Below are 57,671 nucleotides of genomic sequence, written 5' to 3'. Positions count from 1 at the left end.
GCCGCCGCAAGCGGAGAGCCGAACAAAATTGAAGCGTTCCATTATTGACTGCGACATTCATCACTATACGGCACACGAATATTACAAAGATTACTTGCCGCGTCGGTATCTCGAGTCGCCGCCGCGAGCGGCGGGCAGCGGAGGAGGAGGCCATTTTAACGGCGGCGTGGGGGGGAGGATGGTGGACGCCATCCCTGAGGACGGCAGCCCCGCCGGCAGCGACCTGTCTCTCGTGCAATCGCAACTTCTGGACCCTTTCAATGTGGAATACGGTATTTTGACGGGAGACAGCTTCGGTCTGCAGTCAATGGCCGACGGCGAGCATGCCGCCGCCATCGCGGCGGCCGTCAACGACTATACGATAGAGCAGTGGCTGGCGCGGGACGGCAGACTTCGTGGATCTATCTTGGTGGCGAAGCAGGTGCCGCATCTGGCGGCGGCCGAAATCGACCGTGTCGGCGGACGCTCGGACATGGTGCAAGTATTCGTTTCCAGCGGGGCGATGAAGCCGCACGGCAACCGATTCTACGATCCGATCTTCGAGGCGTGCTGCCGCTACAATTTGCCGTTCACGATTCACGTCGGCGTGGAAGGAAACGGCATCCACAGTCCGGAAACGGGAGCCGGCCGCGTCGCCCATTATATCGAAACCCGCGCCTTGCGTCCGCAAAATATGATGGCGCATTTGGTCAGCTTTATTTTCGAGGGCGTATTCGAGCGGTTTCCCGATTTGAAGGTGGTGCTGCAGGAGGCGGGCGTGTTCTGGGTCGTGCCGTGCCTGTGGCAAATGGATCAACATTGGCACGCGGAGCGGGCGCAATTGCCGCTCGTCAAGAAACCGCCAAGCGAATATTTCCGCAAGCATGTCCGAGTGACGACGCAGCCGATCGAAGCTACGCCCAACCGCGCCATTTTCGACAAGATGCTGGCAAGCCTGTTCGCGGAAGAAACGCTGATGTTTTGCAGCGATTATCCGCACTGGGATTTCGATTCGCCGCAGCTGGCATTGCCCCGGCTGGAGGAGAAGCTGTGGGACCGCATCTTTTATCGGAACGCGGCGGAGCTGTACGGTCTGCCGGATCGCGGCACCGGGATCGGAGGGAAGCAGTCATGAGCGAGCAGCCGACGACAAGCCGGCCGGCGGACCGCAAATACGCCGTGGCCAAAGCGGCGGATATCGCTCCGGGTACGAGAAAGATCGTGCATGCGGGTGACCGGAGTATCGGCGTGTACAATATCGCCGGCAAATTTTACGCCATACGCAATGTTTGTCCGCATCAGGGCGCTCCGCTGTGCCGAGGTTTGACCACCGCGCTCGTCGTATCCGACGAGCCGGGCGGCTTCCGTCACGAACGCGAAGGGGAAATCGTGCGCTGCCCGTGGCACCAGTGGGAATTCGACATCAAGACCGGGCAGATGATCGTTGATCCGAAAATGCGCACGAAAACGTACGAGGTGACCGTGGAAACATTCGATGTTACCGTGGTGGATGAAATGGTTGTTGTTCATATGTAGCAGGGACGGGGGAAGGACGATGAAGACTGACAGGACGGACGATCGTGCCGCACCGCATGCGGTGATCGATTGCGATATTCACCACGATACGGGAATGGGGCGAATCAAGCCGTATTTGCCCCGCGCCTACCGGGAGCTGACCGACGCTTACGGCAACGCCGTGCCGGGCGGCGATCCCCGGGACGGAGTCGCGGATGTGCAGACATTGCGTCAAGCTTATTTGGACGAGCGGCCCCTCGCTTGCGGGATATTGACCGGCACGAATTATGGCGTTCAAGCCGCGCCTAATTACGAATATGCGGTCGAGCTGTGCCGGGCGATCAATACTTACACCGTCGATCACTGGCTAGGAGAGGATGCGCGTCTGAAAGGCTCGATCATCATTCCCAAGCAGCAGCCGGTTTATGCGGCCAAGGAAATCGACCGGATGGCCCCGCATCCCGGCATGGTCCAGGTGCTCGTCTCCAATGGAGCGTTCATGCCTTATGGCAACCGTTTCTACGATCCGATTTACGAGGCTTGCGAACGGCACGGATTGCCGCTGACTATACATGCGGGGATGGAGGGCGTCGGCATCAATAATCCGATGACCGGGGTAGGATACGTCACGACCCGGGCGGAGTGGATATTCTCCAGGACGCAGGTGATGATGGCCCATGTGGCCAGCATGATTTTCGAAGGGGTATTCGAGAGGTTTCCAACGTTGCGAGTGGTGTTGCAGGAAGCGGGCGTGTTCTGGATTGTGCCCTATTTATGGCGTCTGGATCAGGACTGGAGAGGGTTGAGGGTGCAGACGCCATGGGTCAAACGATTCCCGAGCGAATATTTCCGCGAGCACTTTCGCATAACGACACAAACGGTAGAGCTGCCGAACAATGCCAATTTGCAGGACGAGCTGTTGAGACAGATTGACGCCGAGAGGACACTGATGTTCGCCAGCAACTATCCGTACGGGGATGAGGCAGCACAAGCGGCGATCTGGTCAAACGAACGAGATTCTTTGAAGCGGCAAGTGATGGGAAATACAGCAGCGGAACTGTACGGTATATAGAAGAAGCATGTCAATGTGTTGAGTCGCTCTCCGGAGTTGACAGCTCGAAAAGCGTCAGTTTCGAACTGATTTTCAGTTCAACTGGCGCTTTTACGATGACATTCCCGACGAAGAGGAAATTTCCGAAGGGAAGACCTGTCACTGTGGTCGGTTGCAGATGGCGGCTGCCTCGGACACTGGTTACCGGGGAGTGCAGGTTCAGGACACCGCAACGGCTGTTAAAGGAATCGGCTAGGGACCAAGCCGCCCGTAGCTAGCAGGCGGACGTCGGCGAAATCCGGCGGCTGAAGCTCTGCGAAAAAGTCGCGTGCGCGTGAAGAAGCAAATCTGCAGGCTAGTCTACCTCGACGCTATATTCCGCTTGAATCCTATATAAGTCGCCAAGAAGAAGCACATATATAGGACCAGGAAGGAACCCAAAGCGATCAGCATGTTATGAACGACGATATTCGGCTTCGGTATGAACGTGTAGAAGACTTGATTCATGCTCGCGGACAACACGACCGTGATCAGAATCGGCACGATAATCGGGAAGACGAAGTACAGGGTAAGCTGCTTCAGTGTCAAGCGATTAATTCCATCCTGTCCGACACCAAGCTTCCGCAGAATGTCGAATCGGAATCGATGCTCAGCCGAATCGGTGAGTTGATGCATGGAAAGTACCGTCGCTACAATTAAGAAGAGGACGAAGCTAATGTACATCGCGCCAAATGATAATGTGGTGAACGAAACCATACTATTAGACAATGTCCAGCTCTTGGTTTGAATGCGTGGTCGCTCCATATTCGGATCAAGTCCCTGCTGATTAGGCAGCCAATCGGAACGGATATAATCGTTCAGCTCATCCCGGAGACGCTCAGGCGCAGGCTTGTAATTGGTCACGATCAGGTTGGATCTGACGGGTGTCAGGCTCGAATCGGCCAATGAATCATGTACAACAAATGTAAACTCCTCAAATGCATTGATCCGATACTGTTCAATCGGCTCGGAAAACATTAGCTTGACATCGCTAGTCAGCTGTGTCGAACCAATTTGAATCTTCAGTTCTGAAGTCACCGCTTTATCCTCCATTGACTCGCGAATCCGCCGCGATTCTGCGTGAATGAGGAATCGGTTCTCGGGCAATTGCTTCTGATCGAGTCCGAGCTGTGCTCGAAGCCGATTGTAATCGCTTAGCTTGAGAAAGGCTGCAGATTCATAGCCAGCTTGATTGTTGGCGTATAGCTTGTATGCGACGGAATCCTTAATCGGCGCTCTGTCGTCGATAAACTGAAGCACATCCTCGAAACTCAAAACATCCGGATCTTCGATCTTGACCATCACATCGAATGGCGCCTCCGAATGAGCCAACACTTTGAAGCCTTGACCGATGGATAAGCCCATTGTCAATAAGCATAAGGATAGGGTGAGCACGACTGCATGTACGCCCATAACACGGCTATTGGTCTGAATCTTGGATATAATCTGCCGCAGAAGGAACAGGTTGGTGTCGCGGTATCGAAACCGTCTCATTCTATTGTGAAGCAAGGCGATGAACGAAGCCAAGCATACATAGATTCCATATACGCCAACGATAACGGCAACAATACAAGCGAACAAGGTCAGCATACCGTCACTGGCCGATACCGTGGAATTGAACATCGTAATAACCCGATAGATTCCACCTGCACATAGGCTGGCGAAGAATAGGAACAATACGGTATACAACATCGGATGATGGTATTTAAAAATCTCATTGTATTTGCTGCCATAGATTAAGTCATAAATGTTAAGCTTGGCAATCAGGCGGCCGCCGCCCCACAGTGCAAGCACATACATCAGGATGAAGTATAGTGCGGTAAGAAGGACTGTCTTGAGCGAGAACACTACTTGAATGTGGTACACCTGGTCGAAGATATGCATAATAATCTCGGTAAACACTTGAAAGAGCAGCATCCCGAGCAATATTCCAGCTGCGAAGGATAGGAGACCGATTCCGATATTCTCAACCAGAAACATACGTGCTACCGTTCGCCGTTCCATTCCGAGCAACAGATAGGTGCCGAATTCCCGCTTGCGCTTGTTAATGATGAACCTTGTTGCATAATTCACCATAAAGGCCAACACGATGACCAAGGTGAGCGAAAGAATGACGAAGGAATACGATAAAGCTCTCATATTGTCTGCGAGCGTCATCAACTCGTCCGAGAAGATGATGGAATTGTAGGCAAACATAAGTCCAGTAGACAGCATCAGCATAATAAAGTAGATGGCATAATCGGATGCGGTACGCCTCATATTCCTCAAGGATAGCTTATAGTACATCGGACAAGTCACCTCCGAGCAAAGCCATCACATCCAGAATCTCATTGAAAAATTGCTTGCGCGTCTTCTCCCCCTTAATCAATTCGTTGAAGAGGGTGCCGTCTTTCAAAAATAAAATTCGGCTGCAGTAGCTCGCTGCAAATGCATCATGCGTAACCATCAGAATGGTGGCACCTAGCTTAGTATTCATTTCGGAAATGGACTCAAGCAGCATCTGAGCCGACTTGGAATCGAGCGCCCCGGTTGGCTCGTCTGCCAAGATGAGCTGCGGCTTCGTTACAATCGCTCTAGCACATGCACAGCGCTGCTTCTGCCCGCCCGATACTTCATATGGAAACTTGGACAGAATATCTCCGATGCCTAGCTGCAGCGCCACCATTTGTACCTGCTTATCGATTGCGTCAGCATCTACCTGGTTAATAGTCAACGCAAGTGCAATATTCTCCTGGATGGTCAGCGTATCGAGCAGATTGAAGTCTTGAAATATAAACCCTAGATTCTGTCGACGAAACTTTGCAATATCCCGCTCTGATATTTCGGTGATGTCGGTGTTGTTCAAGTAAATATGTCCCGCACTAACCTGATCAATCGTTGCGATCGCATTGAGCAGAGTCGTCTTGCCTGAGCCTGACGCGCCCATCACGCCGATGAACTCTCCTGCTGCGACTTGAAAGCTGATAGTATCAATCGCTTTGGTCACTTGCTTCTTGTTGCCGTAATATTTCTCGATGTTGACGATGTTTAATAATGTTGTCATGTGAATCACCTCGTTATCATTATCCAACGATTCACACCGCTTCTGTATCCATTTGCCTTAATATATTCTTTCATTATTGTTAGATAGCGTATAAAGAAATAGAAGCAAGGAGATTATCCTTGCACCTTGTACAAGGTACCGATCGGAAAGAAGATCGTCACCGCTGTATATTCATTTCGTATCGAGCTGATCGCGATCTCGAGCCCGAGCTTGTCGCATAGCCGCTTGCACAGATAGAGGCCGATTCCGGTCGATTTCTGATTGTGCCTGCCATTAGACCCGGTAAATCCGAGCTCAAACAGACGCGGTAATTCACTCTCCACAATTCCGATTCCATCATCCCGAATTACGAGTCCGACCCCGTTTCTCACAGCTTCTGCATAGATGGCGATCGTAGAGGCTTCCTGTCTCTGCTTGCGGTACTTGACCGCATTGAGGAGCAGTTGGTTGACGATAAATTCAATCCATTTACTGTCGGAATAGACGGTGCGATCCAGTTGTTCGGTCTGAATCTGAATCCCATTCTGGATGAGCAGCTGCTTGTTCTTCAGGATAGCGGAATGGACACACTCGGATAAGGACATCTCCTTGATCAAGTAATCCTTCTCAACCTGCTCGCAGCGTGCATAGTATAGAGCTTGTTCGACATATTGATCCGTCTTCTCGAGCTCCATCAGAATCTTGCGGGTAACATCAGACTTATGGTTGTCGCACATTAATTGGATAGCGGCAATGGGCGTCTTGATCTCATGCACCCACTGCTCGATGTACTCCTTATATTCCTTGCGTTCACCGCGAACCTCGGTAACATGCTCGGTCATGGACTTGCCCGCGGCCTTGATCAGGCGATAGTATTCCACATCCTCCATCCGAACGGGCCGATCCATCACTTCTGCGATCAAATACCGTTGCTCAAGGGAATTCGACAGCTCGCTTAAACGATCGAAAAAGCTTTGTCGGACTACAAAATGAACGGTAAAATATGCAGCTATTATAAGTGTCCAGATGAAGATAATGAGTAGGATAACAGTGGCATCATTGCCAACCAGCCTCAAAAAAGCAGCCAGCAGAACCATGCAAACGACATGCAGCACAATGAGGAGCAGCCTGTCCTTCATATATGTGAATAAAGTCATATTCTATATCCTTGTCCGCGCTTTGTCATGATATACTCCTCGAGACCAAGGGCTTGCAGCTTGTTTCGTATTCGGTTGATGTTGACGCTTAATGAATTGTCATCGACAAACATTTCGTTATCCCATAGGTATTCTACCAAGTCGAGCCGAGATACGATTCGTTTCTTGTGCATAAAGAGATAATGCATAATCTTCAATTCATTCTTGGTCAACTCGACGAAATGATTATTGGCTTCCAGCCTGCTGGTCGCTAAATGAAGTGTCACTGCACCGTGAGTCAATTGATCCTGGCTGCTGCTGTTGCCATACGTTCTCTTAAGTAGCGCGGATATGCGGGCAACTAAGATCGATGTATTATAAGGCTTGCTTATATAATCATCACCGCCGAGCGTCATGCACATCAGCTCATCCATGTCGGTATTGCGACTGGTAACGAACATAATCGGCACCTGCGAGAAGGTGCGAATCTCTGTACAAAGCTGGAACCCGTCCTGCCCAGGCAAGTTGATATCGAGCAGAATGAGATGGGGATTCGTCACCCGTATATCGGAAATGATCGTATCGAATTGCTCGGGGGCGTAACCGTCATAGCCATTTCTTCTTAACAGAACGATCATTTCATTCCGAAGCTCAACACTATCTTCAATCACCATAATCTTATACATAATCGTTCCTCGCTACACTGTGAGTGTGATAGTTCATTCATAAGCGATTAATACAACTCAGCGATAAGCGCGATAATAATGATCTGCCGAGTTCATAATGGAAGGGAAGAATTGCTGATCCGCACCGAATGCAGACTGACCCGTATAAGTCTGGCCGAACGTAACCACCAACAGCCTGACCGGGGATCTAAGGACTCCCGGTCAGGTTGTTCATGTATCCGTATTACCACGATTGCCGCAGCGTGAACAGGTCGCGAAGCTCGTCGTTCGAGAGCTCGGTAATCCAGCCTTCGGAGGTGGAGATGACATTTTCGCTCAAGCTCATCTTGCTCTCCAGCATCTCGTCGATCTTCTCCTCCAACGTGCCGAGGGAAATGAACTTGTGCACCTGCACATTGCGCTTCTGTCCCATCCGATAGGCGCGGTCGGTCGCTTGGTTCTCGACAGCCGGGTTCCACCAGCGGTCGAAGTGGAATACGTGATTGGCCGCCGTCAGGTTGAGACCGACTCCGCCGGCCTTCAGCGACAGGACGAAGATGCCGGGTCCCGAACCGTCTCCCGCCTGGAACGAGTCGATCATCTTATCGCGTTCCGCTTTGGGCGTGCTGCCATTCAGGTACAGCACGGACTCGCCCCGATGCACCCGCAGCACGTCGGCCAACATGCGGCCCATGCCTACATACTGGGTGAAGATCAGGCAGGAATCGCCCTCGTCCCGCAGCTCGTCGACCATAGCAACGAGTCGTTCCAGCTTCGCAGATCGGGTGATGAACACATCCCGGTGCTCTTCGAGCTGCAAGATTTCCTCGGGCGGCACAGCTTCCTTCGTCAGCAACACGGGATGGTCGCACAGCTGCTTGAGCTGGGTCAAGGCGGCGAGAATGGCTCCCTTGCGCTCGATACCTTCCAGATTGTTCATCCGCTCCATCAGATGCTTGACCGACTGCTCGTAAAGCGCTCCCTGCTCGGCGGTCAGGTTGATATATACTTTCATCTCCTGCTTGTCCGGCAAATCGAGCTGGATCGCGGGATCGTTCTTCTTGCGCCGCAGCATGAATGGCTTGACGAGCTTCTGGAGCTGGGCCGTTCGCTCCGCATCCTGATGCTTCTCGATGGGATTGGCGAACCGATGCTGGAACCCGCGCTGGTTCCCCAGGTAACCCGGGTTGAGGAAGTCGTAAATCGACCACAGCTCCGACAACCGGTTCTCTATCGGCGTTCCGGTCATTGCAATGCGGTGCCTTGCTTGTAGGGAGCGGATGGCGACCGATTGCTTGTTCTGCGCGTTCTTGATGTTCTGGGCTTCGTCGAGACATAGGGAGCTCCATACGATCTCCTGCAGCAATTCCTGATCCAACAGCGCCGTTGTATAGGAGGTGATGACGACGTCTGTATCCTTCACAGCCTCAGCAATCTCCTCGCGAGGGAGCCGTCCCTTCCCATAATGAAGCTTAACCCTCAGCTCAGGGGCGAATCGGGCAAGCTCCTTCTGCCAGTTGCCCAACACCGAAGTTGGACAGATGAGTAGGGCGGGGAATTCGAACTCTGCTCGGTGCTGGAGCAAATAGGTGATGAATTGAACCGTTTTCCCGAGTCCCATATCATCGGCTAGACAGGCGCCCAGCCCGAACGTTCTCAGATGGCTGAGCCAGGTGAACCCTTCACGCTGGTAGCCTCGCAGCTCAGCGCGCAGTCCGTCAGGTACAGGTAGCGGAGCTAATTCCGAAGGCTGCCCAAGCTGACGGAGCAGTGCCAAGAGGTGAGTATTCAACTCCACCTCCAGTCGAAGCTGTTCTTCCTCGTCTTCGGGATCGCCCGCATCTTCTCGGGATGACCGCCCGTTCCTGCCTGTTCCCTCTTGCTCCGATTCACTTAACAAGTGGAGTTGGAGAATGTCCTGCAGGGACAAGCCTTCTTCCGGATTCACGCTTGCCATGAGCCTCCGGATTTTCTCCAGCAGAGCAGGGTCCAAGATGACCCATTCGCCGCGGAAGCGGATCAATCGCTCCTTGTGGCTCAGCAGCTCTGCGAATTCAGCTTCGTTCAGATCCGCATCGCCGATCGCAATGCGCCAGTCGAAGTCGACCAAGGCGTTCAGCCCGAACAACGACTGGCCTCTGCCGCCTACATCGGGTGTAACCTGTGCGCGTAGACGGGGCTTCCGCTTCGAGGCGGCTTCCCACCAGCCGGGCAGCATGACATTCCAGCCGTCACTGAGCAATTGGCGGCTGTCCGTGGTCAGGAAGTGCCAAGCAGCCTCGTCGCTTAACGGCGCAGCGAACAGCTCGCCGCGGCTGTTCGCGTTCGGAAGCGTCGCGAGGAGCCTGGCTGCCCATCCGGGAGAACGCTCTCGGATGAAAGGGCTCCAGTCGGGCGTCCATACGCCGGAAGCTTGTCCGTCTGTAGCGAGGCGGATCGGCACAAGTGTCGATCCTTCGCTCTTGTCCTGCAGCACCAGACGCAGGCGCCATTCGTCTTGCTCTTCTTCCGGCTCGAGCAGTTGCAGAGTGGGGCGGAAGGGAGACAGGTCCGGCTTCCAACCGAGCGATACGAGCCACTCCTCCTCCGTCAGCACCATAGTCGAGTCTGCCGGCTGCGGTCGTTGGAACAAGGCGGGATACTCCCGCCGTAGATCGGACACGGCAGCTTCTTCCGCATAGTGCTTCATCGATACGGCGGCCGAGAAGGCGGAGCGCAATCCGGACAGTTTGTCGCCGGAAGAGTCCAAACTATTTAGCGCCTCCCAATTGAGCTGTTCCAGCTCGTCGGAATCCGCCTCCCAAGTCCATTGCAGCTTCCCATTCCGATAAGCGCTGTAGCTAGGCATATAGCGGCCCGCTTGAGCTTCTCGGTATAGAAGCGGTGCAGCCTCGAATAATCCCTTGGTCCCTTCGTCCCCGCCTTCCCAGCGGAGAATGTCCATGAGATTCGGCTCGGCGAAGAAGGGGAGCACCATCTCCGAAGGGAGGACCGTCACGACAAGCTCCCCGGCCTGCTGCAGCTCCAGTGTTGTTCCGTAGCAGGAGGGCTCGTGCCAGGCGAACATTAATTTGCGGAACGTATCTCCGCTTACCGTGCGTCCATCCTTCAGCCCCCATAGCAAGGCATCTCCGTCATCCGTCAGTATTGCATGTATAGACATATCGCATAGTTTCGCACTCATTCCAACAGCTTTCCTTTCTTTAATTCCTCATGCAGTGCCCGCAGCCGGCTGTTTCGTTCCATGAATCGAGAGAAAAAGCTGTCCCAACGCTCGTTCTGCTTCATCTTCTTGTACACTTTGACCAGACGTTTAAGCAGCTTGACCGCTGCCTTGTAATCCTGCCGGTTTTTGAGGGAGACATAGTGCTCGATGGCTTGATGGTAGTAAGGAAGAAGAAGCTCTGGCGCCTCCTTCTCGATGGGCTGCAATACACTTACCCGATGATAGAAGGGATCACGTTCCAGGAGGATCTGCATCTCGACCCATGCCTTCCAGTTTTGCCGCTCGTACAGCATATCCTCGATAACCGGGGTCGAATGGGGCAACATCCCTTCCAGTACGTTCCATAGCAGCTCCTCGGCTTCAGGAACATGCTCAACCGCTTCTTTCCAATACCCCATATAGGCTACGCGTTCCTTGGTCATGGGACCATAGAAGTGCGAGGCCGTTCGCTTTAACCAATCGACCAACGCTCCCCACTCGCCAGAACTTGACAGGAGTTTCAGAAAAGGGAGAAATAGACTCGCCGGTGCTTTGGCTAACGTACCGCTTGCTTCTAGCGCCGCCCATGCTTCACTGCTTTTGGCTTGATGCAGATATAGGAAAGCTTTTGCCGCTGCTAGAGAAGAGGAGCCAATATCGGCAGTCTGCTGCTCCATGGCGTTCAACTCTTGAGACACCCAGTAGTCGGCCTCAGGCTGGGGCGCGATCCAGTAGTTCCACATCGCCGTATACAGGCCGTATTCCAGGTACTTATGGCCTTTCTCTTCCGCTATCTGCTGCCGGAGGTAGCTTAACGTTTGCTTCAGACGTTCTGCTGAGAGCGTGAAGTTGAACAGGGTTGCTTTCTGGTGCAGGAGGGCATGCACTTCATCGTACAGCCGGTACGTCGCATGAGAAATAATGTGGGCTGAGCTGCCCTGAGCGCTCAGCTCGGATACCTTCCGCAGAATGAACAAGTGTTGATGCAGCTCGAAGTAGATCAAGTCCATTGCCGTGAACGGAGTGGGACCCTTCATGTGATTAGACAACTGATACCGCAGTGCCTCTATGTACATCCCCTGATCATAACCGGGTCTCACAAGAGATGTAGCTTGGTTCATGAATTCATGCCAGCCGTATACATTCATGTGGGGCAATTCCTTGAGCAGTGACTCGGCAGACGGGATCGCTGCGGCCCGCAAAAGGTGTTGCTTGGCATTCACGATCTGGGTAGCCGGGTATCCGAGTCGGTTGGCCAGCTCCATCATAACCGCAGCCTGATGCTTGCAGTAGGTGTGGACGGGGCAGGTGCAAGAGCTGGATCTGAGCTGTTCCAGTAGGAGTGTAACCTTGTAGTCTTCAGAGCCGGTTACCTTCGCTTGAACCGCACGATTCTCGGTAATGTACAGGGAGGTGACGTACTGCTGTTTGAAATATTGAAACCCTCGACTCAGGGTGACTTCATTGAAAGAATCAGCTGCATACTTCAGCAACTGCGACCATTGCTCATCGTTTAACGGCGGATTGGCACTTTTTGTCATAACAAAGCTCCTTGCAACAGATAAAAGATAGTTTTCCCCTATTATAAAGCGATAGGCGATGAAATGAATACTGGGAAAAATGCATTAGCAAGGTTCGGCTCGCGGCGGCAGTAGCGGAATGCGCCACGAACTCGCCTCTGCGACTAGACTGGCTATGCCCGATTATCGCTGAACCGGCGCGCAATAATGTCGTGCAGCTGCCCGGCGAAAGAGGCGGCCGGTTCCAAGCCGGCCCAAAACCATTCCATCCCTTGCTCCAGGTCAAGAATATCGATCGGATTCGGAAACAGCTCGTGCAGGAAATAACTGTTTTCGATATCGCCGTTATGAATGTTAAGCGAATGCAAATAATCGTCGCTCCACACCTGCGGGTTTACTTGTTTCAGTACGGAGATGAACCGGGTCCGCTCGACCATCGTTTTCTGGACATCTTCCCGGATCGCGGTTTGGACGAATAGATTGGCCAGTTCGTAATTGCGGCACGTGGAAGGAATAGCGAACAGATTGGCCACTGCCGTCGTTGCTTCCGACGGGCCGAACGGCATCGCCGTGACTTGGGGTTCGAACGGCATCTGCTTTCTCCAACCGGCCAATTCCATTGACGTGGTCAGCACCATGGCTGCCCGCTGCCTGGGAAACGCGTCCCCATTGATGAGAAAACGCCGGCTCTGGAACAAGGTCGCAATTTTGTAGCGGAAGAGCAGGTCGTGGATGAAGTCCAGCGAGTTTTGAAGCGATTCGATTTGGTCGGATTTCGTGAAGAAGCGGACATCGTTTTGCAGAGCGAAAACGAGCCAACGGCTGAAGGTGGATGACAACGATAGGCCGTACTGGTCCGTGATGCCGTCGCCGTTCGTATCTAGCGTCAATTTTTGCGCGGCGCGCAGCAGATCTTCCCGCACCCAATCCGCGGTCGGCTTCGGTACGTTGTATTTCTCGAACAAACCGGGATTATACGCCATGAATATGGTCGAGAACGTCACCGGGATCGCTTTGAACTTGCCGTCCCCCCGGAATGCCGACAGCAGCTTCGGATAGATGCCGGAAGCGGATTTGGACACCGAAACGTGAAACTCGCCGAACGCTTCGTCGCTCTCGATATCGGCGTATTGCCGATCGGTAATCAGCAGCAGGTCAGGCTCCATGCCGCCGTTCAGACAGTCCCAGAACGAGCCGGCGGGATAGCCGATCACTTTCACTTTGACATGGGGATGCTCGCGTTCGAATGTCTCTATGACGATCGGTAGGCAAGCATTCATGAATTCGGAGGGGGAAGTACATACGATTTGCAACGTCTTATGCTGTTCCCCCGGTATAATCAGATCGGGCGACACCATAGAGCCTCGGGAAGGCTGCTTCACGATGAGGCCCTCTTGCATCAGTTTGTCCAGGGTTGCCCTGACGGATGTCCGACTCATGCCGTAATATTCGCTCAACCGGTTTTCCGACAACAAGTACTCCCCGGGCTTGATATAGCCCGAATAGATTTGCTCGCGTAAAATATTGGCCAATTCCGTATATCTCAGTTCGTTCTCTCTGCGCATGGAAACCTATCCTTTTCTAAAATCATAGTATTGCTATTGTAGCAAAGCGGACCGGAACAATACAACATCCCTTTAGAGAAGAGACATTCATTTTTTCCTTGTCATCCGTTTCGAAACGGTATATACTCAAACTCAACCGGTTAAATACCGGTTTAATGATTTCGCACGAAAGGAGTTTAATGTTTGTCGTTTTGTAAAGTGAAAAAACGGCCGTTTTTCCTTTGAATTACTCGAGAAAGTAGTAATTTTTCGGTGGAAACACAAGTATGAAGTATGTAAACCGGTATGATTCCGGTTTATGAATGTAACACAAAATGGCTATGACCGTCATTGGGGGACCGCTTATGAAACTGGCGCGAATCGCGGTTTGGTTCGATCGGAAAGTCGCAGAAGCTCGTTGGCAGTACGGAATGAACGTATTTGAAACTTACTTGGAGGAACTGTTGACTCATCGGGGAATCACCTATGAGACGCCGGAACGGTTGGACGACTTGGTGCGAAGCCGCTACGATCTTGTATTGATTGCCTTGGCCGCCGAGAACGAGGCTACAGTCGAGGTTTTGTACCGCTTCGCCAACGAGGGAGGGGGCGTCGTCTTGTTCGCCAATCTGAACCGGATGGCAGCGAGACTCGGATATGTCAAGATGCCCCGGCACCAATCCGGGTATGCGTATTTCCACTCCCGCGAGAAAGGAACGGAAAGCACGGACGCTCGACCGCTGCGCTTTCTCGATGCTTTGCCCTGGCAGCCATTCGGGGATGACGTCGCTGCGGCTGAAAAACTGGGGGAAATCCGCTTGGACGCGGTGCGAAACGTTGCAAATGATGACGTTCTTCCCGCGCTGCTCCATTTTCAAGTCGGCTCCGGCTTTGTCGATCGGTGGTCGGTCGGGCTGCTGACGACAATCGTGAAGCTGCAGCAAGGGTCCGCGCCGCTCGCGGAGGATGGCGCTCCGGCGCCGGATGGCACCGCTTCCGTAAACGACGGAATTTTGAAGGCGGACGATTCTATCGAGCAATGCTGGGAACGCGATCGGCTGATCAGCGAGACGGGTGCTCCCTATTTCGCTTACCCGTACGCCGACGAATGGCGCGAGGCGCTAATCGGACATATCGTTCGGCGTGCGGCCGAACATGGCTGGAGCGTGCCGTATATCGGCTATTGGCCGCCGGGCGTCGAGGCGGTCGCGATGATTTCCCACGACAGCGACGGCAATGACGAGGAGCATGGCGTCACTACACTCGGGCTGATGAAGGAGTGCGGCATCCGCTCGACCTGGTGCATGATCGAGAGCGGTTACAGCCGGCAGCTGTATGACCGGATCGAGCGGGACGGCCATGAAATCGCGTTCCACTACAACGCGATCGACCGGAACTGCTACTGGGCCGAAGCCGAATTCAAGCGCCAGCTGGACCATTTGAGATCGGTTGCGAGCGACACGGCCGTCGTGTCGAACAAAAACCACGTTACCCGCTTCGAAGGCTGGGGCGAGCTGTTCCGCTGGTGCGAAATGTACGGTATCGAGAGCGACCAGACGAGAGGGCCGAGCAAGAAAGGGAATGTCGGCTTCTTATTCGGAACGTGCCACCCTTACCGTCCGATCGCTTGGTCGGATGAACGAAACCGGATCTATAACGTGCTGGAGATCGGCTTTTTGACCCAGGACATGGATCATGGCAAATGGACCGATACGAGCGTAATCGTTCCTTTTCTGGAGACGGTGCGCAGTGTTGAAGGGGTTGCCCATTTCCTGTTCCATCAAGTGCATCTGCATCAAAAACCACCGGTTCGGGAAGCGTTCAAGCGCACGGTTCGGGAAGCGAAGGCGCGAGGCTTCGAATTTTGGACCGGAAAGCGGATAAACGACTGGGAGCGCGCCAGGCGCGGCCTGCGTATCGCAAGCGCCGCGGACGACGGGGAAATCTCCGTGGCAGCCAAGACGGATGAGGCGGAGAAGCTCGAAGCGGTGCTGTATATTCCGATTCCGGAGGGAGCAGACGCACGGCAGCTGCACGCATCGACAAGCGCGGAGCGCTATGGCGTACCGACGATCCGAACTACGACACGCCTTGCCATGCATACGTCGCTATACTAAGGCGCGATCAAAAAAAATAGACCAATTGGTTGTCCGAAAAAAGCGTAGTGACGCGTATGATCGGACAACATGAGGTCCGCCATTTTTTTGATCGCGCCCAATAAGGGGGAGCAAGATGAAAACGGATTTGTTGGCTTGTGATGGAGGAAAGCCGGTTAGAGCCGCAGAATTCCCGTTATGGCCGGTATTCGGCGAGACGGAGGAACGGCTGCTGCTGGAAGCGCTGCGTTCGGGCAAGTGGGGCGGGGCGAACCGGAGCAAGCTGCCGGAGCTGGAAGAGAAAATCGCGGCGCTCCACGGGGCGAAACATGGGATAACGATGGTGAACGGGACGCTGTCTCTGACAGTAGCTTTAAAGGCAGCCGGCGTACAGCCCGGCGACGAGGTCATTATGCCCTCGTACACGTTTATCGCCACAGCGACCTCCGCGCTGCTGTTCGGCGCGATTCCCGTCTTCGCCGATGTCGAGCCCGATACGCTGCTGCTCGATCCCGAACGGATCGAACGGCTGGTCACGCCGAGAACGAAAGCGATCGTAGCGGTGCATATTGCCGGAGCGCCAGCCGACATGACCCGGTTGAAGGCGATTGCCGTGCGACACGGCCTCGTCTTGATCGAAGATTCCGCCCAAGCCATCGGAGCGGAATGGGATGGGAAGCCGGTAGGGGCGTTGGGGGATATCGGGAGCATCAGCTTTCAGAGCAGCAAAAATTTGACGGCCGGAGAAGGCGGGATGCTGATCACGAACGACGACAAGCTTGCCGATGCGGCGTGGTCGCTCGCCAACGTGGGCCGCGTGCGCGGGGGAGAATGGTATCAGCACGAGAGGATCGGCTGGAATTTGCGGATGACGGAATTCCAGGCTGCCGTTCTTCTCGGCCAACTGACGAGGCTCGAGGAGCAGCTTCGGCATCGGGAGCGCAATGCGGAGCTGCTGACGCAATTGCTTGAGGAGATTGAAGACATCGGGGTGATGAGACGGGGGCTTTTGCAGACGAGGCATGCGTACCACCTATATATGTTCAGGCTGGCGCCGGAGCTGGCCGACCGATAGACAAGAAGGAGGTGATCGGGAAAATAAACGCCGAAGGCATACCGGTGAGCGGGGGGTATGTTCCATTGAATCGGAACACGGCAATCGTGGAAGAAACTCAGCGATGGACGGGGCGTAAGCAAGTATGGGATTGCCCCAACAGCGAACGTGCGAGCGACAAGGAAGTGCTGTGGTTGAGCCAACGGGTGCTGCTTGCCGAAGAACGCGACATCTACGACGTCGCTCATGCGGTCCGCAAAGTAGTCCGTCATCTGCAGTCTTAACCGAAAGCGAGTTGAGAATGAACGAATGGTTGTAACGAACGCAAAGCGCCGGGTCACCCTGTATACCCCAAGCAAAGTCGCCAGCGCGCGGGCGAATATCGCAAGCTGCGGATGGGCCCGCGACATGAAGGAGCGGGCGGCCGCCAAGGCGGACGATGCTTTGGCGCGCGGAGCGGACTTCTGGTGGAGCTTGATTCCTCCCCAGTCCGTTCCGCGGAGCTATGCTACGAACCAAGCGGAAGGCTCGCCCGTTACCGGGAAATCGTTTCTCGCCCTTTACGGCCCTTACGGCTACACGCTTGATCTGAACGAGCCTTGGAAAATAACGGATCCGAGCAGCGGCTGCAAATTTCCGACCAACGACTTCGCCGCCTATTACGCCAGCGGTCTCGATCGGCACGGTATATTCGATCCGCGCTTGGCGGACCGACGACTGCTCGTAAATACACTCTGCCCCGACAAAGGGGAATCGTGGGGTGTCGACGACGGCTTCGGCTGGGAGGACGAACAAGGAAACCGGTGGACATTCGTCGCCTATTACCATCATTTCTTGTGGAAAAACTTGGTCATGGACGTACTAACCGGCCTTCGCGACGCTTATCTGTACACGGGCGATATCCGCTATGCTCGGATAGGAGTTATCATGCTGGACCGGATCGCGGACGTTTATCCAGATATGGATACGTTGCCGTACGACAAAACCGTATTCCTCAATTCTCATGGCGGCGACGGTCTCGGCAAAACGATCGGCTCGATATGGGAAACCCGTCTCGTCAAATTGTACGCAAGCGCTTACGACGCGTTTTACCCGATGATGGGCGATGGGGAAACGATCGGCTTCCTGCAGGAAAAAGCGCGCCGGTACGGCCTGGACAATCCGAAAAGCTCGGCGGAGGCGATCCGCCTGAACATCGAGAATGGCATTATCCGGGAAGTGTATCCGGGTGTGAAAACCGCGCGTATCCGCGGCAACACGGGCTACCACCAAAGCGCTCTGGCGATGGCGGCCGTCGTGCTCGACGAGCCCGGTACGACGGAGGAGTGGCTGCAATTCGTATTCCGATCGGGAGCGTATTTGAAGAAGCCCGTCCATCATATATCCGGCGGCGACATGCTGGCCTCGCTCGTCAATCTCGTGGACAGGGACGGCCACGGCGACGAAGGCTCGCCCGGCTACAATAGCGGCTGGCTGGAAGGCTATGTTCTCATTTCCGATATATTGTCCGGATACGACAGCGGGTTCGAGGGCGCCGATTTGTACCGGAACATAAGGCTGAAGCGTATGTTCCACTCCCAGCTTCCGCTCATTATGCTTGACCAATACACGGCCCAGATCGGGGATACGGGGCTGACCGGCAACGCCTTCCGCCTGATCGATCCGAAGGTCGCCGTGAAAGCCTACGAGCTTTATCGCGAACCGATCATGGCTCAGGTCGCCTATTTTCTGAACGGAAATTCGACCGAAGGCATTCACGGCGACATATTCTCGGAAGAAGCGGACCGCCTCGCGGACGAAATCAGGCATGAGATCGAGACGCACGGCGAGTGGAAGCCCCGGAGCGAGAATATGACCGGCTTCGGCTTCGCCGTTCTGCGGGACGGAGACAAGGCGGACCCCGACTTCGGAGATACGAGGCGGGACCTATGGATGTATTACGGACGTTCGGGTACGAGCCATGCCCATCGCGACAAGCTGAATATCGGCGTACACGCCTTCGGGCTCGATTTGAGCCCCGACCTCGGATACCCGGAAGCAACGGGGTTGTGGCCGAAGCGGCATGAATGGGAAAACAATACGATCAGTCACAATACGGTAGTCGTGGACAACCGGAAGCAGAATGGGTCCTGGGTAGGCTTACCGCGTCATTTCGACGACGGTCCGCAGGTGCTGCTGATCGAGGTGGAGGATCCGCAGTCGTATCCGCACACGGACATGTACCGGCGGACGACAGCTATGATCCGTGTGGATGAGGCTCAAAGTTACACCGTCGATTTTTTTCGCGTCAAGGGGGGCGGCGACCATCGCTACAGCTTCCACGGGACAGTAGGCGACGTTAGCGTCGAAGGACTGCGTCTCGTGCCGCAGACGGACGAGACCGGGCAATTCGTCGGAACTTACGCCGGTCCGGATGTGCCGTACGGGGTTCCGAACGACGCCGATCCGGCGGAGAAGCTGTATCAGGGCAGCGGCTACCACTATCTGGAAAATATGGAACGCGACACCAATCCTCCCGACCGGTTCAGCGTCGATTGGGCGGTCGTTGACTTTCGCGGCCTTTCGCCGGACGCGAAGGACGTTCACCTGCGATTGACGATGCTTGGCTCGTACGACGACGTTGCTTTGGCCGACGGCGTGCCCCCGCAGAAGCCGACCAACCCGCCAGCCTTGAAGTATGTCATCGCGCACCGGCAAGGGGAACATCTCGAATCGATTTTCAGCTCCGTTATAGAGCCATATCGGGACCGCCGGTTTATCCGGTCTATCGAACCGCTGGAGGTGAGAAGGGCTGACGGAACGGTTGCGGGGAATTTCGAAGCGAGAGCGATCCGAATCGGGCTTGAAGGCGGCAGGACGGATACGGTCGTCTGTACGCTGTCGTCCGATACCGAGTACATTGTGGACGGGACGCTGAAGTTTGCCGGATGTTTCGGCGTATATGCGGAGCGGGACGGTCTCGAAGTGTTTATATATGCCAATGACGGCCGGTTCTCGGACTATTCCGGCGATAGCCGCACGTTTGCGTCGGGAACGGTCGTCGATTTCACGCGGGAGCTTTCCTTTCGCAACTTTCTCGAGGTGGAACTGGACACTCTGCCCGGAGATGGCGCCTACGATACGTCTGCCGACTGGATCGGCCGGTATGTCTATGTCGTCAATGACGGGATTCGCAATGCGGCTTATCGGATCGAGCATGTCGAACGACTCGGCGGCAACCGCTACCGCGTCGATATCGGGGAAGCGTCCTTGGTGAGACGGTACGCCGATGCGAACGATTTTGCCAAAGGATACGTGTACGACATTGCCGAAGGCGCAGTTTTCCGTATACCATTATCACATTTGATCGTCAGAGGGGAAACCCGTAAATCATGAAGGGGGAGTTCGACATGTTTGCCAAAAAGAATGTCGCACCGGTTGCAATTATGCTTGCCACCGTAGTATTGGCGTCGGCCTGCTCGGGCGAAAACGGAGGAAAGCGGGGGGGATCCGATTCGGATTCCGCCCGGCCGGAGGCGCAAACGCCTGTCAAAAGAGAACCGGCGGAAGTCGTGTTTTATTCGAACAACAACGATCCGACGGAAAGCTTCGACTACCGTTTCGGCAATACGCTGCGCCAGAAGTTTCCCGAATATACGATCAAGTACATTCAAAGCCAAGGCATCACGCTAGAGCAAATGATTGCGACCAACACTACGTTCGACATTTTCTTCCAATCGATCGGGAATTATGAGAACTTCATGATGCCGGCCGCGCTCGAGTACGACATGACCGACCTGATCCGCGAGCACAAGGTCGACCTGAACAAGTTCGAGCCGACCATTATCGAAGCGGTGAAGCAGGCTTCCGGCGGGAAAATGTACGGTTTGCCCATCTTCACCAGCAATCTCGTCCTTTATTACAACAAGACGCTTTTCGACAAGTTCGGCGTACCGTATCCGAAATCGAACGCCACTTGGGAGGAAACGATCGCGACGGCAAAGAAGATGGCCCGCAGCGAAGGCGGCGTTTCCTATTTCGGCTTGACCCATTCCCAGAAGCATATGTTCCGGCTGAATCCGCTCTCGATCCCGAATGCCGATCTGGCTGCCAACGCGCCGACGATCAATAAGGACGAGCGCTGGAAAACGTTCTACCAAACTCTGTTCATGGACCCTTTCCAGGATCCGGTCGTCACCGATTACATGAAAACATCGGGGAAAATTCCGGATATATACGACTTTACCGATAAGCAGAGGGTAGCGATGTTTCCTTATTTGTCCAGCTTGATCTACGCATGGGAGCAGCAGCTAAAGGCATTCAACTGGGATATCGTCGCATTGCCCTCTTTCACCAACCTCCCGAATACGGGCTCACCTTCTTATCCGACCTACTTCGGCATTACGAAAACGTCCAAGAGCAAGGCGGCCGCAATGGAAGTATTGAAATATATGGTGTCCGACGAGTTTCAGATGGAATTGGCCCGAAAAGGCATTATGCCGGTGCTGAAAAGCGACGACGTGTTGAAAACGTTCGGAACGGAATCGCCGTTCAAGGATAAAAACCTGAAGGCCGTGTTTGAGAAAAAATTTGCGCCGAACGCTCCCAAAGCGCTTTACGACGCAAAGCTGATCGATCTGTACACGACCTACGGACTGAAGCTGCAAAAGGGAGAGCTCGATTTGAATACGGCACTGCGCCAGGCGGATGAGGATGCCGCAAAGTTAATTGCGGCGGAATTGAAAAAGTGAATGTCCATGAATAGGAGGTCGTGCAAATGTCCGAAAACAAGACGACGATCAGCCGCCGCAAGTTGCTTTCCGGGATGGCGATGGCCATGGCGGGAGCCGCCTCGGCGGCAAGCTTCGGGTATTCCGCCGCAGCTATGCCCGGTTCCGTAACGAAATCCGTCTATGGCGACGGTTTGGAGCTGATGGATGACTGCTGCGAGCAGTTGGCCGCCGATCTGGCAAACGGGACCGATCCGGCAAAAGGAGCGGGGCTCATCGGCTACAGCGGAGGAACGGTAGCCGGTTTGCTGGGGACGCTGACCTACACCGGCGGCAAAAATTACGCGGATGTGCAGGCGGCCCTCGACGCCGCGCAAGGAAGGACGATCCGCTTCTCGCCGGGTACTTACAATTTTACGGGCGGCACGCCGATCATCCGATCCGGCACCCGCTTGGTGGCGGAAGGGGAAGTGATCATCCTGCAGCCGAATCCGGGCGCCAACGCGGGCTTCGCCGTCGCGCCCGGAAGCAAGGACATCGCGATCGACGGCTTCGACATACGCGGTCCTTGGTACGGCACGGGCGTTCCCGACTGGGTAAACGGAGATCAGGATGCCGCGATCTGGAACGCCCAATACGCCGAAAATATCGGCATCGATATACGGGGCCGGTGGTATCAGCGGGCCATTCTCGGTTACGGTGCCAGTCAAATGCAAGCGCTTACCGACGTGGGGGAGCGGATCTTCATCGAGAATTGCCGGATCGAGGGATTCGCCCAATCGGGCATTATCGCCGACAACGTCACCTTTTTCCGCGCAACCAACAACAGGATCCGCAGGTGCGGCCGGGACGGAATCCGCTTGTACGGCATCGTCGACGGCAAGTGCATCGGCAATACGATACAGCATCTGTCCCCCGGCTTTGCGGGCGCAAAGCCGAATTACAATGTGTATGGCATCGCCGTCACGCGGCTTCACGGCAGTACGAGCGTGCCGGATCCGAACTTGACGATCGGCCGACCGTCGGATAACGTGGATATCGCCTTCAACCGTGTCGAGGGAGCAACGACATGGAAGTCGCTGGACACCCACGGGGGGCGCAACATCCGGTTCATCGGCAACGTGACGCGGGGATCGTATATCGCCATCGGCATCGACGAGGGCGGCTCCAATGATACGAATGGCAAAGCTCCGCCGCGCAACATCGCATGCGTCGGCAACGAGCTGCTACTCGAGCCGTCGGACCCGTACCGGAGAGCCGCCATTACCGCCTTCAGCCCTGGCGGGACGGACGATCTGGTCGGGCGCAGCCTGATCGTGTCGGACAATTACATCCAAGGCTACGGCTACCACCCGAACGACGGAGCGGTCAGCGTCTCTTTCTTCGAGAATGTGACCATCAGCGGGAATGTGTTCCGCAATTCGCTGCGGTCGGCTCTTACGCTGCGGAATATGGTCAAGGATTTCACCTTCACGGGCAATGTCGTAGACAACGTTCAGGTGAGCGACTACAATGTCGCTTTCGGGGTACTCGTTGCCTCCGCCAACGTAAGCGGTGTTATTGACGGCAACACGTTTCGCAATCGGGATCAATCATTTATGACAGCCGGCGTATCGCTTACGGCCCCGGCGTCCGGCTACGGAGTCAAGGTCGGGAAAGACAACGCCTTCTATGGAGCGATGAACGCGAAGGTGAACACGGCGGCCAACGAAGCCGGAGGGTCGTGGTTTTTGACGCCGGTCGCCCATGGCCATATCCAGCTTAGCGGCACCGGCGCCATTTTGAAGGCGGGAAAGGGGATCGCCTCCGTGACGAGAGTCGGAACCGGCTTGGTCGACGTCGTCCTGATCGAATCGTTAAGCTCGGCGGACAGCGTCGTTCCGCAAGTAACCGCGAAGGGCGGAGCGGCACTCGTCTATTCAATCGTATCGTCCGCCACGAACGGTTTTCGGGTGCGGATTGCCGATACGAGCGATACTCCGGTCGACGCTGACTTCTATATTACGGTGCTCGGCTATTAGGGATGGCCCGGTTCAAGGGATGAGCCGATATCAAAAATATTAGGGATTGCCGGCAATTAGAGTGAAGCGTAATTCTTCACTCTTTTTTCTTTTGTTCATAAAATATATTTTGGTGTATGAAGTGGAGCACGGGATGACGGAGTTCCATTTTGCGGCTTCGTTATTCCACGAGATTGCCGCTGTTGAAAACGTTGGCTCCCGTCCACGGATTCCCCATCGAGTCGAAAGGCATCGCGCCCTGGGCACCGGCGAGAAAATGATACGACAGACGCGAGTCTTTGACGGCTCCAAGTCGACATTTCCCCGAACTTGCCGCCCAACAACTCTTGTACGACTGCCGCAGCATTGGGATCCGGCTTCTCGACTTCCGGAATCTCGATCGCGATTTCGTCCATGCGTTTGAACATAAAAGGTTCAGCCTCGTCGATTGACAGCTATTCGTCTTTGCTCTATCTATTACACGTGCCCGTTCATGATTAAACGTCGCAATTCGATGCGCATGCTTCGCTTTTTCTGGGATCGCAGCACATTTTCATTTTAATGAGAATGGTTATCATTTATAATCGAAGGAGCAATGCCATAATGAAAGGCGGCGTATGGAATGACGGACATTGATTGGAATGTGCTTTCGAAGCAGTGGGCCGATTACAGCTTCAAGATCGGTCCGGTCGCCCATTTTGTAAAAGGACCGAATGAACTGTCCAACGCTTACCGAAGCGTAACGCCCTCGTTCACGATTACGAAGCGGGGGGAGGGCAAGCTCGTGCTCGACCAGCATACGTATGACCTGAAGCCGGGAACCGTCGTTCACAGTTCCGCCGATATGTGGATCCACGCCTGGAACATCGGAGACGAAACATTCGAATTTTATCGCGTCCTGTATACGGGGCATCTGTCTCCGGGCTTGCAGGGCAAGGATGCATACAGGCATTACCGGCTCGTAATCGGGGAATGCCCGCATTTGTATGCCCTTCTGGATCAAATGAGCGAGACGGCGGCCCGGGGAGACATTCAATCGGAGCTGCAGCTGAAGACGTTGTTTTACCAGTTCCTGAACGAGATGAGGCTGGCTGCCAAAAAACTGCAGGCGAACGATCATCGGGACATTATCGAGGAAACGATCGCTTATATTCATCTCCATATTCAGGAGACGCATTCCTTGTTCAGCTTGGCGAGCCGCTGCGGCATGAGTCCGAAATATTTTGCCGAGCTGTTTTTCAAGGTGGCCGGGGTCAGTCCGATTCACTATATCATTCGGCGTCGAATCCATCTGGCGGAGAAGATGCTGCTGACGACAAACGCGTCGATCCGGGAAATCGGGAAATGCGTCGGCTACAACGATCCGTATCAATTCAGCAAAATATTCAAGAAATACAGGGGAGTATCGCCGAGGGAGCTGAAAGCATCGGACAGATCGAACTAATCGTGCTGTCACTCGAACGACTCCAGCCGATTGGATTCGCGCCAGCGGCGATGCCGATACCGAATTAATCACATCAAAATTGCAGCATATATGCCATTCCTATTGGGCCTCTCTTGCGCTAGAATCAATAACGATAATCATTATCATTTTCATTATATTATGATTCGAGGGGACAGGAGAGGAACCATGAGCCGGAAAGCGATAGGCATGTTTGCAATGATCTTTATGATTCTGCTGGCGGCAGCGTGCTCGTCCAGCCAGCAAGCGCAGGAGCCGAATGACACGGCAGCTGGGAGCGGGGACACTGCGGCGGGAGCGGCGGCGCAGCCGAAGGAAGCTTCGAAGACGGACGATACGTTTCCCCGCAAGGTGGAAAGCGCCGGAGGCGGCGTTACGATAGAGAAGCGGCCCCAGAAGGTGGCGCTGGCTTCGTGGCAGCTTGTTGAGATGATGCTGCCCTTCGATCAGCCGTCGGTAGGGGTGACGCTTCCTTTCGCCGCCGCCAATTCGGTGCTGGAGTCGGAGCAGTTGAAGCCGCATGTCGATAAGTTCAAGGAATTCAAGATTGTGGGCGAGGGGACAAAGGTCAATCTGGAGGCGCTGCTGAGCTACGGTCCCAATCTGATCATTGCGGGCAGCAAAACGAATCTGGCGATCAAGGAGCAGCTGGAGCAAATCGCCCAAGTCGTCTGGATCGACGAGGAGTCGATCAACACGCGGACCGAATGGCCGAAGGTCGTTTCGCTGATCGGCAGTTTTCTGGGACAGGAGAAGCGAGCGGCGGAGCTGATCGAAAAGTTTGCCGCCACACAGAAGGCAGGAAAGCAAAAGCTTGCCGTCAGACAAGGCGAATCGGTCTTGTTCGTGCAGGTTCGCGATAAGGCGGTTTACGTCATGCAACCGAACACCTTGCTGCCCTATTATGACGGACTGGGCCTGACGCTGCCGAAAACGTCGGAAAATATGCCGGCCAATGGACAAATTACGCTGGAAGGCTTAAGCGTGATCAATCCGGATCATCTCGTGCTCGGTTACTTCAACTACACGAACAAATCTTTGGCGGCATTGACGGACGAGTGGGAGAAGAGCGAGGTATGGAAATCGCTCAAGGCCGTGAAAGAAAAACAGGTGTACGCATTAAATGGAGAGCTCGCCATGGGCCTGGGCCCGATCGGCCAGCAATACGGTTTGGAATCGATCATCAAAGCGATGGAAAAAAAGTGAGAGGGTGATTTCTACGACACCATCCGCATCTACCAAGGGAGCGCAGGACGAAAAGCGGACGAAGCCGCCATCGCCGATGAGCCGACTGAAGCCCTTTTTGGGAAAACGCAAGGCTGCGCTCTCCGGCGCTGTCGGGGCTGCGGTTCTGGCTACGCTGCTGGGACTTGTTCCGTATTGGGTCGTTTACCGTATTTGTGCAGGGTTACTCGACGGCAGCCTGCTTGCCGACCAAAAGCAGCTGCTGCTTTACGCCGTGATAGCCATGCTGTCTATTGGTCTGAAGGGGATTTTGACCGCCGTATCGATCGATTGGACGCATAAGGTCGCTTACGATGTCGTATACGACATTCGGATGGCGCTGGCCGACAAGCTGGTCCGGCTGCCGCTCGGCTACTTCGATCGGACGGACAGCGGCAAAATCAAACATACGCTGAACGAAGATGTGGAGCAGCTGGAGGAAGGGATCGCGCATCTGCTGCCGGACATCAGCACAAGCACGGCGCTGCCGATCCTGTCCTTCCTCCTGATGTTCTCGCTGGACTGGCGCATGGGGCTGGCGGTGCTCGGCTTTATCGGACTGACGGTGGTCGGCTACAGGATCGTCTTAAAGATTTTGAAGCCGATTCAGGCGGGGTACGGCAAGGCGGGACCGGCTATCAGCGGCGCCATTTTGACTTATGTGTACGGAATGAAGGTGATTCGCGCGTTCTCGCGCACCGATCATGCGTTCGAAGCTTATGCCAAAGCCGTTCGCGCTTATTCCGAGGCGATCTCCTCGATCGAGCGCCGGAGCATGCCGGCCAAGACGGCGGCTGTCCTGCTGTCGCGAACCGCCTTGCTGATCGTGGTGCCCGTCGGACTGTGGCTGATCGCCAAAGGCGAAGCGACTGTTCCGGTGCTGATTTTTTTTGTGCTTATGTCGATGGGCGTGGGGGCGGCCCTGTTCAAGATGCTGCGTTCAAGCGGCATGACGGCTTTTCGCCTGTCCGCCTCGCTTAAAAATGTAAGCCGGATGCTCGAGGAAGCGGAGATCCCTTCCGCCGAACGGCCGCTGCTGCCGGATGATACGACGATTCGTTACCGTCATGTCACATTTGCCTACAATCGGCAAAACGTGCTGGAGGATGTCTCGCTGGATATCCCGCCGGGAACGATGACCGCGCTTGTCGGGCCGTCGGGAGCCGGCAAGACTACGATGGCGCGCCTGCTGCCGAGGTTTTGGGATGTGTCCGGCGGCTCGATATCGATTGGCGGAGCCGATGTCCGCGACATCCCGGAGGACAAGCTGATGGCGCTTGTTTCCTTCGTGTTTCAGGATGCGTATCTGTTTCGCGGAACCGTGATGGACAATATCCGGCTCGGCAAGCCGGACGCGACTGATGAAGAAGTGAGGGCCGCCGCCCGGAAAGCGGCATGCGATGCGTTTATTCGGGAGCTGCCCGACGGGTACGAGACGATTGTCGGCGAAGGCGGGGTGACGCTCAGTGGAGGGCAGCGCCAGCGGATCAGTCTGGTGCGCGCCGTATTGAAGGATGCGCCGATCATCATGCTCGACGAGGCGACGGCGCTTGTCGATCCGGAAAATGAAGCCCGCATCCGCGATGCGCTGACCGCGCTGCTGCAACCGGGGCCTGGCAAGCCGAAGACGATTGTGGCCATCGCTCACCGCCTGGGGACGATCGTTCATGCCGATCAGATCGTCGTGATGGATGAAGGGAAAATCGTCCATACCGGGAAGCACGACGAGCTCCTGCGGGAAAGCGAGCTGTACCGGCGAGCTTGGGAAGCGTATCAGGCGGGGGCTGACGATCTGGATAACCTGGAAGCAGCGGATGCGGAACGGGAAGAAGGGAAGACGGAGACTTCCGGCGACGAGGCTGAGCCGAACGGGGGAGAGGTCCAGACCGATGCCGTTGTCGCGTCCCGTGGCTTCTCGGACGACAATTCGTCGGGGACAGTTGATCCGCACCGTCATTTGCTGGACATGTCCGCTCACAAGCAAACGATGCTGCTGGCAGGCGAGAAGAGCCGTACCGTGAGGTGGATTTACGCGTTTTCCATTCTGGAAAACGGGTTTGTCGCCCTCGGATCGCTTGCGATCGTAGCCGTGCTCTACGCGCTGCTCGTCGGAGATTACGACGCAGCCTGGCGAAGGGCTGCCTGGATGGGGCTGCTGTTTGTCGGACAGGCCGTTTTTTACTATTTGACCAACCGATGGTCGTTCCCGTTATTCGGTCATTTCCTGACGCATATGCGGCTGTATTTGGGAGATCGCCTTCGCCGCCTTCCCTTCGGATTTTTTGTCGAGCGCGATGCTTCCTTGCTCGAGTCGCGGATCAAAGCCGACGCCGGTACGTATATTTATATCCCGACCGTTGTGATCGTTTTGATGAAGGCGGCCGTCATTCCGCCGATTTTGCTGGCGGTAATGATCGGGGTCGACTGGCGGCTCGCGATTGCCTCGTTGATCGGAGTGCCGCTAAGCGTGCTGACCGCCTGGCTGGCCGAACGGAAGCTGCAGGAGGTGCTGCATCGGCTTTCGCTGGCCCGCGAGGATGCCAACAGCCGCATTCTGGAATATATCCGAGGGATTACGGTCATTCGCTCCTTCGGCATGACGGGCAGCCGCATGCACAGCTATGAAGAAGCCATTCGCCGGTACCGGGACGCCAGCATCGCCATTAACCGGAAACTGACGCCGTATACGTCGATCTACAGCATTTCATTCGAACTCGGATTTTCGCTCGTGCTTATTGTCGGCGGTTACTTGACCGGAGCCGGGACGCTGGCGCCCGCCGTATTTATGGCGTTCCTGGTGCTGGCGATCTGTTTCTACGAGCCGCTTCCGCTAATGGATTATGCGCTGTACCGGCGCATGTATATGACGAATGTCCGTCATATGAACGACATTATTCAGGCCGACGATCTGCCTGCCGCTTCCGGCACAAGGAAACCGGACGACTACGAAATCGCCTTTCGCAACGTTTCTTTCGGTTACAAGGAAAACGATGTGGTTCGGGGCTTGAATTTGTCGATACCGGCCAAGGGAACGACGGCGCTGGTCGGCCCGTCGGGCGGGGGAAAGACGACGATCCTGCACCTGATCGCCCGCTTCTGGGATGTGAGGGCGGGCGCGATTACGATTGGCGGTACGGACGTGCGCAGCATGGACAGCGACGAGCTGATGAAGCTGCTTGCCTTCGTATTCCAGGACGTCTACCTGTTCGACGATACGGTGGCGAACAATATCCGGTACGGCAAACCGGACGCGACCCTCGAGGAAGTCATGGAAGCCGCCCGGAAAGCGCGCTGCCACGACTTTATCCTGAAGCTGTCGGACGGATACGATTCGGTTGTCGGCGAGGGCGGCGGTTTGCTGTCGGGCGGACAAAGACAGCGCATTTCGATCGCCCGCGCCATGCTCAAAGACGCGCCGATCGTGCTGCTCGATGAAGCGACCGCCAGTGTGGACCCGGATAATGAACGGTATATTCAGGAAGCGTTCGAAGAACTGGCCAAGGACCGAACCGTCGTGATTATCGCGCACCGTCTGAACACCGTTCGCCGCGCGGACCGCATCGTCGTCATCGATCAGGGAGGCGTTGCGCAGCTCGGCACGCACAAGGAGCTGATCGGCCAAAGCGGCATTTACCGCCGCTTCTGGGAGGAGCGCCGTCGTGTCCGGAACTGGGAGTTTCGGGCGGAAGCCGAACGGCAAGAACGATGAACGGGATTATTGGAACAGCCGACATTATTCGGTGTTCGGAGCCGCGAAAGCGGCTCTTTTTTTTCGGCCCAGACGATTCGCCCCAATTACCCTATAATGAGCACCGAGCCGATCCCGTGATACACCGCAACCTCTTCCCCGAGAAACACCGCTCCGTCTGCCATGGAGACGATCGTGGACAGATTGGCAAATACGCTCATTCTCGACGCTTCCATCTTGGACAAAATGTAGTTTGACAACCAGGCAGTGAGCAGCGAGGATACAACGCCCAAAAACAGAACGGATACGATAAAGGCGCTGCTGGAAAGCGGTGCGAAAAACCGGTGGAGCGTCCCGCCCGCCGCATGACCAGTGAACGAAGCTCCTGCGGATCAGCATCTCCCAGACACAACACGAACAAATCGATGAAGGGGTCAAGGCGATCATGGAGGAAGTAAGGCGGGAAAGCAAATGGTAGTAAGTGGCGTGCCCGGACAGCCGATAAAGGGCAGGCGCGAAGGAGGCCCATCTTGAGTTCGAATATTGTTACCGCAGGAGTTTACGTGAATATCGATGGCTATTTCCCGTTCCAAGTTGGGCCAACGAAGTCGGGAACATCGTTGGGCGTCGTGTATTGGAGCCTTTCCCGCATCTCCGGCTTCTGGAAACATTACTTCGAATGCACCCTTGCATCGCTTAAAATCCATCCGGTATATTCCAGGCAAGCGACAGGGAATGTCATGCTTTTTTATAAACCGAGCGATTCTGTATAAAACTTCAGTGCCTTGTCCTGATCTTGCACGAATAAGCTGGTAACGATGATTTTCATACGGTTGTTGCCTCCTTTGATAATTGTTTTAACAAAATTACTTTACCCATCCTTCCAGCAAGTTTTTAAGGGGCTCTTTGTTGAACATAAGAACTCGATACTTTCCTTTTCGCACCGATTTTACGAGCCTTGCTTCATCCAACGTGGCAAGATGTTTGGCGATTGCCTGTCGCGAAATCGTAAGACCGCGCTTCGAGATTAGACGTACCGTCAGTTCATACAACATCTGCTCGTTGCGTTCGTAAATCGCGTATTTTGAATGATCGTATATCCGGCGTTAAACCAAATTTTCCCGCAAACCATAACAAGCTTTTTAATAGTAGCTTTTCACCCACGCATGGGGTTGCGGATATCAATAATCCTCCTGGTCTTAACAGTTCATTGATTCTCTGGAGAACCATTTGTTCATCTTCCAACAAAAGCAGAACATGAAAGACCAGGATGGCATCAAACGAGCCTTTCTTTGCGCCTTTATGGTTTGACTCCCACGCCGAATGGAAAATTGCCAACGGTAACGGTAGCGATTACGGTATTGCTCTCGCCATCGATGATAGAGACGTTATCGTCGGCCGCATTCGCAACATAGAAAGACTAGGATTGGTACTTGCGAGAATGAAGCCTGCAAGCAAAACAGCAAGAAATTGACTTTTAACGAAAACAATGTCCTATATGCAAGCTGAGAGGAGGAAAGCTATAATGCAACTAACGGCGAGCTCCCGGAATGGTTTGATATGGAAGGCGAAGACATGGATACCCAAAACGTTCGAACGGGGGTATGGAAAATGGCGGATCAAGGGCATCACCGATTGCAGTCTTCAGAAGGACAAACTCCCAAGCTCGAGCGACGAAAAGTGTTGGCCGCGCTCGGGATGTTGGGTACGGCGGCAGCCGCCGGCAGTTTGTGGAACGGCATGGCTCATGCGGACGCTTCAGTGTCGGAGGCCGTATATGGCTCGGACCCGGAACTGTACAGAATGAAACTCAGGGAGCTGCTGCATATGGACTTTTGCATAGCGACAACCGTTGCCGCGCTTCGCGCCTTTACGGACCCGGACCCGGACTGTATTTATTATGTCAAAGACCCGGGGCAGGAGGGACCTTTCATCTACGATCCTGCGGATACCGCATCTGCCGACAATACGGGAACGGTTCTCGTTTCGTCTTCTGGGGCTCGTTATAAAAGACTGTATACGGGCAGGGTGGAGGTAAAATGGTTCGGGGCTAAAGGGAACGGGACGACAGACGACACCGCCGCGATCCAAGCCGCATTCGATTATATCGTAGGAAGCCCGAGCCGGAGTTTGTTTTTTTCCGAAGGGGTCTATCTCATTTCCGATACGGTTACAGTGCCCTATGTCCATGCGTCGGGCATCCATATTTCCGCTGACAATGCCTGGTACGGAAGAGCGCGAATTCAGGCGGCCAACAACTCGTTCAGCCCGATGATCCGCTGCATGTCCGGGGGAGTCAAGCTGTCGAATCTGTACATTCGCGGAGCGGGAGCGCCGCAGGACGGTATCGTGATGAAGATGACGGATGCGCCGGACAATAATGTTGACGCTTACAACGATCTGGATGCCATCGTGGAGAATTGCCTGATCATGGTGCTTCGGATCGGTCTGGATGCATACGGCCGCCAGCTGCTGGTCAAGGACAATCTGTTCAGCTCCGTTTACCTCGGTATCCGGATCAATCCAATGAACAGCATCGGCCTTTACGGAGGGCCGTCCCGCGCATACCGGATCCACGATAACAGCTTTCATGCCATAAAATGGACGGGGACGGACCATAGCGAAATGGGCTGCATCGTCGTTTCTTCTCCGACAGCGTACGGGCTGTCGATTCAAAATAATTTCAACGATTCGTTCGCTACTTTTTTTTACGGCCGGCTGGTCGATTCATTGATCGCCAACAATGCATGCTATCATACGGTCAACTACGGCTGTTATGTGTTGGAGGCGTCCAACTCCACGATATCGGGAAATAACTTTATCCAGGCGAGACGGTACAACGAAGTGCCCGGCGTGTATCCCGCTTATGCCAGCAGAGGTCTCGTCTTTGCCGAAAGCGCCTCCTATATGAATGTGACGGGCAATCGGTTCGGCTATTGCGACAAGGCGGCGATCCGATTTGCCAAAGGCGGAAAGGCGAACATCGTTTCCCAAAATATCGTGTATCGCTGGAATCTCGTCGCCGACGGGTCTGCGGCCATCGAGGTCGATGCGGCGGGATATGCGCAAATCGGCTCCGTGTTCAGCGACAACATGATCGTCAATCCGGACAACAGAGCCCTGACCGCGATCAGGGGGATCGCACCGGGCAGCAGCGGGAACCGGTTTATCGGCAACAACGCTTGCGATACGGTTCCGGGCAGCACGACGATGTACGACCTCCCGGAACAACCGTTCGAAGCGTATATTCGTGCCGACCGCGCGAAAAGCGGGCAAATCTCTTTTACGGGAGACGGTGTCGCCACCGCCCGCCTGATTCCACATGGACTCGGCTATGCCCCGGAGGCAGGCGATTACCAGGTGAGCGCCGCCTCGGCCTCCGCAGCGGCGGCGGGGGTATGGGCGGAGAGCGCCGATGCGACGCATCTTACCGTCCGGTTCGTTACTGCGCCGGAACTTGGAGAGACGGTGAAGCTGAACTGGTCGGCGCATTACAAGGGATAGAAAGCGGCGAGGAAAGGGACATGCGGAAGCGAGTAGGATTTCTGAGGTGCGAAGCAATAAAAACCGCGTAAATCGCGGTTTTTTTCTAATTTCTCTATGAGCAAAAGGAAAATTTAAAACGGATTGATTCCGGTTTCACCCGGTGCTAGTATTGGTATGACTATATTACTCTTATCGGGGCTTGAAGCGAAAGGATCCGTAAATGAAAATTTACCATCGCTGGCTAATGTCGTATTTGCCTGTTTTTCTGACGATCGTCTCTATTCTGATTTTTCTATTCTTCACGGTACTTGGGAATTACGCGAAGCAGCAAGCGGTCAAAGCGAATGAAGTATTCGCCCGCAACATTATGCAGACAACCGATTCCATCCTGCGTTTTTCGGAACAGACGATGATCAAGGAAATATTGACGAATGATCGGATTCGGCTTTTTTTTGACGGCGATCCTTTAAGCGATCCTTACGAAACTTATCTTATTTCCCAAAGAGTGCGTGATTTGTCGACCTATTTGTTATCGATCGATTCGATTTATTTGTATCGGGTATCCGATCAGGTTGTGCTGACATCGAATACGATGATTCCGCTTGAGCAATTTGCGGATCGCGCTTTTCTCGAAAGGGCAATGAAGGCTGAAGGCGCTCATCCGTGGTCCGTCATCCGTTCCTTCAGGGAATTTCAAGGAGAGACAACCGTTCAGAAGCAGGTGATTTCCTTATCCAAAACAATTCCGCTTAATTCCGGAGTCCAGGGACTTATCGTGGCCAATATTCAGCTGAGCAAACTGGAAGAAGCGCTCCGGGAGCTTTTGGTTTCGGATTTAAATTTTTTGTCGCTAGCCGACGCGAGTGGCGCGCCATTGATCGGGAGCGAGCCAAGCTCGGGCAGTGTATTGACATCGCTCACATCCGATTATTCGGGTTGGACGGTTAAATCCGGTTTCAAGCAAACGAACGCTTATGGCTATTTGTCCTCCATTTCGAATGTCTGGTATGCAGCTATGCTGTCCTCGGTGCTTGTGGGGATTACATGGTTATTTCTTGCCGCTCGGAGACATTATCGCCCGATACAGCTGATCGAATCCAACATCCGGCTGCACACTAGGAACGTCAATCGGCCACCGGGGAAAACGGCGTGGGGTGAACGCCAGGATGAATTTCATTTCATTCGAACGGCGATTGATGAACTGGTCGAGCACTCCAAAGATTTTGACAAAAAAGCGGAGGAGAGCGCAGGATTTCGCAGGAGGCTGTTATTCAAAAGAATATTGGAAGACGCAGAGCCCCTTCTGGCAGAAGAGTGGGAGCTGGAGATGCAGCGTGTCGGGCTAGCGGATCAAGGCTGCCAAATTGCCGTAGTCGTATTCGAGATCGATCATATGAATAAGTTTGTCGGCGCTTATTCCCCTCAAGATCAAAGCTTGCTGAAATTCGCCGTATCCGCATCCGTTCGGGAAACGGGCCAGCAGATGAATAAGCACGTATGGTGCGAATGGATGCGCCAAGACCAATTGGCGGCTATGATCTTGGCCGGACAAGGGCAAACGGAGCTCGACGCTTGGCTCCAAAGCTTTTGCAATCAAGCCGGGCAATGGATCGGGCAGCACTTGCCCTTTACGGTTTCATGCGGAATCGGATCCGTTATCGACTTCCCCGGACATATTGCCAGATCCTACTCCGAGGCGTTGGAGGCGCTGCAATACAAATCGCATTCCGGCATCCATGCGGTCATTTCGTATGGCGAGATCAACACTCCGCCGCAAGGTCATCTATTGCAATATGCGGATCGGATCGTTTCGACAGCGCAAGCTTTTCGCGCGGGACAGACGAACTGGGAGGAGCAGCTTCGCGACTTGTTCGCGACGTTCAAGACTGCCGCTGTCAGACGTGAAGATGCGGCCGATTTTATCCACTATTTCATCTTTGCCTTGGACAAGGAGTGCAAGACGCTCCCGACCGGGCTTCGATTGATCTGGGAACAGGAGGCGTTGCCGGACATCAGAGCCAAAGTAGAAGGCTTTATCCAATTAGAAGAAGCGGAGGAAATCATCCATACGGTCCTTCGGACTTTATCGGAGCAACTTCAGCTGCAGAAGCAAAAAAGGGAAAGCCGCAAGTTCATTTTGCAAATCAAGGAGTATATAGAAGCCCATTATTCCAATCCCGATCTGTCGCTTACTCACATCAGCGAAACGTTTCAGCTCCATATGAAGACCGTAAGTCGACTGTTCAAAGAGGAATTCGGAGAGAATTTCGTGGATTACGTGGCCAAAGTAAGAATGGAGGAAGCCAAGCGGTTATTAGTCGTGGATTCGCCGGACTCCGTGCAGGATATCGCCCATAAGGTGGGGTACACGCATGCCATTACGTTTATTCGCGTGTTCAAGAAATGGGAAGGGACAACGCCGGGCGATTACCGCAAAATGAATCGGGAATCTTAAGCGTCCAACGCGTCCAACGAGGAAATTCCTCTACCCGAGATTTTGATCTATCTTGAGCTTGTACGCGATGCCTGAAATAAACGCAAAAACCGTGGTCCGCTTCGACAAGAAGCGGATTTTTGGCGTTTCCAATGGAATATGGTCTATGCGCAAGAATCATATCTATTGAGCGGAGGCTCCGTTGTCCCTATAGTTTGGAATGTAAACGATCACATTCGCATCGCAGAGAGGAGAACCAAGAAGTGGGAGTCAGATTGCGCAAGAACATTCCCTTGTTCGTCATGTTTATTCCGGTTATTCTGTTTTACGCCCTTTTCAAGTATTGGCCCATGCTCGGCGTTGTAATCGCATTCAAGGATTACAACTTTATCCAAGGCATCTGGGATAGCCCCTGGGCAGGCATGAAGCATTTTCGCATGTTATTCGATAACCCGCAGTCGTTAGAAATCATTCGTAATACGTTTGTGCTGGGCATGTTGTCCATATTCGTCGGATTTCCTTTTCCGATTATACTTGCCATTCTGCTAAACGAGCTAAAGAAAATGTGGTTCAAACGGTTCGTGCAGACCTTGGTTTACTTGCCTCATTTTTTCTCTTGGGTCATTGTAGGCGGGATCGTGCTGACCCTGTTCGCCCAGGAATCGGGAATTATCAATCATCTGATGCTGCGGTTGACGGGAGACGTCTATCCCTTTTTATATAAACCGGCTTCTTGGATCGCCATTTTCCTCGGAGCGGGCATCTGGAAGGAATCCGGTTTCGCGGCCATTATTTATCTTGCGGCCTTAAGCTCAATCGATCCTAGCCTATATGAAGCCGCGGGGATGGACGGGGCCAACAAATGGAAGCAAATGATCCATATTACGATTCCGGGCATAGCCTCGACAATTGTCATCATGTTCATCCTGTCGATCGGGAATGTGCTGGAGGTTGGATTCGATAAGGTATTCGTCTTGCAAAACCCGGTCGTCTCAAGTATTTCGGAGGTTATCTCTACTTACGTTTACCGAATTGGTATCGAAGGGGCGCAGTTCAGCTTCACGGCCGCCCTCGGGTTGTTCGAATCCGTCGTAGGTCTTGTTCTCGTGGTGCTAGCGAACCGAACCGCGAGAAAATTCGGACAGGGGTTATGGTAATGCCTTCCTATCAAGAACTTATAAAAGGGGAAACCAATGAGAACTTCATTCGGAGAGAAACTGTTTTATCGCTTGAATGCCCTGATACTTGGACTGATCGCGCTTAGCTGTTTGCTGCCGATCCTGCATGTGGCCGCTCTCAGCCTAAGCGACCCTCATCATATCGTGTCGGGCAGCGTCTCGCTCTGGCCAAGGGGATGGAGCCTGGATTCTTACCGTTTACTGATGAGCGGAACAAGAATCGTGCAAGCGTTCTTGAACAGCGTCCTGATCACGGTTGTGGGCGTTGTCGGCAGCTTGGCGTTTACGATTCTCGCGGCGTATCCCTTGTCGCGTTCCTACATGTATGGCCGACGTTTTTTCACATTGGCGATCGTATTTACGATGCTGTTCAGCGGCGGCATGATTCCAACCTATCTGGTCGTCAAATCGTTAGGGTTGATGAATACGTACGGAGCGTTATGGCTTCCGGCTCTTATAAGCACCTACTACATGCTGATTATGCGAACCTTCTTCGCCAATATCCCCGGCGAACTGGAGGAAGCCGCCCGAATGGATGGCTGCGGGGAATTTCGATACTTGGCGCGAATCGTTCTTCCGCTGTCGCTTCCGGTTATGGCTACCGTCGCCCTCTTTTACGCCGTCGGTTACTGGAACTCGTTTGTAGGCGTGCTCTTGTACATCCAGGATATCGAGAAATATAATTTGGCCGTTCTGGTTCAGCAGATGATCCGAAGTCAATCTCTGCTCCAGGAAATCAACAATTTGCCCGTACAGGAGCAAACGGTCGTAACGCCGGAAGGAATCAAATCGGCCGGGATCATGGTAATGGTCATTCCCATGATCGTGATTTACCCCTTTCTGCAAAAATATTTTATTCAGGGTGTTATGATCGGCGCGATCAAAGGCTGATACCTGGATTTTATATTCCAAACCATTCGTGCTGGAGGTGAGGCCTCGTAACAACGGGACTAAGGCGCGATCAAAAAATGGCGGACCTCATGTTGTCCGATCATACGCGTCACTACGCTTTTTTCGGACAACCAATTGGTCTATTATTTTTTGATCGCGCCTAAGGAACTGCGACGAAATAACGTCCCTCCCTTGGGCGGACAGAAGGCTGCCTGGACTGAAGGGGACGCCGCCAAACAGGCAGGTAATTTCGTCGCAGTTCCTAAGGCAACTGCTATACTGAAAGGAAAAAATCCAAATGTGGAGGGTCAAAAATGAAAGCAGCTGTTAACCGCAATTTCAACGGGCTAAAGCTTGGGATGGTCGTGGTGTTGTCTTCCGGCGCTCTGCTCGCCGCCTGCAGTAAATCGGAATCGCCTGCCGCAACCGAGAATCCGTCTTCGGCGCAGTCTTCGCCTACAACGGCCAAACGCGGACAAATCACAGCCTCCATCTATGACCGGGGCAATATCCCGGCGGAGGAAGGAACGCCGATCAAGAACAGGTGGACCGACTGGTTGAATCAGAACGGTCCGACGGACGTGAAATTCGTCTCGGTGCCTCGCGCCGAATCGGAGAAAAAGCTGAACCTCTTATTCGCCTCTGGCGGAGCGCCGGATCTCATCTTCGAATTTAGCGCGCCGTTCAAAAATCAAGCCTACGCGCAAAAACAATTAATGCCGCTTGATGAGCCGATTGCCAAATACAGCAAGGAATACAAAGCCCTATTGGAAAAATACCCTGCCTTGAAGAAACTCGGCATGAAAGACGACGGCAAATTGTACGGACTTGGTTATGTCGCACCTTTGGATACCAACCATGTACTTTATGTTCGCGCCGATTGGCTGAAAAAGTTGAATTTGGAAGTTCCCGAAACGACGGAGGACATGTATAAGGTCATCAAAGCCTTTGCGGACAACGATCCGGATGGCAATGGCAAAAAGGATACCTTCGGCATTAATCTGAGCTTCGTAGGGGGACAAATCGTCCACGCCATGTTCGGCTATAGCGAATTCGGGATCAACAACGGCAATTATGTCCATCAATGGGATCGGGCGGCGGCAGCCTATACATTCAAGAAACAGCTGTACGACAACGGGCTTGTCGATAAGGATTTCTTGACCGACAGCAACGGGGAAAAAGCCCAGCAGGATTTCGTCAATGGAAAGCTAGGCATATTTGGGGCCAATGGAGGAGCGAACGCATTGGGCTATAAAGTATTCGAGTCGTTCAAGAAAAACAACCCGAGCGGCGAAATCATTGCCATTCCTTTGCCCAAGTCCAGCTTCGGCCAGTTTAGTCCGGCCATCAATCCGCCCATATTCATTACAACGGTAGTCAACGCTGCAGCCAAAGATCCGGAAGCCATTATGAAGTACGTCGATTTCCTTGTGAAAGAGTCCACCGGAAATACGCTGAAGTATGGCCTGGAAGGCACGCACTACAAAAAAGGGGCAAACGGCTGTCCGGCTCCCAACCAGCCGATCTCTACCAAAGAGGTCTCATGGACCGCGGATTATCGGATGCTGTATTCAACCGTGCAAGAAGGCGATTGCGCGAGGTACATTTCTCAGTTGGACACTTCGAAACCGATCGACAAGGAATTCGCCGAGATTGTTAAAAGCTCGGATGACGCCTACCTGAAAGTGGAGCGTCCGATCTACTACGACATTGATCAAAATTCCTTGCCTTCTTTACCTCAAGACTTGCAATTAATCTATACGAACGGATTAAAGGCCGCAGCGGATATCTGGTCGAAAGCCACTGTCGGAGGGGCCTCGTACCCGATCGAGAAAGCCCTGGCAGATGCCAAATCCGCCTGGGAAAAGGCCGGCGGCTTGCAGGTAGACGACTTCTATAAGAAGTGGTTTACCGACAACAAAGCCTCCATCGTGCTTACGAAAGACTGGTATACGAAATAATTCGCCGTTCGGACCAATTTCAACTGGATATGCCGAGCGAACAAGCCATCCATGACTGGAGCATCAACTTTGACGGTGTGCAGACGATATCGCTTTGGCTGGACGGCGTCAAAGTTGCCGAGCATGCCGGGATGGGCAGGTCGATGCCGGCACTACGGACGGCTACGGATGTCACCGACACGATCGTGAGCGGAAACTCGATCGTGGCAGCCCGGCAATGTATTTTTCTGGCTACAGGAGCGAACGGCTCGGATGTGCGCATTACGCAGGACAATGTATTCTCGGGTGCCGGCGCGCCTGTAGGCAATGCAGGCTATGTGTAGCGGTTGATGACTCCGGAAGGCTTGGCCAAGGGCGCGACGGTCAGTTCGGCCGACAGCGTGCCAACGGCCGGGGATTGGGTGCGGGGATCGCTGGTGTACAAGACGGACGTTTCTTCATCGGATTATGTCGGATGGGTGTGTGTAACCGGCGGAACGTCCGGCGTGTGGGAGCCGTTCGGCCGTATCGGAGAGGAGCGGCTTGTTCTCCGATCGCCTTTGGGCAGCCGGTATGCCGTGCCGGTGACCAATACCGGAACGCTGCAAACCTCGTTGTTGTAGGGCCGTTCAAGTAAGAGCGAGTCAAGGACCTCCATCCCCTCATTCAGGGGACTGGGGGTCCTTTCGCGTTTCGTTCGGGCGCATCGGATATCGAGGAGCAGGCCAGAGAAGCGGTTGAGCTTGTGCTGTGCTATTGCCCAAGTCGGGGGCTGACGGGGCCGGGAAGACGGTCCGTGCTGAGATGGAAGTGATTGCCCGAGGCTCTTTTTACGCTTAATTGCGTTAGCTCATCCTTCGAGTACGTCGATAAGTTCATCTTCGAATTGACATAAAAACGAAAAATAAGATAGCATTGGACTAGCATTCGAATGTAGTGAGTGCTAATTGCGATTTTTAGTGGAAACTGATACCCATGTCATCCCAGGTGTTATAAATTTATCGACCGTTATCTTGAAGCGGACCGCTGGGGCGATCTGTTGTCCACCTATGCCGGGAACGGTTATCCTCAGATGTGGAAGTCGTTGTTCACGTGCTTCGAGATGTTCAGACAGTCCTCCAGTGCGGTGGCGGACATTTTCGGCTATCCATATCCGGATTACGATCGGGCAATCACCGCGTATACGAAGCAGCAATATCGTGATAAGTCGGTATAGCGTCCACAGGCTTCCCGTGCTGAAGATCGAGCGGATCGATGCCGGACACCATGAAAAATGTTGGTGCATGGAGGTGGCCATGCTGCGGGAAATTTGATCGCAAAGGAGTCCTAGCAATCTTGAAACTCTCCCAATCTCAATCTTTTGTTCGTTTTTGGGCTGCCTCCACGACTTCTTACTTTGGCACCTATATCACCTCGCTGTCCCTTCAGGTCTTAATCGTGGCCAACCTTCAAGGAGGAGCCGCAGACGTGGGGTGGATGAATGCGTCCAGGTGGCTTCCCTATGTCGTTCTTGGACTTGTCGCCGGGGTGATGATTGATCGGGCTCAGCGTAAATATGTGCTTGTGTTAACGGATTTGGGACGGGGTATCTTGATGGCTTTAATCGGGTTGACGGATCTATTCGGAACGCTTCAAATGGGCTGGTTGATGGTCATGATGATGGGATTCGGCATATTGTCCATTTTCCATGATGCGGCCTACCAGTCTTTTGTGCCCCAATTGGTGCCGAAAGATATGTTGACCCGAGCGAACGCGCGTCTGGAACAGAGCGCCGCCGTGGCTGAATCCAGCGGTCCGGCACTAGCCGGAGGCTTGGTTGCTTGGGTTGGAGCCCCGTTCACGGTTCTGGTCAACGCGGCGGCTTACGGGATGTCCGGAGCATGGATGGCTTCGATCCAACACGCGTCCAAAGTGGAAGCGCCGGCCGGATCTGTTCGGACGCAAGTGAAAGAAGGATTGCGATGGGTGTATCGGCATCCCTATCTGCGATCGCTCGCCCTCAATACGCATGCCTGGTTTTTCTTTCACAGCATGACGGGGGCGGTATTGGTCACCTTTGCCCTTGTCGAGCTTGGCTTTAACGAATCGAAAGTCGGCTTTGCTCTTGCGGCTGCGGGAATTGGAGCGGTAGCGGGGAGTTTCCTGTCCACCATGGTTGGACAGCGTCTTGGCGTCGGCCTTGCGATGACATTCTCCCGCATATTATACGTCCCCGCCTTGTTCTTGATTGCAGTGGCGCCTTCCGTCGATTCATTCCATAGCCCCGTCTTCCCGATGTTCGTGGTGATGTCGGGACAATTTCTATATGGTTTTGCAATGGGCGTCGAAGGACCGTTGGAAATGGGCTATCGCCAAACCGTTACTCCGCTCTCCCTGCAAGGACGTATGAACGCTACGATGAGATCGATCAATCGCAGTATGATCGTGATCGGGGCGCCCCTGGGTGGACTAATTGCAGACACGTTCGGGTTCCGCACCTCTTTGACCCTTGCCGTGGCGGGATTAGCGTTTTGCGCAATCTGGTTCTGGCTCTCCCCGATGCGCCATGCTAAGCTTGATGAAAATCAAATTGAAGGAGTATGATGTTGCTGAAAATGATGGCTGCAGCGCCAATCTTATTTTTGATCGAGTTTGAGGAAGTGCTCACGTTATCCCGCAGACGAACGGCGGGACGCGGGCTGTTGACTGTCGTCGAAAGCGGATGCTCGACCAAGGGTACATTTTGCAGCATATCGAGCATAACGGACTGACGATGCCGGGGGAGTGGACACTCCCCCGGCATGCCGCCCTACACGCCACTGTCGGTAAGCCAGTCGCCGACGGCCGATACGATTTCCCATTTCAGGTCGGCTCGTCCACGCAATGTTATCGTGCTGCCGGGGATGGAGCTTGCGATGTACGATTTGGGTCCGTCCGGCGTCAGCAGGTCGCCGCTGCCCGCAGCCTGCAGCTTCATCTGAAAAGCGGCATCGACAATAAACGTATACCGGATCTCCGCCTTCGCAACGGGCAGGGTAAGCGTGATGTTTCCAAGCGCCGGCTGATTTGTAATGGCGGCTTCCAGCCAGTTGAAGGTGAGGGCAGCGGAAGCGGCCACTTCATGACGCGGCTGCGGAATATGGACCGCGGCGACCCGCTCCGCCACCGAATCGATCAGATACGTGTTCTGGTTGCCGCCGATCGTCGTGCAGTTGAAAAACCGCACATCGCCGATCTTTTGCGCCGAGCGCTTTTTCAGCGCGAAGCCGTGCTTGACGAGAGCCGTGGCGCGTGTATCGATGGACTGGCAATCGATCATCTCCACATTGCCGACCGAGACACGGGGCCGCGAGGTGGAGCAAGTGACGACAAAGGAAGCGCTGAAGCCGTAGACACTGTCCGGCGCCATCGTCGTCTGACAGTTGATCGCCCGACAGCGCACGTAGGTCCGGCGCAAGCTGTCGGAGGAATTGGAAATGTCCCAAAATCCCGAAGACTGAGCCTCTTCCGCCGTGCAGTCGATCATACGGATTTCTCCCTGCGGCGCTTTGACGCCCTCCTCTGCGGAGTTGATCACGAAGCCGTAAAGGTTGCCGCGCGTCGTACAGCCCTCGAACGTAATATCGATGAGCGGAGAGAGCCGGGTCGGCTTGAGCAGCGCGGTCAGGAAACCTTGACCGGCATTGCCCTGAGACAGACAGTTTACAAACCGGATGCGGCGCAGCGGCTCGCTTTGCCCGTTCGGCTCCACATCGACGCCCGATTCCGGAGCGGTGCCGTTCGTATTCGTAAACCGGCAGTTTTCCACCAGCAGGCCGTCCACCGATATGACGGACAAGCCTTGCCGCCGGTTGTTATCGGCCGCGCAGTCGCGCAGGATGATGTCTCTGCAAGGGCCATGACCGGGGGTCACCTCATAGACGCCTACGTAAAACCCGTCCCCGCCGCTGTCATTGCAGTTCAAGTTCTCGATCACCACGTTGCGCGATCCGCTGATGTCGACGCAGTGGGCTTGCTCGCCGCTCGTATAGACGGCCTTATTCATGCGCAAAGTGGCTCCGTTGCCGCGGATCACGACGTTTTCCACCATTTTCAGGCGAAGCAGACGCTCGTAGGGCGCGGTCCGGCTTAGCGTATCGAGCGCCTGAATAATCGTCCCGCTTTCGAGCACAATCGTGGTGTTGCTGGAGACAAACAGCTGGCCGGTCAAGTAAAACGGTCCGGTCTGCTTGGGAATATACAGCGTCTTGCCTGCGGCGGCATTCAGCGCCGCTTGAAAGGCTGCAGTATTTGCGGTGACGCCGTCGCCTTTTGTCCCGAACCAAGATGCCGAGAGCATGTCGGACAGATGGCGCTTGAAGCGCGCACCGCCTCCGGAAACGAGAATCGTTCCGGTATTGTCGGTCGAAGCGGTGTCCAGCGGATCGTAGCTGAAAAAGCCCTCTTGTCCGGGATCGGTCACATAATAGACGATATCGGGGTCCGGCGTTGCCAGCGCGCGCAGGTCGCCGATCGTGGTCAGGAAACAGCAGCCGGCTGCGTGTCGGGGGACCGGTTTTATTTTCCGGGAGGGGTCGTTGTAAACGTCCGCCAAGACGCTGCGGCTGCCGTCACCGTTCCACAGCATAACGGAGGTTGCGGCAAGTCCGGTTGCGCCGAGGCCCGCCAGCAGCTTGCGGCGGCTGAGCTTGCGCGGTCCGGCATCGGAAGTGTCGCCGGTGCCGGAGGACACGGAAGGTTGGGCTGTAAATACGTCATGCGGGTCATCCAGAGGGGGTTGACGAAAATCGGTCATCGTTATAGCCTCCTTGGTTATGGTTTGATTTGTTGTGCGCGATTTTATTTCCCTTGTCCTGCCGCCCGTTCGGCGATCGCCTTGTTGATCGCTTCCTCGGCCTGGCGCAGCGCGGTATTGACGTCGATTTCATTGTTGACCGCCCGAGTCAGCGCGGCATTGATCTGCGGCAGTGTCAGATCGTCGTCCCGATGCGGCGGAACAGGATCGGCGAACCGGCTTTTGAATACCGCTTTAATGTTTTTGCCCTGCATCGATTTCATCGTATGACCGTACATTTCCTTGATCGCCGGGTCCTGCAGCGCGGTAAAGCGGCCGAAGTCGGTTATTTTTCGCTGCACTTCCGGCGAGCCCAGCAGCTCGATCACCCGGAACGCTTCTTCCTTGTGCTTGCCGAGCGAGGACAGCATCAGGAAATGGCCGGAAGAGGCAACGGTCACGTTCGGCTTCTCCTTGAAGCTCGGAAACTGGGTGACATCCCAAGCAAAATCCTGCGGCGTGCCGTACAGCTTCTCCAGCGCGGCAAAGCGGGCGTCGTAGCTGATCGCCATCGCGACGTTCTGTTCCTTGAGGAAACCGTTATTCAGTGTGGTCGACGTATGCGCGTCTTTGTTGCCCGGAAGATCGTTGAATGCCTTGTACAGCTCGAACAGCGACTTCCAACCTGCCTGAGAAGCTATATTGGCTTTTCCGGCGGCCGGATCGATGCGGGACAGGCCGAGCTGGGAAGAGACATCGCCAATGCCTTGAATAAACGCGCCGCGGTACTGAACGCCGTCGGAGATGCGCGATACGCTTCTGGCGACGTCCAGCGCGTCCTCCCAGGTCATGCCTTCCTTCGGATACGGCTGTCCGAATTTGTCGAAAATGTCTTTGTTGTAGAACGTCGCGGTGAAATTCAAGGAGAAGGGCAAGGCGTAGAGGTTGCCGTTTCCGGAATAGACGCGGGCGGTCGCGATAGCCCCCGGGTCAAAGCGCTGCAGGTCCAGCTTGTTGCGTCCGATCATCGGATTCAAGTTTTCCACCGTTTGGAATTCCCGGTGACTGGTGATGCGCGGGTACGTGCCGAAGATCAGATCGGGAAAGGAGCCGGAAGCGATAAACTGTTGGAGGCTCTCGTCCCCTTTGCCGTTGACCGCGAGTTCCATCGTAATGTGCGGATATTTGGCGGCGACGGGCTCCGCGATTAACGTCTGGAATTCCTCCTTCGTAAGCGTCGCCCCGTCCTGCAGCATCACCAGTTTGATAGGTGCGGACGGGGGCGCGGGAGACGACGAATCCGCCGAGCCGGACGGCGGTGCGTCCTGTTGGCCGCAGGCTGACAGAACGGCAACGGTGGCGGCGATCGAAGCCAGCCGGGTGAGACGGGATGAGAAAGACAAGCAGAACACCCTCTTTTTTGTAATAGTTATTGAATGCGCTTTCTTACAAATTCATCTTAGGTGAAACAAACTGGGGATTCCAGTTTAAAATGTGCTTAAAAAATAAAATTTAAAGAAAAGAATAAGTTTGAGAAGGAAATTAAGGTGAAAATATAATTAATTTTCACTCATTTATACTGATTTTTAGCGTGAAAAGCACGCTATTGGCTTGATATAGCGTAATTCCATTGAAAAAAGTTAAAGTTAATGTTTAAATATTAGAGTTAAAAAATAAAAGTGATGTATGTGGTTAAAAAAGGCGCTGTTCAGGTATTACGGAGAGAGAGGAACACACGATGCGCAAGAAGAAGGCAGTTACGCTTCAACATATTGCAGATGCAGCAGGGGTATCGGTCCAGACCGCGTCCAAGGCGCTGCGCGGATTGACCGGGGTTTCGGAGCCGGTGCGGCACCAGTTGTTTCAGTTGGCGCAGGAGATGGGCTATGCCAGCAAAGCGCAGGAGCGCGCCCAGACGATCGAGCAAATCCCGCTGCATAGCAGCAAGCCGTACCGATTCAAATTGATCGTTCCTTTTCGCAGCAGCGAAACAAACGACATGAATCCGCTATTGGCCGAGGGGCTTCAACAAAAGATGACTTCTCATGGGCATACCGTGGAGCAGCTGTCGTTGCCGGCCGCGGGAGAGATGTCGGTCGAAGCCTGGGCCCGACTTCATCAGATCGATCTTTGCGACGGGCTGTTCCTGGCTCCGATGCTTGACCGGGAGTCTCTGGATGCTATATTGAACTGTCCTGTCCCGCAGGTTCTGATCTATTACGTAATGCCGGGCACGCGAGCCGATAGCGTCATTTGGGATGTCGGAGCGGCCGTCCGCCAGTCCGTGGAGCATCTCGTCCGGCACGGCCATCGTCGAATTTTGTACGTTGGCGATTACTTGGAGGAGTGGCGGGGGTTCGTCTTGCGCTGGGATGCCTTCGTCATGACGATGCGGGAGTACGGCCTTTCGGCTGTGCGGGAAGATCATATGCTTCGGGTGCGAACGACGGATCGCCGCAGCAATATGGAAGAGCTAGCGCACAGGGTGCGCAAGCAAAATATTACGGCGGTGCTTTGCGGCGTCAATTACCACTTGCCTTGGATATTCCGGGCTTGTGAGGAAAACGGCATACGAATACCGGAGCAATTGTCGTTGATCAGTCTGGAAAATACATCGAATCCGTACTGGCCGGAACTGTCCCGTCCGAAATTGCTGATCCGGGAAGCGGGAACGCGTGCCGCGGAGCGGATGCTGTGGCGGATTGCCAATCCGAACGCGCCGTATGAGCACACGATGCTGCAAGGGGAATTTCAACCGGGCAAAACCGTATTGCCGTTGTAGCGCGGGCATCTCGTCGGGCGCGAACGCCGATGGGGGCCGGAGATTGCCGAGGGATTCCGGCTATCAAGCTCTGGCGCAGCTGCGGATGACCGAACGGTTCATCCTGCTGTCCCGCTACTACAACAAGTGGAAACACAAGTCGGAAATCCCTTCTACGAACGAGCTGCTTGTACATCGGGTCTGTGGTTATGTGGAAAGGCATTACAACCAGAAAATCACGCTGCCGATGCTGTCGAAACTGTTTTACGTCGGGGAACATGCCAAGTCGGATCGTACCTTTATTTCGAAATTCATCATAAATTGCAACTTTTATCCTTTTAATAGGTCTAATAAGTATAGTTTCCAGCTTTGTATCAGAGCAAAAGGAGTACCTCCTTATCATGAAAAAACTGTTAAACGGTTTCCTAATATTTTGGTTCATCATGATCTTTTTGCCGGGATGCGGTGGAGCCGAAGAAAAAGAAGAGACAACGGCCAAAATTAAAGTAATGTACGATAGCGAAGGATCATTTTTAACGGACTATGGTGAATTGTTTATGACCAAGCATCCGGGTATTGATTTCGAGGTCGTATCCCTCTCCGAACAATTCGCATCCGGCAAAAATCCGAGACAAGCTTTCGAAGCCGTCTTGCAGCAAGCACCGGACATAATGATGCTGGATATCGATCAGTTTACTAAATATGCCGCCGAAGGCTATTTGTATGAGCTGAGTCCGCTAATTCATCGTGACGGATTCGATTTGGAAGGCATGGCTCCTGCGGTTATCCGGTTATTGAACTTAAGCGGGGGAGGCAAATTGTACGGATTGTCGCCTACTTTTACATCTTCGGTCCTGTACTACAATACCGACTTATTCGACAAGCACGGTATTCCTTATCCGACGAACGGGATGAGCTGGAACGATGTTTTGCAGCTGGCGCAAAGGTTTCCGGACGATGGGGAGGGGGAGCGTCGCATTTACGGATTGCAACTGCCGGCCGTATCGTCGCCATACTACTTTGCCATGGGAATCGGCAGGACGCAAGGATTGGACTTAATCGACCCGGTAAACGGCAAAATTACGGCAGCGACATCGGCCTGGAAGGACATTCTTCATACCGTTATCGCGGCTAATTCTCCAAAGGCAAATATTTATCGGCCAAAGCTGCCGCAGGGAGGGAACGTTTCGAACTTGTACCGCAACGATGCGTTCTTCAACGGCCGCGCAGCGATGGTCATCCGAGGGATCGACATGATGAACGAGCTTAAGAAGGCCAAAGACGTGCATGATATCGAAACGCCAAACTGGGATATTGCGATGCCACCGGCGGATCCTCACGATCCCGACGTCAATGTCGATATAAGCGTGCAGCGTATATTTGCCATCAATAGTAAGTCCCCTAACGTGAACGAAGCGTGGAAACTGTTGAAGTATATACATAGCGACGAGTACGCAAAAGTTAAATCCAGATCCGAACGACTCTTTCTTTTGACCAGAACAGGATACAGCAGCACCATGTACGGCCGCAACTTGGATATGCTGTACAACGCAACGCCATCTTCGGACGCTTCCAGGAATATTACCGATCAACTGCCAGCATCATTTATTCAACCGTTCATACAATTGGCCGGTCGAGAAATTGAGGCTGCCGTGAACAGCTCCAAAACGGCCGAGGCGGCGCTCCAAACGATACAGGATCAAGGACAGATGTTGTGGGACAATGCTAAATTGGAAGAAAAGCATCAAAAAACCGCGGTACAACAACCATGAAGGTAAGGAAAGAGGGAGCCCCTTGCGATTCGTACCCTTATTTGCGCTTGCGTCGGTAATTTTTCTGTTTTCGTTGGCAGGGTGCCGTCCGGACGATCGCGAAAACGTACAAGAATGGAAACCGATGGAGGAGCACACTCAAGTTTCATTAAAAATTATGTATCCTAGTGAAGAGCGTTTTTATGTGAAATACGGCAATCTATTTATGTCCAAATACCCGAATGTAAATGTCGAAGTTGCTTCCATGGAAAAAGTATATAGCACGTCCAATAATCAAACTGCTGCAATGGAGGAATTTATCAATAAAGAGCAACCGGACGTGTTGTATTTATGGAACATGGATCAATATATCCGTTATGCTGCCGAAGGCAGATTGTACGCTCTGGACACCATTATCCGTCAGGATCGGTTCGATCTGACCGCTCTTGCTCCGGCTGTTATTGAGTTATTGAGATCAAAGGGGGAGGGGCGGTTATACGGCCTCGGAAACTCTTACTACGCTCTCGCTTTGTTCTATAATAAAGATTTGTTTGACCAATATGGCGCCCCTTATCCGAAAGACCGGATGAGCTGGGACAAAGCATATGACCTTGCTCGAAAGTTTTCTGCCGGGTCGGACAAAAACTCGGGTATATACGGACTGCAATTTAAAAACGGTACTCATCCCTATTACTTCGTGCAGTCGATTGGTGGAGGGCAACGGCTGGAGATCATAGATCCGGATCTTAAGAAAGTTCAGGTAGCTGCCGAGGCATGGGATAAAATAATTCGGAAAACTTCGGACGAGTATAAGACGGGCTCACTTTACTTGGATTCAGACTCGTTGCACGATAAGCCGGTATTCAGCGACCCTCGAAAGCGGGATCCATTTATTTCCGGCAAAACTGCGATGGCTATTGACGATCCATCTTTGCTAGCCATTTTGAAAGAGAAAGAGACGAGGAAAGAGACAATGTTCGATTGGGACTTGGTCACGGTTCCGGTAGACCCGAAACATTCGGATACAGGCTCCGATTTTATGATTACCGACTTGTTCGCGATCAACTCCCGTTCGTCGCAGTTGCGTCCGGCGTGGGAGTTTATCAAATATATACATGACGACGAATATTCGAAAATTAAGTCTAGGACCGAGAGAGGTTTGATGACGAGGGTGAAATACAGCAACGAAAAGTATGGACGCAATCTGGAAGCCTTTTATACGTTAAAACCTGCCGATACTCTTTTGCAAATCGGATATAGTCAAATTCCTTTTGACGTTCAGCACGAGTTTGCCATCATCGCAGTATCGGAAATTGGTGCGATTTTTAGTGGCGAGAAAACGTCGAAAGAAGCGATCCGTACACTACAGGTAAAAGGACAAGAACTTTTAGACAACGCGATTTATACGGAGTGAGAAGATTGAACGTTTGGCTGAAATGCAAAAGCGGATTCGCAACATGTGCCTGCACCATATTCGGCTGATGTACTGCGAAGAGTCCGGGGCCGAGCAGTGGCTGTTGGAGCGGAGCGAGCGGAAACAACCCGATCCGCTCATAGCGCAAGCCATCTGCCCCCGGCAGCATTCAGAAAAGCGCACCGGGTTTAAATACGCATACCGGCCTGTGAAAGACAAAGATCAAACCTTTGGATATTGTTTGATAATCCGGAAGCTTCGATCCAAGAGTCCGTGAGTCCTACTTACGGATTCTTTTGTGTTGGCCAACGCACAGTCGCCAAAACTTGTTCGGCAATGGCTATCGAACAACAAATGGTGATGGGGCAAGCGATTATGGCCTCTGCCATTTCCAAGGGAATGACTTGCTCTTTTGCTTAGACGCTGTGCGCTTTTCTGTATTTCGCCGGGGTAACGTTCATATGCTTCATAAAAATCCGGTTCAAATAGTAACCGTTCTGATAACCGATGCTTTCCGAAATTTGTTCCAAAGTCAGAGTCGTTTCCAGCAGAAGCCGCTTCGCCTTTTCCAGGCGAATGGAGGTGAGGTGCTGAATCGGCGTAATTCCGAAGTCTGCCTTGAATTTCTGGGTTAATCGCGCAGGGCTTAAACCGAGTATAGCGGCAATATGTTTCAGGTCAATCGTTTGGAAAGCATGCTTTTGGATGAGTGAGGAAGCTTTGAGCATTTTCGGATCGGGCTGATTTGGCGTGATTCGGTTATCCGCCCCCTGCTCCTCTCCGGATTCCCCGCAATACATTAGCCAGATGTCCTGCACATAATGACTGATGCGGTGCAGTCTTCGCTCGTTGTCGAACGTCTCGGATTTTTTCATCATCATATAGTCGGCGGAAAGGCGGCTTGTATTTTGTATATTAATTTTTCCCGTAAAAAATTCCCGGCTTTCACTCGGTTCAATCCGGGTTCCCTCCCTGTTATACCAGCGCAAGCGCAATACGAAAAAAGTAAGAGGCTTAACGATGACACGACGAAACGGCGTTTTCGGAGGACAAATGAGAAGATCCCCGAACGTTGCGATTCCTTTGTCCCCGCCCAGTTCGTAATAAAACGAACCGCTTTCCACGGCAAAAATGGTCCATTCCTTGTATGTATCTTCATAAAACAAAAATTTGTCTTTGCGCTCCCAATACATCGAGTAAATTAACCGGGGCACGCAATCGCTCAATGGGAAGCAATCCAATAGTTTTCCCTCCTTTGCAACAAGAAGTGTGCGTAATTAAATTATGTATACATTTTAATTAAAAAAATGGCATTTTAAAAGGAAAACGGCTGTTCTAGTATGAAGTCAGAAACACAACTCATTAAATTTCGCCGAGGAAACCGTGCAGCTGGATCAAAATGACCGCAAAAGAACAATTTTGAACACGCAACTATTCGTTGCGGGAGGGGGGCTTGCCGGAGTAACAGCCGCGCTTGCAGCGGCGCGTAAAGGAGCCAGAGTGATCCTGTGTCAAGACCGATCCGTATTGGGGGAAACGCTTCGTCGGAAATTCGAATGCACGTATCCGGCTCGTCTCCACGGGGGAAAGAGCTGCAAACGGAGGCGGGGGAGAGCGGTATAACCGAAGAAATTATGCTGGAATGCGCAGTACGCAACCCCCAGCGAAGCTCTTCGACGAGGGTAAGCCGATGCCGTTTGTAAGGCCGGCATGGGCGCGCACATGCCGCGAGGACGATTTGCGTCTCCGCGGACATAATACAAATCGAGAGGGTGCACATATGAGAACTAGAAGTTTCCTGTTCCTGTTAAGTATCGGCGTATTCCTGTTTACCGGCTGTAGCCGGACGTCGTCCGAGCAAGGAGCGCAAGGCGAACAGCCTAAACCTCCGTCTGCTAAAGCAAACCCGGTAACGCTGCAGGTAGCAAGCCAAGGCGCAAGTACGGTTCTGGATGAGGAGTTTAAACATGTAGTCCAATCGTTTTTGGAAAAGAAATACCCGCATATTACGTTGAATTACAATCCGGAGAGCGCCGGTACGTCGCTTGATGCGCTGCTTGCTGCCGGAACTATACCGGATCTCATCGTAACCTTCAACGGCAATCTTGCTTCGTATAAAGAAAAAGAACTCGTCTCCGATATGACGCCATTGTTCAGAACATCCAATATCGACCTCAACCGTTTCGAGCCGGGATACCTCAACGATGTGAAGAATGCATCGGATAAAGGCGAAATGTACGGGCTGCCCATTAATGTGAACTACCACGCGATGTACTACAACAAAGACATATTCGATAAATTCGGAACGACTTATCCGACGGATGGGATGAACTGGGAGCAGCTCATCGATTTGGCTAAAAAAGTGACTCGGATGGATGGAGGGACTCAATTCCGTGGACTAGACCCGGGAAGTACCATTGTATGGATGTCGCAGCCGTTATCCATCGCGGCAATCGATCCGAAAACGGATATAGCGAGCGTCCATAACGACAAATGGAACAGAGTGTTCAAGCTGGCCAAATCGATTTATGACATTCCCGGCAATGGCATCATAACTCCTACTCCGAAAGATCAGTTTATGAAAAGCAAAACTTTAGCCGTGCTGCTCGATTTAAACATCTTGACCCAATTGTCGGCTGCCGGGAAAGAAGGATTGAACTGGGATGTAGCGCAGTATCCGAGCTATACGGAGAAGCCGAATACGTATGGCAATGCCAGTGTATACGTCATGCTTGCGACTAAAACGGGCAAACACCGGGATGAAGCGTCTAAGGCGATCGAGTTGATCACTTCGGAGGAAGTGCAGCTCGCATTGTCCAAAAAAGGAAGACTGTCTCCTCTGAAGAGCGATCAAGTGAAGCAAGCGCTCGGCGCCGACAATCCCGACTTGAAAGGTAAACGTCTGCCAAGCATTTTTAAAAGCATTCCCGTTGCGTACCCGGTCGCTTCGCCGTATAGAGGGAAGGCGGAAAGCATCCTCATCAATAAATTCAGAGAGTTCGTAAACGGTTCGATGGATGAGAATACGGCGCTTGGTCAAGCAGAGGAAGAGATCAACAAGATGGTTGCAACGGAGAAGAGCAAATGACTTAATTGGCCATAGAAAGCGAAGGCTCCATTTTGTACATTTATTTTGGGAGGAATGACCTATGATCGAGGAACATCCCAGCCGTTCTGACTCGTCGCGTGAAGTACAGCAAGGAGACCGAATAAGCCGGAGGAAGCTGCTTGCTTCCATGGGGGTAGCCGGAGCATCGTTTGCCGTAGGAGGCTTGCTTCAAGCCCGGGCGTTGGAACCGGAAGGAAATGTGTCCGCTTCGGTATATGGATCGAACTTAAAGAACAATGGCGGCAATGCCAATGGGATTCGCAACGTCGCCGAGCAGGTAGTCGAGGAACAAGTGCCGCCAATGATTCAAGAACTCGTCCCTCCCATGATTGCGACGATGCTGGACGAATCGTGTTTACAGACCATTACGATAGCGGATATGCGTTTGATGGCCGTTGCGCCAGCCGTCGATCTGTATGTCGTAACGGATGAAGGCAAGGAAGGCTGCTTTCGCTATGACCCTCTCGATACGACTACATCGGACAATACGGGAACCGTCATCGTCTCGGCATACGGCGCCCGATTCAAACGCATTCATGAAGGCCGCGGCGTAAGTGTGAAATGGTTCGGCGCCGTCGGCGACGGCTTGACCGATGACACCGCTGCCATTCAAGCGGCTATGGATTGCATGCCGGAAGGCGGAATCGTATTTTTCCCCGACGGCACTTATCGCACGACATCGAGGCTGATCGTCAAACACCGGAATGTCATGTTATCGGGTACGGGGAAACGGAGCATCCAACATCTGCACCGAGCGGGCGAGCACAATTTCGGCAGCAACGTTTCTTCTACTATATTGGCCGATCATGCCGGGGATTGCGTATGGTTGTCCCATGCAAACAACATAAACGGCTTTGTGGCACGGCATCTGACTTTCGTCACGAATGTAATGAAAGCATCGGGCTCGCAAAGCTTGAAGGCAGAACGCTGCTTTGGCTTCGATCTGGGCGGGGAAGGGCAATTCAGCAGAGAGTTCGTATTCGAGCACGTATCGGTCGGCAAGTTCGGGAAAGCATTCGAATTATACGCGAGCTCGCCTTCCAGCGGTACCAGTTCTGCCGGGATGGGCGTTATTCGGATCCAGAACTGTTCCACGATGCACAATGACTTTATTGCCCGAACGATCGATGCGACGGCATGGAACGGATTTGTCTATGATTATAACGAGGGTGGAAACAACGGGAAAAGCGCGGGTATGGGCGGCATCCACATTTCGGGCCACAACATTTCCATATGCCGTAACGTTCTGGAAGGGCAAAGGGACACTATACGGATTTCAGGCGGCCAGCGGGGGCTGACGATAAAAAACAATTATTTCGAAGCGAATACGGGCGAGGCTATCATTTACGTGCACCGTCACAACGGACCTTTCGATATCGGAGAAAACTACATGTCCCGTCCGCAAACCACACATAGAGTTCTGATCAGTCAATCGTTGAACGGCAGATGCAGCGATCCATATTGGCCGCAGCAAACGAACAAGATGGAATTTGTGATGCCGGGGACTAACAATACCGAGAAAATATTAAACAACAGTGCGACGACACCGTATTTCCGAAGCGACCGCTTCGATCCGCAGCTGCTGCAAAAACCGGTATGGAGCCAGGCTGCGCCTGCCAAGCCGCCTGTAATCGGGACTGTCGCAACCCACCGAATTACGGAGCAGTTCGATATATCGGTCGCATCGGGCCAATGGGTCGTCGTCTGCTGGATGCTGCGTCAAAGGACGATCGGGCGTACCCCCTTCACCGCGATTACGCTGCAAACAAGCGGACAAACGTTCGAATTCGAGCATTACGGACATGGCAATCTGTTTCGCAATACGGAATTTGCCGTAATCACAAGCGCTTTGAAAGCGGCTTCATCCGCGTCGAGCGTAACGGTGGACATGTGGCCGTGCGGGAAAGCGCCCGCGAGTGGAGAAAGCTATGAGATTTACTCGCCGCTCGTTTATACGATCGCCGACGTTAACGATATTCGGCCTTTTGTCGAGATGAGACAATATGTGCAGCAGTTCGTTTTGCCGGAACTGAACGGTTTGATCTGATCGTGTGAAGGTTATGACGGGAGGAGCGACAGTATGGAATTGATTACCCGCTATTATGATGAGGATATCGTATTGAAACGAGCTGTTGATATCGCTTGTCCGACTCATGTTTCCCGGAGAGTGGCCCTATTCTACATTCATGGCGGCGGTTGGAGAGCGGGGGCGCGGGACGGCTTTCACCGGCACTTGTACCATTTTTCTCGGAAAGGGTATGTGTGCGCCTCGGCAGGCTACCGGCTTGCGCCGACTGTTCATTTTACGGAGCAAATGGGAGATGTTGCAATCGGCTATGACCGGTTTCTCGCTTATATCAGGGAGCGGGAGCTTATGGTCGATCGGGTGATCGTGGCTGGAAGCTCTGCAGGCGCGCATCTCGCTTCATTGCTGGCACTGACCGACCCGGCGGTATTTAATCCGGGAATTGGACTAACTGAACCGTGGCTCCGGCCAATCGCTTGCGTGTCCATCAATGGACCGGCCACCTTAGAGAAATGGGAACCGATGCACGATGGCATCAAGCGCGATATTGAGAATATGCTTGGCGTCACGTACGAGGAAGAAAGTGCGTTATTTCGGAAAGCTTCGCCGAGCGCGTATGTGGAAGGGGAGGCAGCCGACTTTCTGTTTATTATTGCAGGCAAGGAGAAGTTTTTCCCGCATTCCTTTATTTATGAAATGAGCGGGGAGCTCCAGCGGTTGTCCAAACGTTCGGAGGTGGTGTTGTTTCCGGAAGCGGAGCACGGTTTTTTTTATGGGATTGGCAGCCCGCTGCAACAAGAGGCGCTAACCGTGCTGGAACCTTTTTTGGAGAGCTATGCGTAACCTTGTAAACGATGAAGCGCGGGCCAATTACGTGGCCCGTTTTTTCGTTGTGTATAAATCAAACGATTCAGGAATGCGAGGAACCGGTAATGCGGGATTGTCCGAGATTATGGTGTTAGGTAAATAAAATGCCAGACGTACGCATGCCCGTATGCGAATCGGGCTTTTTGCCGTTGTTATAACCTTTTAATCGAATCGGCAAAACACTTAATCGTTCCTGATGTAGGCTCGAATAACGCACGTTGATATAATAGCTCTATGTTTGATAGCAGGCTGTCCGGCAACACAAGGTGGCCAAATGATTCCAGCAGAGACAAGGCGGAGGAATACGGGAATATATAACAAGTTGTCGCGAAGGGAGTTCGTGATCGGTCTCGGAGCGTTAGGGGGAACCATTATTGCCGCTTCGGCATGAGGCTGGCTGCTGCGCAGCCGGTCGAACCCCGAAGGCGAAGATTTGTCTGCAGGAGATGGGAGTGTTCCGCAACGTCCTGTGGCCATGAAGAAGAAGCCTAATTTCGTCATTATTTTGGCGGACGATCTTGGATTTTCGGATATCGGCTGCTTTGGCTGCCATATCGAAACACCGAATTTGGATAAGCTGGCCGCAGGCGGAATCCGGCTGACCCAATTTACGAATACAGCTCGCTGCTCTCCTTCCAGAGCATCGCTCTTGACGGGGCTGCATCATTGAATTACGAAGATAAGAGGAAAGAAAATGAGCAAATTATGCCGCGTGAATTATACTGAATCGACGGTCACTGGAAATTTGATACGTGGAGACTGATTAGTAAACATACACATTAAATATTGACAAATAGGTAAATGATATCTATTATGTTAACTAACATATGATTAAGATAATCATTATATTAATCAGAATAAAGGGGGTGCAGAGCCGGCTCAAGAAATGATGAGACGGGATTGGCGGGGAAAGCCTTTAACCAGCTTGATGCAATTCCTAACCAAACGAATTGAGGTTCTTGCTTAAACAAACTGTGCGGAATTGTGAAAGCGGTTTCCTGTTCCGGTGCGGTAAAGAGCGCTTCACCAGCACAGTGTCAAAAATTAATTTATGAGTAGGAAGTATTAGAGGCAGTCCAAAGCTTGTGATATAAAGTGAGTTCCGTAGAGGAGGGGCTGGGAAGCCAGCCCTTTACTCTGCAATCCATAAAT

42 protein-coding genes and 3 pseudogenes (1 of these 45 running past the window's edge) are annotated in these 57,671 nt (G+C 53.4%); 30 read left to right on the top strand and 15 right to left on the bottom strand.

Annotated elements, in window-relative coordinates:
- The 3 genes in view from FE784_RS22755 to FE784_RS22745 are tightly spaced (at most 19 nt apart) and all read left to right on the top strand, a layout consistent with a single transcriptional unit that may run on beyond the window.
- Positions 1-1,114, top strand: the 3' portion of a protein-coding gene (locus FE784_RS22755) for an amidohydrolase family protein (protein WP_139604525.1). Its footprint begins 20 nt before the window's first position; only the last 1,114 of its 1,134 coding nucleotides appear in the window; its start codon lies beyond the left edge, outside the window; its stop codon occupies positions 1,112-1,114.
- Positions 1,111-1,515, top strand: coding sequence for a Rieske (2Fe-2S) protein (locus tag FE784_RS22750; protein WP_139604524.1), 405 nt, complete (start codon positions 1,111-1,113; stop codon positions 1,513-1,515). The genes FE784_RS22755 and FE784_RS22750 overlap by 4 nt, the downstream gene beginning before the upstream one ends.
- 19 nt (positions 1,516-1,534) lie before the next feature.
- Positions 1,535-2,566 carry an amidohydrolase family protein gene (locus tag FE784_RS22745; protein ID WP_176706444.1) on the top strand — a complete coding sequence of 344 codons (1,032 nt, stop codon included), beginning with the start codon at positions 1,535-1,537 and terminating at the stop codon, positions 2,564-2,566.
- A 339-nt stretch (positions 2,567-2,905) separates the two neighbouring features.
- Here the strand turns inward: FE784_RS22745 and FE784_RS22740 are convergent, their stop codons facing one another.
- The 7 genes from FE784_RS22740 to FE784_RS22710 all read right to left on the bottom strand — a co-directional run bounded on the left by FE784_RS22740 (position 2,906) and on the right by FE784_RS22710 (position 13,697).
- Positions 2,906-4,741 carry an ABC transporter permease gene (locus tag FE784_RS22740; RefSeq protein ID WP_176706443.1) on the bottom strand — a complete coding sequence of 612 codons (1,836 nt, stop codon included), beginning with the start codon at positions 4,739-4,741 and terminating at the stop codon, positions 2,906-2,908.
- 118 nt (positions 4,742-4,859) lie between these two features.
- Complete coding sequence (locus FE784_RS22735) at positions 4,860-5,627, bottom strand: ABC transporter ATP-binding protein (protein WP_139604521.1); 768 nt, start codon at positions 5,625-5,627, stop codon at positions 4,860-4,862.
- Between the two features lie 113 nt (positions 5,628-5,740).
- A complete protein-coding gene (locus FE784_RS22730) occupies positions 5,741-6,763 on the bottom strand; it encodes a sensor histidine kinase (protein ID WP_139604520.1) in 1,023 nt (340 codons plus the stop codon).
- A complete protein-coding gene (locus FE784_RS22725; protein ID WP_176706442.1) occupies positions 6,760-7,428 on the bottom strand; it encodes a response regulator transcription factor in 669 nt (222 codons plus the stop codon). The genes FE784_RS22730 and FE784_RS22725 overlap by 4 nt, the downstream gene beginning before the upstream one ends.
- Positions 7,429-7,651: 223 nt before the next feature.
- Positions 7,652-10,591 (bottom strand): DEAD/DEAH box helicase, encoded by a 2,940-nt coding sequence (locus tag FE784_RS22720; RefSeq protein WP_139604518.1) that lies wholly within the window; start codon positions 10,589-10,591, stop codon positions 7,652-7,654.
- Positions 10,588-12,153 carry an SWIM zinc finger family protein gene (locus tag FE784_RS22715; protein ID WP_139604517.1) on the bottom strand — a complete coding sequence of 522 codons (1,566 nt, stop codon included), beginning with the start codon at positions 12,151-12,153 and terminating at the stop codon, positions 10,588-10,590. Before FE784_RS22715 ends, FE784_RS22720 begins: the two co-directional genes overlap by 4 nt.
- Positions 12,154-12,305: 152 nt before the next feature.
- Positions 12,306-13,697 (bottom strand): extracellular solute-binding protein, encoded by a 1,392-nt coding sequence (locus FE784_RS22710; protein WP_139604516.1) that lies wholly within the window; start codon positions 13,695-13,697, stop codon positions 12,306-12,308.
- Between the two features lie 344 nt (positions 13,698-14,041).
- Between FE784_RS22710 and FE784_RS22705 the strand changes: the two genes are divergently transcribed.
- The 6 genes from FE784_RS22705 to FE784_RS22685 all read left to right on the top strand — a co-directional run bounded on the left by FE784_RS22705 (position 14,042) and on the right by FE784_RS22685 (position 23,556).
- Complete coding sequence (locus FE784_RS22705) at positions 14,042-15,793, top strand: polysaccharide deacetylase family protein (protein WP_139604515.1); 1,752 nt, start codon at positions 14,042-14,044, stop codon at positions 15,791-15,793.
- A 115-nt stretch (positions 15,794-15,908) separates the two neighbouring features.
- The gene (locus FE784_RS22700) at positions 15,909-16,847 is read left to right on the top strand and encodes a DegT/DnrJ/EryC1/StrS family aminotransferase (RefSeq protein WP_246132135.1); all 939 of its coding nucleotides are present in this window, start codon (positions 15,909-15,911) and stop codon (positions 16,845-16,847) included.
- Positions 16,848-16,912: 65 nt separating this feature from the next.
- On the top strand, positions 16,913-17,110 hold the full coding sequence (locus FE784_RS42015; RefSeq protein ID WP_246132134.1) for a hypothetical protein: 198 nt from the start codon (positions 16,913-16,915) through the stop codon (positions 17,108-17,110).
- A gap of 25 nt (positions 17,111-17,135) precedes the next feature.
- Complete coding sequence (locus FE784_RS22695) at positions 17,136-20,201, top strand: heparinase II/III domain-containing protein (RefSeq protein ID WP_139604514.1); 3,066 nt, start codon at positions 17,136-17,138, stop codon at positions 20,199-20,201.
- A 14-nt stretch (positions 20,202-20,215) separates the two neighbouring features.
- Positions 20,216-21,556 (top strand): ABC transporter substrate-binding protein, encoded by a 1,341-nt coding sequence (locus FE784_RS22690; protein WP_176706441.1) that lies wholly within the window; start codon positions 20,216-20,218, stop codon positions 21,554-21,556.
- A gap of 26 nt (positions 21,557-21,582) precedes the next feature.
- Positions 21,583-23,556: a right-handed parallel beta-helix repeat-containing protein gene (locus FE784_RS22685; protein ID WP_139604512.1), complete on the top strand. Its 1,974-nt coding sequence runs from the start codon at positions 21,583-21,585 to the stop codon at positions 23,554-23,556.
- 163 nt (positions 23,557-23,719) lie between these two features.
- Here FE784_RS22685 and FE784_RS22680 read toward each other — a convergent pair.
- Positions 23,720-23,963, bottom strand: a pseudogene (locus tag FE784_RS22680) (manganese catalase family protein); the annotation flags it as partial.
- 194 nt (positions 23,964-24,157) lie between these two features.
- On the opposite strand from FE784_RS22680, the gene FE784_RS22675 reads away from it, so the two are divergent.
- From FE784_RS22675 to FE784_RS22665, 3 genes are all read left to right on the top strand, one after another.
- Positions 24,158-24,979, top strand: coding sequence for a helix-turn-helix domain-containing protein (locus FE784_RS22675; RefSeq protein ID WP_139604511.1), 822 nt, complete (start codon positions 24,158-24,160; stop codon positions 24,977-24,979).
- A gap of 186 nt (positions 24,980-25,165) precedes the next feature.
- A complete protein-coding gene (locus FE784_RS22670; protein ID WP_246132133.1) occupies positions 25,166-26,203 on the top strand; it encodes an ABC transporter substrate-binding protein in 1,038 nt (345 codons plus the stop codon).
- Between the two features lie 4 nt (positions 26,204-26,207).
- Positions 26,208-29,930 (top strand): ABC transporter ATP-binding protein, encoded by a 3,723-nt coding sequence (locus FE784_RS22665; protein ID WP_218103797.1) that lies wholly within the window; start codon positions 26,208-26,210, stop codon positions 29,928-29,930.
- An 86-nt stretch (positions 29,931-30,016) separates the two neighbouring features.
- Here FE784_RS22665 and FE784_RS22660 read toward each other — a convergent pair whose 3' ends face one another.
- The 4 genes and pseudogenes from FE784_RS22660 to FE784_RS42925 form a co-directional block, all read right to left on the bottom strand.
- Positions 30,017-30,202: an EamA family transporter gene (locus tag FE784_RS22660; RefSeq protein ID WP_246132132.1), complete on the bottom strand. Its 186-nt coding sequence runs from the start codon at positions 30,200-30,202 to the stop codon at positions 30,017-30,019.
- A 438-nt stretch (positions 30,203-30,640) separates the two neighbouring features.
- Positions 30,641-30,738, bottom strand: a pseudogene (locus FE784_RS22655) (VOC family protein); the annotation flags it as partial.
- Between the two features lie 37 nt (positions 30,739-30,775).
- Positions 30,776-30,979 (bottom strand): annotated as a pseudogene (locus tag FE784_RS42010) (helix-turn-helix domain-containing protein); the annotation flags it as partial.
- Entirely contained in the window at positions 30,954-31,154 is a 201-nt protein-coding gene (locus tag FE784_RS42925; RefSeq protein WP_425465559.1) for a class I SAM-dependent methyltransferase, read from the bottom strand. The gene FE784_RS42925 and the pseudogene FE784_RS42010, both read right to left, overlap by 26 nt.
- A gap of 25 nt (positions 31,155-31,179) precedes the next feature.
- Here FE784_RS42925 and FE784_RS42920 point away from each other — a divergent pair, with 25 nt between their 5' ends.
- The 10 genes from FE784_RS42920 to FE784_RS22595 all read left to right on the top strand — a co-directional run bounded on the left by FE784_RS42920 (position 31,180) and on the right by FE784_RS22595 (position 42,421).
- Positions 31,180-31,383: a hypothetical protein gene (locus FE784_RS42920; RefSeq protein WP_425465560.1), complete on the top strand. Its 204-nt coding sequence runs from the start codon at positions 31,180-31,182 to the stop codon at positions 31,381-31,383.
- A gap of 101 nt (positions 31,384-31,484) precedes the next feature.
- Positions 31,485-33,413: a glycosyl hydrolase family 28-related protein gene (locus FE784_RS22635; protein ID WP_176706439.1), complete on the top strand. Its 1,929-nt coding sequence runs from the start codon at positions 31,485-31,487 to the stop codon at positions 33,411-33,413.
- 202 nt (positions 33,414-33,615) lie between these two features.
- Positions 33,616-35,850, top strand: coding sequence for a helix-turn-helix domain-containing protein (locus FE784_RS22630; RefSeq protein ID WP_139604507.1), 2,235 nt, complete (start codon positions 33,616-33,618; stop codon positions 35,848-35,850).
- Positions 35,851-36,092: 242 nt separating this feature from the next.
- Entirely contained in the window at positions 36,093-36,986 is an 894-nt protein-coding gene (locus FE784_RS22625) for an ABC transporter permease (RefSeq protein WP_425465558.1), read from the top strand.
- A 36-nt stretch (positions 36,987-37,022) separates the two neighbouring features.
- Positions 37,023-37,898, top strand: a complete 876-nt coding sequence (locus tag FE784_RS22620; RefSeq protein WP_139604506.1) for a carbohydrate ABC transporter permease — start codon at positions 37,023-37,025, stop codon at positions 37,896-37,898.
- 314 nt (positions 37,899-38,212) lie between these two features.
- Positions 38,213-39,859 carry an extracellular solute-binding protein gene (locus FE784_RS22615; RefSeq protein WP_139604505.1) on the top strand — a complete coding sequence of 549 codons (1,647 nt, stop codon included), beginning with the start codon at positions 38,213-38,215 and terminating at the stop codon, positions 39,857-39,859.
- 29 nt (positions 39,860-39,888) lie between these two features.
- Positions 39,889-40,182 carry a hypothetical protein gene (locus tag FE784_RS22610; RefSeq protein ID WP_139604504.1) on the top strand — a complete coding sequence of 98 codons (294 nt, stop codon included), beginning with the start codon at positions 39,889-39,891 and terminating at the stop codon, positions 40,180-40,182.
- 3 nt (positions 40,183-40,185) lie between these two features.
- Positions 40,186-40,461, top strand: coding sequence for a fimbrial protein (locus tag FE784_RS22605; RefSeq protein WP_139604503.1), 276 nt, complete (start codon positions 40,186-40,188; stop codon positions 40,459-40,461).
- 377 nt (positions 40,462-40,838) lie between these two features.
- Positions 40,839-41,054, top strand: a complete 216-nt coding sequence (locus FE784_RS22600; RefSeq protein WP_139604560.1) for an aminoglycoside 6-adenylyltransferase — start codon at positions 40,839-40,841, stop codon at positions 41,052-41,054.
- Between the two features lie 119 nt (positions 41,055-41,173).
- The gene (locus tag FE784_RS22595; RefSeq protein WP_139604502.1) at positions 41,174-42,421 is read left to right on the top strand and encodes an MFS transporter; all 1,248 of its coding nucleotides are present in this window, start codon (positions 41,174-41,176) and stop codon (positions 42,419-42,421) included.
- Positions 42,422-42,626: 205 nt separating this feature from the next.
- Here FE784_RS22595 and FE784_RS22590 read toward each other — a convergent pair whose 3' ends face one another.
- A complete protein-coding gene (locus FE784_RS22590) occupies positions 42,627-44,612 on the bottom strand; it encodes a right-handed parallel beta-helix repeat-containing protein (RefSeq protein ID WP_139604501.1) in 1,986 nt (661 codons plus the stop codon).
- 44 nt (positions 44,613-44,656) lie between these two features.
- The gene (locus FE784_RS22585) at positions 44,657-45,994 is read right to left on the bottom strand and encodes an ABC transporter substrate-binding protein (protein WP_139604500.1); all 1,338 of its coding nucleotides are present in this window, start codon (positions 45,992-45,994) and stop codon (positions 44,657-44,659) included.
- Between the two features lie 335 nt (positions 45,995-46,329).
- Here FE784_RS22585 and FE784_RS22580 point away from each other — a divergent pair, with 335 nt between their 5' ends.
- The 3 genes from FE784_RS22580 to FE784_RS22570 all read left to right on the top strand — a co-directional run bounded on the left by FE784_RS22580 (position 46,330) and on the right by FE784_RS22570 (position 50,517).
- A complete protein-coding gene (locus tag FE784_RS22580; RefSeq protein WP_139604499.1) occupies positions 46,330-47,373 on the top strand; it encodes a LacI family DNA-binding transcriptional regulator in 1,044 nt (347 codons plus the stop codon).
- 380 nt (positions 47,374-47,753) lie between these two features.
- Complete coding sequence (locus FE784_RS22575) at positions 47,754-49,124, top strand: ABC transporter substrate-binding protein (protein ID WP_139604498.1); 1,371 nt, start codon at positions 47,754-47,756, stop codon at positions 49,122-49,124.
- A gap of 22 nt (positions 49,125-49,146) precedes the next feature.
- On the top strand, positions 49,147-50,517 hold the full coding sequence (locus tag FE784_RS22570) for an ABC transporter substrate-binding protein (RefSeq protein WP_176706437.1): 1,371 nt from the start codon (positions 49,147-49,149) through the stop codon (positions 50,515-50,517).
- Positions 50,518-50,933: 416 nt separating this feature from the next.
- On the opposite strand, the gene FE784_RS22565 is transcribed toward FE784_RS22570, so the two are convergent.
- Positions 50,934-51,758 carry a helix-turn-helix domain-containing protein gene (locus tag FE784_RS22565; protein WP_139604496.1) on the bottom strand — a complete coding sequence of 275 codons (825 nt, stop codon included), beginning with the start codon at positions 51,756-51,758 and terminating at the stop codon, positions 50,934-50,936.
- A gap of 142 nt (positions 51,759-51,900) precedes the next feature.
- On the opposite strand from FE784_RS22565, the gene FE784_RS42675 reads away from it, so the two are divergent.
- From FE784_RS42675 to FE784_RS22540, 5 genes are all read left to right on the top strand, one after another.
- Entirely contained in the window at positions 51,901-52,140 is a 240-nt protein-coding gene (locus FE784_RS42675; RefSeq protein ID WP_342779126.1) for an FAD-dependent oxidoreductase, read from the top strand.
- Between the two features lie 157 nt (positions 52,141-52,297).
- Entirely contained in the window at positions 52,298-53,605 is a 1,308-nt protein-coding gene (locus FE784_RS22555) for an ABC transporter substrate-binding protein (protein WP_176706436.1), read from the top strand.
- A 61-nt stretch (positions 53,606-53,666) separates the two neighbouring features.
- Positions 53,667-55,673, top strand: a complete 2,007-nt coding sequence (locus FE784_RS22550) for a glycosyl hydrolase family 28-related protein (RefSeq protein WP_139604494.1) — start codon at positions 53,667-53,669, stop codon at positions 55,671-55,673.
- Between the two features lie 33 nt (positions 55,674-55,706).
- The gene (locus FE784_RS22545; RefSeq protein ID WP_139604493.1) at positions 55,707-56,495 is read left to right on the top strand and encodes an alpha/beta hydrolase; all 789 of its coding nucleotides are present in this window, start codon (positions 55,707-55,709) and stop codon (positions 56,493-56,495) included.
- Positions 56,496-56,952: 457 nt separating this feature from the next.
- Positions 56,953-57,189, top strand: coding sequence for a sulfatase-like hydrolase/transferase (locus FE784_RS22540; protein ID WP_281287143.1), 237 nt, complete (start codon positions 56,953-56,955; stop codon positions 57,187-57,189).
- Positions 57,190-57,671 lie beyond the last annotated feature (482 nt).

This window comes from Paenibacillus hemerocallicola (assembly GCF_006265175.1).
Taxonomy (GTDB): domain Bacteria; phylum Bacillota; class Bacilli; order Paenibacillales; family NBRC-103111; genus Paenibacillus_AB; species Paenibacillus_AB hemerocallicola.
Note: the sequence above shows the minus strand (reverse complement) of the source record. Positions and strands in the feature narration are given on the sequence as shown.

What these genes read in the sequence shown, in the direction of transcription:
- FE784_RS22750 (WP_139604524.1), top strand. Translation starts at nt 1,111, where the DNA reads ATGAGCGAGCAGCCGACGACAAGCCGGCCGGCGGACCGCAAATACGCC.
- FE784_RS22745 (WP_176706444.1), top strand. Translation starts at nt 1,535, where the DNA reads ATGAAGACTGACAGGACGGACGATCGTGCCGCACCGCATGCGGTGATC.
- FE784_RS22740 (WP_176706443.1), bottom strand. Translation starts at nt 4,741, where the DNA reads ATGACGCTCGCAGACAATATGAGAGCTTTATCGTATTCCTTCGTCATT.
- FE784_RS22735 (WP_139604521.1), bottom strand. Translation starts at nt 5,627, where the DNA reads ATGACAACATTATTAAACATCGTCAACATCGAGAAATATTACGGCAAC.
- FE784_RS22730 (WP_139604520.1), bottom strand. Translation starts at nt 6,763, where the DNA reads ATGACTTTATTCACATATATGAAGGACAGGCTGCTCCTCATTGTGCTG.
- FE784_RS22725 (WP_176706442.1), bottom strand. Translation starts at nt 7,428, where the DNA reads ATGTATAAGATTATGGTGATTGAAGATAGTGTTGAGCTTCGGAATGAA.
- FE784_RS22720 (WP_139604518.1), bottom strand. Translation starts at nt 10,591, where the DNA reads ATGAGTGCGAAACTATGCGATATGTCTATACATGCAATACTGACGGAT.
- FE784_RS22715 (WP_139604517.1), bottom strand. Translation starts at nt 12,153, where the DNA reads ATGACAAAAAGTGCCAATCCGCCGTTAAACGATGAGCAATGGTCGCAG.
- FE784_RS22710 (WP_139604516.1), bottom strand. Translation starts at nt 13,697, where the DNA reads ATGCGCAGAGAGAACGAACTGAGATATACGGAATTGGCCAATATTTTA.
- FE784_RS22705 (WP_139604515.1), top strand. Translation starts at nt 14,042, where the DNA reads ATGAAACTGGCGCGAATCGCGGTTTGGTTCGATCGGAAAGTCGCAGAA.
- FE784_RS22700 (WP_246132135.1), top strand. Translation starts at nt 15,909, where the DNA reads ATGAAAACGGATTTGTTGGCTTGTGATGGAGGAAAGCCGGTTAGAGCC.
- FE784_RS22695 (WP_139604514.1), top strand. Translation starts at nt 17,136, where the DNA reads ATGGTTGTAACGAACGCAAAGCGCCGGGTCACCCTGTATACCCCAAGC.
- FE784_RS22690 (WP_176706441.1), top strand. Translation starts at nt 20,216, where the DNA reads ATGTTTGCCAAAAAGAATGTCGCACCGGTTGCAATTATGCTTGCCACC.
- FE784_RS22685 (WP_139604512.1), top strand. Translation starts at nt 21,583, where the DNA reads ATGTCCGAAAACAAGACGACGATCAGCCGCCGCAAGTTGCTTTCCGGG.
- FE784_RS22675 (WP_139604511.1), top strand. Translation starts at nt 24,158, where the DNA reads ATGACGGACATTGATTGGAATGTGCTTTCGAAGCAGTGGGCCGATTAC.
- FE784_RS22670 (WP_246132133.1), top strand. Translation starts at nt 25,166, where the DNA reads ATGAGCCGGAAAGCGATAGGCATGTTTGCAATGATCTTTATGATTCTG.
- FE784_RS42920 (WP_425465560.1), top strand. Translation starts at nt 31,180, where the DNA reads ATGGCATCAAACGAGCCTTTCTTTGCGCCTTTATGGTTTGACTCCCAC.
- FE784_RS22635 (WP_176706439.1), top strand. Translation starts at nt 31,485, where the DNA reads ATGGATACCCAAAACGTTCGAACGGGGGTATGGAAAATGGCGGATCAA.
- FE784_RS22630 (WP_139604507.1), top strand. Translation starts at nt 33,616, where the DNA reads ATGAAAATTTACCATCGCTGGCTAATGTCGTATTTGCCTGTTTTTCTG.
- FE784_RS22620 (WP_139604506.1), top strand. Translation starts at nt 37,023, where the DNA reads ATGAGAACTTCATTCGGAGAGAAACTGTTTTATCGCTTGAATGCCCTG.
- FE784_RS22615 (WP_139604505.1), top strand. Translation starts at nt 38,213, where the DNA reads ATGAAAGCAGCTGTTAACCGCAATTTCAACGGGCTAAAGCTTGGGATG.
- FE784_RS22610 (WP_139604504.1), top strand. Translation starts at nt 39,889, where the DNA reads ATGCCGAGCGAACAAGCCATCCATGACTGGAGCATCAACTTTGACGGT.
- FE784_RS22590 (WP_139604501.1), bottom strand. Translation starts at nt 44,612, where the DNA reads ATGACCGATTTTCGTCAACCCCCTCTGGATGACCCGCATGACGTATTT.
- FE784_RS22580 (WP_139604499.1), top strand. Translation starts at nt 46,330, where the DNA reads ATGCGCAAGAAGAAGGCAGTTACGCTTCAACATATTGCAGATGCAGCA.
- FE784_RS22575 (WP_139604498.1), top strand. Translation starts at nt 47,754, where the DNA reads ATGAAAAAACTGTTAAACGGTTTCCTAATATTTTGGTTCATCATGATC.
- FE784_RS22555 (WP_176706436.1), top strand. Translation starts at nt 52,298, where the DNA reads ATGAGAACTAGAAGTTTCCTGTTCCTGTTAAGTATCGGCGTATTCCTG.
- FE784_RS22550 (WP_139604494.1), top strand. Translation starts at nt 53,667, where the DNA reads ATGATCGAGGAACATCCCAGCCGTTCTGACTCGTCGCGTGAAGTACAG.
- FE784_RS22545 (WP_139604493.1), top strand. Translation starts at nt 55,707, where the DNA reads ATGGAATTGATTACCCGCTATTATGATGAGGATATCGTATTGAAACGA.